This window comes from Kitasatospora sp. NPDC003701 (assembly GCF_053587085.1).
Window position 1 is genome coordinate 1 of sequence record NZ_JBSFNM010000021.1, and the last position, 57,671, is coordinate 57,671.

Annotated in this window: 44 protein-coding genes (1 of these 44 running past the window's edge); 13 read left to right on the forward strand and 31 right to left on the reverse strand. The window is 74.1% G+C overall.

The annotated features are described in order from the left end of the window. The coding region (locus ACWDRR_RS20920) for an inositol monophosphatase family protein (RefSeq protein WP_449773758.1) at positions 1 to 833 on the reverse strand (833 nt) is incomplete at its 3' end. A 47-nt stretch (positions 834 to 880) separates the two neighbouring features. Beyond that, entirely contained in the window at positions 881 to 2,023 is a 1,143-nt protein-coding gene (locus ACWDRR_RS20925) for a ferrochelatase (protein WP_449773671.1), read from the reverse strand. 127 nt (positions 2,024 to 2,150) lie between these two features. Between ACWDRR_RS20925 and ACWDRR_RS20930 the strand changes: the two genes are divergently transcribed. Together ACWDRR_RS20930 and ACWDRR_RS20935 are read left to right on the forward strand one after the other, a co-directional pair. Continuing rightward, positions 2,151 to 3,407: an MFS transporter gene (locus ACWDRR_RS20930; RefSeq protein WP_449773672.1), complete on the forward strand. Its 1,257-nt coding sequence runs from the start codon at positions 2,151 to 2,153 to the stop codon at positions 3,405 to 3,407. 114 nt (positions 3,408 to 3,521) lie between these two features. Further along, complete coding sequence (locus ACWDRR_RS20935) at positions 3,522 to 4,844, forward strand: D-arabinono-1,4-lactone oxidase (protein ID WP_449773673.1); 1,323 nt, start codon at positions 3,522 to 3,524, stop codon at positions 4,842 to 4,844. A 33-nt stretch (positions 4,845 to 4,877) separates the two neighbouring features. Here the strand turns inward: ACWDRR_RS20935 and ACWDRR_RS20940 are convergent, their stop codons facing one another. Beyond that, complete coding sequence (locus ACWDRR_RS20940; RefSeq protein WP_449773674.1) at positions 4,878 to 5,750, reverse strand: hypothetical protein; 873 nt, start codon at positions 5,748 to 5,750, stop codon at positions 4,878 to 4,880. A 517-nt stretch (positions 5,751 to 6,267) separates the two neighbouring features. Here ACWDRR_RS20940 and sepH point away from each other — a divergent pair. Continuing rightward, positions 6,268 to 7,344 carry a septation protein SepH gene (gene sepH, locus ACWDRR_RS20945; RefSeq protein WP_387883721.1) on the forward strand — a complete coding sequence of 359 codons (1,077 nt, stop codon included), beginning with the start codon at positions 6,268 to 6,270 and terminating at the stop codon, positions 7,342 to 7,344. Positions 7,345 to 7,425: 81 nt separating this feature from the next. On the opposite strand, the gene ACWDRR_RS20950 is transcribed toward sepH, so the two are convergent. Beyond that, the gene (locus ACWDRR_RS20950) at positions 7,426 to 8,286 is read right to left on the reverse strand and encodes a sulfurtransferase (RefSeq protein ID WP_449773675.1); all 861 of its coding nucleotides are present in this window, start codon (positions 8,284 to 8,286) and stop codon (positions 7,426 to 7,428) included. A gap of 154 nt (positions 8,287 to 8,440) precedes the next feature. On the opposite strand from ACWDRR_RS20950, the gene ACWDRR_RS20955 reads away from it, so the two are divergent. Next, entirely contained in the window at positions 8,441 to 9,196 is a 756-nt protein-coding gene (locus ACWDRR_RS20955) for a VOC family protein (protein ID WP_449773676.1), read from the forward strand. 6 nt (positions 9,197 to 9,202) lie between these two features. On the opposite strand, the gene ACWDRR_RS20960 is transcribed toward ACWDRR_RS20955, so the two are convergent. From ACWDRR_RS20960 to ACWDRR_RS20975, 4 genes are all read right to left on the reverse strand, one after another. Continuing rightward, positions 9,203 to 9,859: a thymidine kinase gene (locus ACWDRR_RS20960; protein ID WP_449773677.1), complete on the reverse strand. Its 657-nt coding sequence runs from the start codon at positions 9,857 to 9,859 to the stop codon at positions 9,203 to 9,205. A gap of 33 nt (positions 9,860 to 9,892) precedes the next feature. Beyond that, positions 9,893 to 11,077, reverse strand: a complete 1,185-nt coding sequence (locus ACWDRR_RS20965; protein WP_449773678.1) for an alkaline phosphatase family protein — start codon at positions 11,075 to 11,077, stop codon at positions 9,893 to 9,895. 38 nt (positions 11,078 to 11,115) lie between these two features. Next, positions 11,116 to 11,715, reverse strand: coding sequence for a DUF5998 family protein (locus ACWDRR_RS20970; RefSeq protein WP_329489885.1), 600 nt, complete (start codon positions 11,713 to 11,715; stop codon positions 11,116 to 11,118). A gap of 94 nt (positions 11,716 to 11,809) precedes the next feature. Then, positions 11,810 to 14,734, reverse strand: coding sequence for a bifunctional acetate--CoA ligase family protein/GNAT family N-acetyltransferase (locus tag ACWDRR_RS20975; protein ID WP_449773679.1), 2,925 nt, complete (start codon positions 14,732 to 14,734; stop codon positions 11,810 to 11,812). Between the two features lie 220 nt (positions 14,735 to 14,954). Between ACWDRR_RS20975 and ACWDRR_RS20980 the strand changes: the two genes are divergently transcribed. Further along, positions 14,955 to 15,236 (forward strand): HPr family phosphocarrier protein, encoded by a 282-nt coding sequence (locus ACWDRR_RS20980; protein WP_380575344.1) that lies wholly within the window; start codon positions 14,955 to 14,957, stop codon positions 15,234 to 15,236. A gap of 74 nt (positions 15,237 to 15,310) precedes the next feature. On the opposite strand, the gene ACWDRR_RS20985 is transcribed toward ACWDRR_RS20980, so the two are convergent. From ACWDRR_RS20985 to ACWDRR_RS20995, 3 genes are all read right to left on the reverse strand, one after another. Next, the gene (locus ACWDRR_RS20985) at positions 15,311 to 16,504 is read right to left on the reverse strand and encodes an RtcB family protein (protein WP_449773680.1); all 1,194 of its coding nucleotides are present in this window, start codon (positions 16,502 to 16,504) and stop codon (positions 15,311 to 15,313) included. A 295-nt stretch (positions 16,505 to 16,799) separates the two neighbouring features. Then, entirely contained in the window at positions 16,800 to 18,191 is a 1,392-nt protein-coding gene (locus ACWDRR_RS20990; RefSeq protein ID WP_449773681.1) for a M16 family metallopeptidase, read from the reverse strand. After that, positions 18,188 to 19,558: a M16 family metallopeptidase gene (locus tag ACWDRR_RS20995; protein ID WP_449773682.1), complete on the reverse strand. Its 1,371-nt coding sequence runs from the start codon at positions 19,556 to 19,558 to the stop codon at positions 18,188 to 18,190. The genes ACWDRR_RS20990 and ACWDRR_RS20995 overlap by 4 nt, the downstream gene beginning before the upstream one ends. Before the next feature lie 270 nt (positions 19,559 to 19,828). Between ACWDRR_RS20995 and ACWDRR_RS21000 the strand changes: the two genes are divergently transcribed. Next, positions 19,829 to 22,279 carry a DNA gyrase/topoisomerase IV subunit A gene (locus ACWDRR_RS21000; RefSeq protein ID WP_449773683.1) on the forward strand — a complete coding sequence of 817 codons (2,451 nt, stop codon included), beginning with the start codon at positions 19,829 to 19,831 and terminating at the stop codon, positions 22,277 to 22,279. A gap of 186 nt (positions 22,280 to 22,465) precedes the next feature. Continuing rightward, positions 22,466 to 23,383, forward strand: a complete 918-nt coding sequence (locus ACWDRR_RS21005; RefSeq protein ID WP_449773684.1) for a sucrase ferredoxin — start codon at positions 22,466 to 22,468, stop codon at positions 23,381 to 23,383. Positions 23,384 to 23,428: 45 nt separating this feature from the next. Here ACWDRR_RS21005 and ACWDRR_RS21010 read toward each other — a convergent pair whose 3' ends face one another. From ACWDRR_RS21010 to ACWDRR_RS21020, 3 genes are read right to left on the reverse strand one after another with little or no spacing between them, the layout of a single operon-like run. Then, positions 23,429 to 24,505: an ABC transporter substrate-binding protein gene (locus tag ACWDRR_RS21010; RefSeq protein WP_449773685.1), complete on the reverse strand. Its 1,077-nt coding sequence runs from the start codon at positions 24,503 to 24,505 to the stop codon at positions 23,429 to 23,431. A 39-nt stretch (positions 24,506 to 24,544) separates the two neighbouring features. Continuing rightward, on the reverse strand, positions 24,545 to 25,417 hold the full coding sequence (locus ACWDRR_RS21015) for an ABC transporter permease (protein WP_449773686.1): 873 nt from the start codon (positions 25,415 to 25,417) through the stop codon (positions 24,545 to 24,547). After that, on the reverse strand, positions 25,407 to 26,240 hold the full coding sequence (locus ACWDRR_RS21020; protein WP_449773687.1) for an ABC transporter ATP-binding protein: 834 nt from the start codon (positions 26,238 to 26,240) through the stop codon (positions 25,407 to 25,409). The genes ACWDRR_RS21015 and ACWDRR_RS21020 overlap by 11 nt, the downstream gene beginning before the upstream one ends. A 398-nt stretch (positions 26,241 to 26,638) precedes the next feature. Here ACWDRR_RS21020 and ACWDRR_RS21025 point away from each other — a divergent pair, with 398 nt between their 5' ends. After that, a complete protein-coding gene (locus tag ACWDRR_RS21025; RefSeq protein WP_449773688.1) occupies positions 26,639 to 28,309 on the forward strand; it encodes an ATP-binding protein in 1,671 nt (556 codons plus the stop codon). Continuing rightward, on the forward strand, positions 28,309 to 28,998 hold the full coding sequence (locus ACWDRR_RS21030; protein WP_449773689.1) for a response regulator: 690 nt from the start codon (positions 28,309 to 28,311) through the stop codon (positions 28,996 to 28,998). The genes ACWDRR_RS21025 and ACWDRR_RS21030 overlap by 1 nt, the downstream gene beginning before the upstream one ends. 124 nt (positions 28,999 to 29,122) lie before the next feature. Here ACWDRR_RS21030 and ACWDRR_RS21035 read toward each other — a convergent pair whose 3' ends face one another. The 6 genes from ACWDRR_RS21035 to ACWDRR_RS21060 all read right to left on the reverse strand — a co-directional run bounded on the left by ACWDRR_RS21035 (position 29,123) and on the right by ACWDRR_RS21060 (position 36,134). After that, entirely contained in the window at positions 29,123 to 30,793 is a 1,671-nt protein-coding gene (locus tag ACWDRR_RS21035) for a solute symporter family protein (protein WP_449773690.1), read from the reverse strand. Then, complete coding sequence (locus ACWDRR_RS21040; RefSeq protein ID WP_449773691.1) at positions 30,790 to 31,158, reverse strand: DUF485 domain-containing protein; 369 nt, start codon at positions 31,156 to 31,158, stop codon at positions 30,790 to 30,792. Before ACWDRR_RS21040 ends, ACWDRR_RS21035 begins: the two co-directional genes overlap by 4 nt. A 301-nt stretch (positions 31,159 to 31,459) precedes the next feature. After that, positions 31,460 to 32,185 carry a response regulator gene (locus tag ACWDRR_RS21045; protein ID WP_449773692.1) on the reverse strand — a complete coding sequence of 242 codons (726 nt, stop codon included), beginning with the start codon at positions 32,183 to 32,185 and terminating at the stop codon, positions 31,460 to 31,462. Further along, the gene (locus tag ACWDRR_RS21050; protein WP_449773693.1) at positions 32,182 to 33,348 is read right to left on the reverse strand and encodes a sensor histidine kinase; all 1,167 of its coding nucleotides are present in this window, start codon (positions 33,346 to 33,348) and stop codon (positions 32,182 to 32,184) included. Before ACWDRR_RS21050 ends, ACWDRR_RS21045 begins: the two co-directional genes overlap by 4 nt. Before the next feature lie 36 nt (positions 33,349 to 33,384). Further along, the gene (locus ACWDRR_RS21055; RefSeq protein WP_449773694.1) at positions 33,385 to 33,870 is read right to left on the reverse strand and encodes a DUF1453 domain-containing protein; all 486 of its coding nucleotides are present in this window, start codon (positions 33,868 to 33,870) and stop codon (positions 33,385 to 33,387) included. A gap of 152 nt (positions 33,871 to 34,022) precedes the next feature. Continuing rightward, positions 34,023 to 36,134 carry a DNA gyrase/topoisomerase IV subunit B gene (locus tag ACWDRR_RS21060; protein WP_449773695.1) on the reverse strand — a complete coding sequence of 704 codons (2,112 nt, stop codon included), beginning with the start codon at positions 36,132 to 36,134 and terminating at the stop codon, positions 34,023 to 34,025. 537 nt (positions 36,135 to 36,671) lie between these two features. Here ACWDRR_RS21060 and ACWDRR_RS21065 point away from each other — a divergent pair. Beyond that, positions 36,672 to 36,905, forward strand: a complete 234-nt coding sequence (locus tag ACWDRR_RS21065; protein ID WP_387883763.1) for a DUF7455 domain-containing protein — start codon at positions 36,672 to 36,674, stop codon at positions 36,903 to 36,905. 214 nt (positions 36,906 to 37,119) lie between these two features. Here ACWDRR_RS21065 and ACWDRR_RS21070 read toward each other — a convergent pair whose 3' ends face one another. From ACWDRR_RS21070 to ACWDRR_RS21100, 7 genes are all read right to left on the reverse strand, one after another. After that, a complete protein-coding gene (locus tag ACWDRR_RS21070; protein WP_449773759.1) occupies positions 37,120 to 37,947 on the reverse strand; it encodes a S1 family peptidase in 828 nt (275 codons plus the stop codon). A gap of 347 nt (positions 37,948 to 38,294) precedes the next feature. Beyond that, positions 38,295 to 39,935, reverse strand: a complete 1,641-nt coding sequence (locus ACWDRR_RS21075; RefSeq protein WP_449773696.1) for an RNA polymerase sigma factor — start codon at positions 39,933 to 39,935, stop codon at positions 38,295 to 38,297. A gap of 657 nt (positions 39,936 to 40,592) precedes the next feature. After that, a complete protein-coding gene (locus ACWDRR_RS21080) occupies positions 40,593 to 41,525 on the reverse strand; it encodes a FadR/GntR family transcriptional regulator (protein ID WP_449773697.1) in 933 nt (310 codons plus the stop codon). 217 nt (positions 41,526 to 41,742) lie between these two features. Then, the gene (locus tag ACWDRR_RS21085) at positions 41,743 to 42,648 is read right to left on the reverse strand and encodes a hypothetical protein (RefSeq protein ID WP_449773698.1); all 906 of its coding nucleotides are present in this window, start codon (positions 42,646 to 42,648) and stop codon (positions 41,743 to 41,745) included. 3 nt (positions 42,649 to 42,651) lie between these two features. Continuing rightward, a complete protein-coding gene (locus ACWDRR_RS21090) occupies positions 42,652 to 44,292 on the reverse strand; it encodes an ATP-binding cassette domain-containing protein (protein ID WP_449773699.1) in 1,641 nt (546 codons plus the stop codon). A gap of 323 nt (positions 44,293 to 44,615) precedes the next feature. Further along, entirely contained in the window at positions 44,616 to 45,374 is a 759-nt protein-coding gene (locus ACWDRR_RS21095) for an NUDIX hydrolase (protein WP_387883775.1), read from the reverse strand. 132 nt (positions 45,375 to 45,506) lie between these two features. After that, positions 45,507 to 47,657 (reverse strand): amylo-alpha-1,6-glucosidase, encoded by a 2,151-nt coding sequence (locus ACWDRR_RS21100; protein WP_449773760.1) that lies wholly within the window; start codon positions 47,655 to 47,657, stop codon positions 45,507 to 45,509. A 766-nt stretch (positions 47,658 to 48,423) separates the two neighbouring features. Between ACWDRR_RS21100 and ACWDRR_RS21105 the strand changes: the two genes are divergently transcribed. After that, positions 48,424 to 49,737 carry an alpha/beta fold hydrolase gene (locus tag ACWDRR_RS21105; RefSeq protein ID WP_449773700.1) on the forward strand — a complete coding sequence of 438 codons (1,314 nt, stop codon included), beginning with the start codon at positions 48,424 to 48,426 and terminating at the stop codon, positions 49,735 to 49,737. A gap of 118 nt (positions 49,738 to 49,855) precedes the next feature. On the opposite strand, the gene ACWDRR_RS21110 is transcribed toward ACWDRR_RS21105, so the two are convergent. Then, a complete protein-coding gene (locus ACWDRR_RS21110) occupies positions 49,856 to 51,451 on the reverse strand; it encodes a DUF4192 family protein (RefSeq protein WP_449773701.1) in 1,596 nt (531 codons plus the stop codon). A gap of 228 nt (positions 51,452 to 51,679) precedes the next feature. Here ACWDRR_RS21110 and ACWDRR_RS21115 point away from each other — a divergent pair, with 228 nt between their 5' ends. Both ACWDRR_RS21115 and ACWDRR_RS21120 read left to right on the forward strand, forming a co-directional pair. Beyond that, entirely contained in the window at positions 51,680 to 53,914 is a 2,235-nt protein-coding gene (locus ACWDRR_RS21115; protein WP_449773702.1) for a DEAD/DEAH box helicase, read from the forward strand. A 417-nt stretch (positions 53,915 to 54,331) separates the two neighbouring features. Beyond that, entirely contained in the window at positions 54,332 to 55,000 is a 669-nt protein-coding gene (locus ACWDRR_RS21120; protein WP_449773703.1) for a hypothetical protein, read from the forward strand. Between the two features lie 194 nt (positions 55,001 to 55,194). Here ACWDRR_RS21120 and ACWDRR_RS21125 read toward each other — a convergent pair whose 3' ends face one another. The 3 genes from ACWDRR_RS21125 to ACWDRR_RS21135 all read right to left on the reverse strand — a co-directional run. Further along, on the reverse strand, positions 55,195 to 55,878 hold the full coding sequence (locus ACWDRR_RS21125; protein WP_449773704.1) for a hypothetical protein: 684 nt from the start codon (positions 55,876 to 55,878) through the stop codon (positions 55,195 to 55,197). A 100-nt stretch (positions 55,879 to 55,978) separates the two neighbouring features. Next, the gene (locus ACWDRR_RS21130) at positions 55,979 to 56,689 is read right to left on the reverse strand and encodes a ribonuclease HII (protein ID WP_449773705.1); all 711 of its coding nucleotides are present in this window, start codon (positions 56,687 to 56,689) and stop codon (positions 55,979 to 55,981) included. 191 nt (positions 56,690 to 56,880) lie between these two features. Then, a protein-coding gene (locus ACWDRR_RS21135) for a TetR/AcrR family transcriptional regulator (protein WP_449773706.1) crosses the window boundary here: on the reverse strand, positions 56,881 to 57,671 show its 3' portion. It continues 28 nt past the right edge of the window; only the last 791 of its 819 coding nucleotides appear in the window; its start codon lies off the right edge, out of view; it ends in the stop codon at positions 56,881 to 56,883.

The following is a 57,671-nucleotide window of genomic DNA, read 5'->3' on the forward strand; positions in this document are numbered from 1 at the left end:
TCTCCGCGACCGCCACCGAGCCCTGGGTGCTGGTGGCCGCCCGGTTGCTCCAGGGAGCCGGGGCCGGCCTCGTCAACTCCCAGATGATCGGCACCGGCCGCCACGGTCAGCTCGCCGTCCGGCCCCCCTCCGGGGCGGCCGCCGACCAGGGCGCCGGCCTCGGTCGCGATCAGGCAGCCGGCCGCCCGGTCCCAGGGGGCCAGCCCGCGCTCGTAGTAGCCGTCCAGGCGCCCGGCCGCGACGTCGCAGAGGTCCACGGCGGCGGCCCCGCCCCGGCGGATGTCACGGACCTCCGGCATCAGCGCGAGCAGCACCTCGGCCTGCCGGACCCGCACCGACTGCACGTAGTTGAAGCCGGTGGCGATCAGCGCCTGCCCCCACGGCGGGGCCGGGCGGGCCGTCACCGGGCGGCCGTCCAGCAGGGCGCCCCGCCCCAGCACCGCCTGGAAGAGCTCGCCGCGCTCCGGGGCGTACACCACGCCGACGACCGCCCGGCCGTCCAGCTCGGCGGCCACGCTGACGGCCCAGGAGGGCAGTCCGTAGAGGTAGTTGACGGTGCCGTCGAGCGGGTCGACGACCCACCGGACGCCGCTGGTGCCGGGCCGCTCGGCCCCCTCCTCGCCGAGGTAGCCGTCGTCCGGGCGGCGGGTGCCGATCAGCTCCAGGACGAGCTTCTCGGAGGCGAGGTCCATCTCGGTGACCACGTCGACCGGGCTGCTCTTGGTGCCCGCCACGCCCAGGTCGGCGGGCCGGTTGTCGCGCAGCAGGGCGCCGGCCCGGCGGGCGGCGTCCAGCGCGACGTCGAGCAGTTCGTCGAGCAGGGCATCGGGCAGGTCGTCGGGCAGTCCGGGGCTGGGCACGGGATCTCCTCGGGACGGGGTCAGCGCTCGGCGGCGGCCGGGCGGGGGGCGCGCGGGTTCGGGCAGCAGGCCACCGCGCACACGTCGTGGCTGGGGCCGAGCGCACCGAGGGCGCAGCGGGTCACCGGTGCGCCCCGCTCGGCGGCGGCCCGCTCCAGGACCAGCTCCCGCACGGCGGCGGTGAACCGGGGGTCGGCTCCGACGGTGGCCGCGCGGGCGACGGGCAGGCCGAGCTCGGCGGCCTTGGCCACCGCCTCGGTGTCCAGGTCGTACTTGACCTCCATGTGGTCGGAGACGAAGCCGATCGGGACCATCACGACGGCGGGCGCGCCGTCCGCGTGCTCCGCCTCCAGGTGGTCGCAGATGTCGGGTTCCAGCCACGGGGTCTGCGGGGCGCCGCTGCGGCTCTGGAAGACCAGCTCCCAGGGCCGGTCGGCGACGCCGGTCCGCTCGGCGACGGCCGTCACGATCAGCCGGGCGACGTCCAGGTGCTGGGCGACGTAGGCGCCGCCGGGCCGGCCGCGGGCCGGGTCGTCCGGGGCGCCGGAGGTCTGCGCCATGGTGTCCGGGACGGAGTGCGTGGTGAACGCCAGCCGGGCGCCGGTCCGCACCTCCTCGGGCAGCCGCGCCAGCGCGGCCAGGGTGGCGTCGATCATCGGCTCGACGAAGCCGGGGTGGTTGTAGAAGTGCCGGAGCTTGTCGACCCGCAGCTCGGGCAGTCCCTCCTCGGCCAGCCGCGCCAGCGCGTCGGCGAGGTTCTCCCGGTACTGCCGGCAGCCGGAGTAGCCGGCGTAGGCGCTGGTGGCGAGGACGGCGACGCGGCGGTGCCCGTCGGCGGCGAGCTCGCGCAGGGTGTCGGTCAGGTAGGGCGCCCAGTTGCGGTTGCCCCAGTAGACCGGGAGGTCGAGTCCGTGCTCGGCGAAGTCCTTGCGCAGCGCGGCCAGCAGCTCGCGGTTCTGCTCGTTGATCGGGCTCACGCCGCCGAACATGAAGTAGTGCTTGCCCACCTCCTTGAGCCGCTCCTTCGGGATGCCGCGCCCCCTGGTGACGTTCTCCAGGAAGGGGACGACGTCCTCGGGGGCCTCGGGCCCGCCGAAGGAGAGCAGCAGCAGGGCGTCGTAGGGAGCGGCCCCGGAGGGGGAGGGATTGCGCACGTCGGACATGGGACCGATCCTGCCATTGAGGGGCCGGACCTCGGTGGCGGGGCCGCACCGGTGTCCGGAAAATACTGTTTGCCAAGGTACGTAAGCTGTGTAGTCCAGCCTCGTTCCTTACCCCCGCGGAGCTCCCGTGCTGTCCAGCTACCGCCAGATATTCGCCGCCCCCGGCAGTCTGGCCTTCTCCACCACCGGCTTCGTCTCCCGGTTGCCGATCTCCATGACCGGGATCGGCATCGTGACCATGCTCTCCCAGCTGAGAGGCTCCTACGGGGTGGCGGGCCTGGTCTCGGCGACGCTGGCGGTGTCCGCCGCCGTGCTCGGGCCGCAGGTCTCCCGGCTGGTGGACCGCCACGGACAGCGCCGGATCGTCCTGCCGGCCACCGCGATCACCGTCGTGGCCGCCGTCGGCCTGCTGCTCTGCGCCCGCCTGGAGGCGCCGGACTGGACGCTGTTCCTCTTCGCGGCCGGCATGGGCGTGATGCCGAGCACCGGCGCGATGGTCCGCGCCCGCTGGGCCCACCTCTACCGGGACGACGCGCCCAAGATGCACACCGCGTACTCCTTCGAGGCCGTGGTCGACGAGATCTGCTTCATCGTCGGCCCGATCCTGTCCATCGGCCTGGCCACCGCCGTCTTCCCGGAGGCCGGCGTCCTGCTCGCCGGGCTCTTCCTCACGGTGGGCGTGGTGCTGTTCGCCGGGCAGCGCTCCACCGAGCCCCCCGTCCACCCCGCCGCCCGGCACGCCGGCAGCTCGGTGATCCTCAACCGCGGCCTCCAGGTGCTGATCCTGACCTTCGTCGCCACCGGTGCGATCTTCGGCTCGGTCGAGGTCGTCACCGTCGCCTACTCCGAGGCCCAGGGCCACAAGCCGGTCGCCAGCGTGATCCTGGCCCTGTGGGCCTTCGGCTCCTGCCTGGCCGGCGTGGTGTTCGGCACCCTCCGGCTCAAGGGCTCGATGGCCGCCCGGTTCTTCGGCGGCGTCCTGTTCATGGCCCTCAGCATGGTGCCGCTGCTGCTGGTCGCCGAGTCGGTGCAGGGCGTGGGCGGGCTGATGGCGGTCGGCGCCGCCCTGCTGGTCGCCGGCATCGCCATCTCCCCCACCCTGATCACCGCGATGGCCCTGGTCGAGCGGCTCGTGCCGGCCTCCCAGCTCACCGAGGGCATGACCTGGACCACCACCGGGCTCGCCCTCGGCGTCGCCCTCGGCTCCTCCGCCGGCGGCTGGGTGGTGGACGCCTCCGGCGCCGCCGCCGGTTACTGGGTGCCGGTGACCGCCGGGGTGTTCGGCGTGCTGACCGCCCTGATCGGCCTGCGGCGCCTCGGGGCCGGCCTGGCCGCCGCCGAGGCCGGGCCGCCGGCCGCCCAGACCGTAGACCTCGAACGGTGAACTGACTAATCTCCTCCCTACTCGCGGGGCCTACCCGCGGGTAGGGACCCCTGGGGCGGTCGCGCCGCCCCGGAGCGCGCCGAACACGTTCGGCCACGGAGCAGGAGGCACCGCATGCCCCAGGCCAGTACCGCACCCCGTACCCGCTGGACCAACTGGGCCGGCAACCAGAGCGCCCACCCCGCCAAGGTGGTCACGCCCGGCACGGCGGAGGAACTGGCCAAGGAGATCACCCGGGCCGCGGGGCAGGGGCACACCGTCAAGGCGGTCGGCTCCGGCCACTCCTTCACCGCGATCGCCTCGGCCGAGGGCGGCGTCCTGGTCCGCCCGTACGCGATGACCGCCGTCCGCTCCATCGACCGCGAGGCCGGCACGGTCACCGTCGAGGCCGGCCTCCCGCTCGCCCGGCTCAACCGCCTGCTGGCCGCCGCCGGGCTCTCGCTCACCAACATGGGCGACATCGAGGTGCAGACGGTGGCCGGCGCGACCAGCACCGGCACCCACGGCACCGGCCGGGACTCGGGCTCGCTCGCCGCCCAGATCCGGGCCCTGGAGATCGTCCTCGCCGACGGCAGCGTCCGGCACTGCTCGCCCACCGAGGACCCGCGGCTCTTCGCGGGCGCCCGGCTCGGCCTCGGCGCGCTCGGCGTGATCACCGCGGTGACCCTCGCCGTCGAACCGGCCTTCCTGCTCACCGCCCACGAGCAGCCGATGCGCTTCGACGAGGTGCTCGACCGGCTCGACGACCTCACCTCGGTGAACGAGCACTTCGAGTTCTACTGGTTCCCGCACACCGACCGCTGCGCCACCAAGCGCAACAACCGCAGCCAGGGTCCGGCCGCCCCGCTGCCCCGGTTCAAGGGGTGGCTGGAGGACGACTTCCTCTCCAACACGGTCTGGGAGGGCGCCTGCCGGGTCGGCCGGCGCTTCCCCCGCAGCGTCCCGACCATCGCCTCGCTGGCCAGCCGCGCCTGGTCGGACCGCAGCTACACCGACACCGCCCACAAGGTGTTCACCAGCCCGCGCAAGGTCCGCTTCATCGAGATGGAGTACGCCGTGCCGCGCGAGGCCCTCGCCGAGGTGCTGCGCGAGCTCAGGTCCCTGATCGAGCGCTCCGAGTGGAGGATCAGCTTCCCCGTCGAGGTCCGGTTCGCCCCCGCCGACGACCTCTGGCTCTCCACCGCGAGCGGCCGGGACACCGCCTACATCGCCGTCCACCTCTACCGGGGCACGGCCGAGCAGGGCTACTTCACCGAGGTGGAGAAGCTGATGACCGCCCACCGGGGCCGCCCGCACTGGGGCAAGCTGCACACCCGTGACGCCGGCTACCTCGCCGGGGTCTATCCGCACTTCGCCGACTTCACCGCGCTGCGCGACGAGCTCGACCCGCAGCGCGTCTTCGGCAACGACTACCTGCGGCGGGTGCTGGGCGCCTGACCGCCGCCGCCCGGCCGGGCGGCACGACGGAGGTCAGCCGCCGGCCGGGCCGGTCGGCGCGGCGGCCGCCGGGGAGGCCCCGGCCGGTGCGCCGCTCGGGGCCGGCGGCTGCGGGGTCGCCGTGCCGGCCGGCTTCGAGGCGGTCCCGGTCGGCGCGGCCGGTGAGGTGGAGGCTCCGGCGGACGGATCCGCCGACGGCGTCCCGCTCGGGCCCGCCGAGGGCGAGGCCGTGCCGCTGCTCCCCGCGCCCGGGCTCCCGCCCGGGGCGGCCGGCTGCGAGGCCGCACCGCTCCCACCGGCCGACGGCGAGGGCGACGCACTGCCCGGGCCCCGTGACGGAGTGCCCGCCGGCCCGCCCGAGGGATCGGCCGCCGGCGGGTCGGACGGCTTGGGCGCGACGGTGCCGCCCAGCGAGGTGCCGCTGCCCGACTCCCCCTTCACCGTCGCCGACACCGGCTGCCCGGTCGCCAGCTCGAAGGCGAGTATCGGCGTCATCGCCAGTACGAAGACCAGCGCGGACATCGCCGCGTACGACTTCCACGTCCAGCGTCGACGCGCCCGGACCACCTGCGGCGCGTTCCAGTCCGGGGAGATCACCGGCGCCCGCGTGTCGGAATCCGGCACCTGGCGCAGCCCGTTCACCGCCGGCCCGGGGCCGGTTCGGTCCACCGCCTCGCGCAGCTGCTCGCCGGTGCGCCGGAAGATGTGCTGGAACACCGCACCACCGGTGGTCGCGCCGACACTGACCACCGCGGCACCCAGAATGGTTCCGTAGACGCCGAGTTCGGAGGCGAGCAGGGCGCCCACCACGGTGGCCAGCGCACTCGCCGCGACCTGAGCCACACTCAGGTCAATTCGCCTGCGACCTTCCTTGCCGCCCTCCTCGGCGGGCTTCTGCTCCGGCATCGACATCCCTCGGTCAGTACGACTGGTCTTCGAACAAGTCACTCCATCTTGCCCAAAGAAGGACACAAGGGTCGAAAATGCGGTTCTGTGCGGGAGATATATGTGAAGATGATCACCGTGCTTCGGTCGGCCGTCGGCCATTGGGGGTGCGCGCTCTTGAGATTCCCGTGAATCGCGGGAGACTTGAGCGGCGAGCCGCCCCTTTGGATGCCACGAATGGAGTACTGTTCGTAAAGCCTGAGCCTTGGGTCGACTTGTCGACTGCCTATCAAGCGGCAGATTGACAAAGAGCCACGGCGCAGGCACGCACGGCGACGCCCGTCCCGGATCGTCGCGTCACTGCGCGTGCGAGGGACGGCCGGGACACCCAGGCGCGACGTCGACGGATGACGTGGCAAAAAGGCAACCGTGCCACAGCGGTGTGACCGGGCGTAAGCCCGACACGCCGGGGAACTCAGCAAGGTTGTGGCCAGTCGCGAGCGGGCAGGCCACACTCAGTACGGGAGCAGCGACGCAGGTGACGTCGGCAGGCACCACCCGGGAGGTAACCGTGCCCGAACTGCGGGTTGTGGCCGTCAGCAACGACGGCACACGGCTGGTGCTCAAGGCCGCCGACAGCACGGAGTACACCCTCCCCATCGACGAGCGGCTGCGCGCCGCCATCCGTGGTGACCGTCCGCGCCTCGGCCAGATCGAGATCGAGGTCGAGAGCCACCTCCGCCCCCGGGACATCCAGGCGCGGATACGAGCCGGTGCCTCCGCCGAGGAGGTCGCGCAGGCGGCCGGCATCTCCGTGGACCGGGTCCGCCGCTTCGAAGGGCCGGTGCTCGCGGAGCGCGCCTTCATGGCCGAGCGGGCCCGCAAGACCGCGATCCGCCGCCACGGCGAGTCCTCCGGACCGCAGTTGGGCGAGGCCGTCGCCGAGCGGCTCGCGCTGCGCGGCGCCGAGAAGGACACCGAGCGCTGGGACTCCTGGCGGCGCGACGACGGCACCTGGGAGGTCATCCTCTACTACCGTGCCGACGGCGAGGGCCGCAGCGCGTCCTGGACGTACGACCCGCCGCGACGCCTGGTCCAGCCGAACGACGACGAGGCCCGCGCGCTGATCGGCGAGAACGTCGAGCGCGAGGAGGAGTCGGTCTTCCCGTTCATCCCGCGGATCGCCCGGCTCCCCCAGGAGCGCCCGCCGCGCCCGATGATCGACCGGCCCTCGGCCGACCGCATCATGTCCTCCCGCGAGGTGCGGGAGTCCCGTGAGGCCACCGCCGAGTCGCGCGACTCGCTGACCAGCCTGCTCGACGTCGTCCCCGCCTTCCGGGGGGACCTCGCGGTGGGCCCCGCCCCGATCGAGCCGGTGCTGCCCGCCGAGGTCGCCGAGGAGACCGAGGAGCCTGCCGCCGCCGCACCCGCGGTCGGCGCGGGCTCGGCGTACGCGGACATCCTGATGCCGCGCGCGGTCGCCCCGCACCGGGAGCGACTGGTCGGCACCACCGACCGGCAGGCCGAGGCGGACGGTGTCCGGCCCGGGCGCCGCGCCACCGTGCCGAGCTGGGACGAGATCGTCTTCGGCAGCCGGCGCAAGAAGCAGGAGTAGGACCGCAGGATTCGCGGTGGGGGCGGGAGGCCGGTCGGCCTCCCGCCCCCACCGCGTCGTACCGCCCCGGACCGGCCGGGGTCAGCCCGGCTGGTCGGTGACCGCCACCGGGCGGCTCGCGTCGCTCGACCACTCGCTCCACGAGCCCGGGTACAGCGCGGCCGGCAGCCCGGCCACCGCCAGGGCGAGGATCTGATGGGCCGCCGTCACCCCCGAACCGCAGTACACCGCGGTCTCCCGCTCGCCCGCCCCCAGCGCGCGGAACCGCTCGGCCAGCTCGGCGGCCGGCCGGAACCGCCCGTCCGGGCCGACGTTCTCGGTGGTCGGCGCGGAGAGCGCCCCCGGGACGTGACCGGCCCGCGGGTCGATCGGCTCGGTCTCGCCGCGGTAGCGCTCCCCCGCCCGCGCGTCCAGCAGCAGACCGGTCCGGGCCAGCGCGGCCGCACCGTCCCCGTCGACCGTCGGCAACTGCCCGGGCACCGGCTTGAAGTCGCCCGGCTCCGGCGCCTCGACCTCCGTGGTCACCGGCAGCCCGGCCGCCTGCCAGGCGGCGAACCCGCCGTCCAGCACCCGCACGTCCGGATGGCCGGCCCAGCGCAGCAGCCACCAGGCACGGGCCGCCGCCAGCGAGGTCGCACCGTCGTACACCACCACCGGGCGGTCGGCACGGACCCCGAGCCGCCGCAGCGCGGCGCCGAACTCCTCCGGGTCGGGCAGCGGGTGACGGCCACCACGGCCGGGCGGCCCGGGCGGGGCGGCGAGGTCGGTGTCCAGCGCGACGAAGAGCGCGCCGGGCAGATGGCCGGCCGCGTAGTCCTCGACGCCCGGCGGGCCACCGAGCTGCCAGCGCACGTCGAGCAGCACCGGCGGGCGCTGCGAGGCGAGCGCCTCGCGCAGGCCGGCCACCGAAACCAGCGGGGAGTCATCGTGAGAGGTCGTCATGGCGGTCATTCTCGCGCAGCACCACCAACTCGACGCTCTTTGTGCGGTCTTTGCCGGACTTTCCGCGCGGCCCGAGGGTTCGACGCGCGCCAGGGTGGAACCATCACCCTCACGTGCGCAGCTCCCTGCGCCGACCGCCCGTGAGGAGGCCCGCATGCCCGCGGTGACACTCCGGCTGGCCCAGGGCACACCGTGCTGGGTCAGCCTGATGACCGACGACCTGGCCGGCGCCCGCGCGTTCTACGGCCGGCTGCTCGACTGGACGTACACACCCGGCCCCACCGAACTCGGCGCCTACGTCCGGGCCGAGTCGGGCGGCGCCCCGGTCGCCGGCCTCGGCGTCGCCTCGGTGCCCGGCTTCCCGGTGCAGTGGACCACCTACTTCGCGGTCGACAGCGCCGACCGGACGGCCCAACTGGTGCGCGAGTGCGGCGGAACGGTGGCGGTCGGACCGCTCCAGGCCGAGCGCGCCGGGCGGCTGGCGATCGCGGCCGACGTCTCCGGCGCGGCCTTCGGCCTCTGGCAGGGCGAGGAGCACCTCGGCCGCGAGGCCGGCCCGGAGCCCGGCGGACCGGCCTGGGCCGAGCTGCTCACTCCGGACGAGACGGGCGCGGCGGTCTTCTACGGCGCGGTGCTCGGGCGGCCGGTGGCACCCGCCGGCGCCGAGTCCGCCCTGCTGGTGGACGGCCGGCCGGTGGCGGGCATCCGGCACGGCGCCGAGCTGCGCGGCCACCCACCGCGCTGGCGGGTCCACTTCGCCGTCCAGGACGTCGAACTGACGGCCCGTCGCGCCGTCGCGCTGGGCGGCCGGGTGCTGGTGGAGCCGCACCGGAGCGGGCGCGGCCCGGTGGCCCGGCTGGCGGACCCGCAGGGCGGGCACTTCTCGGTACTGCAGACGGGGCTCCGGTAGGAGCCGTCAGGCCTGCTGCTCCTCGAAGGGCAGCACGTCCGGGGAGAGCACCGAGACGCGGGCGGTGGCGGCGGTCAGCCGACGGCGGTGGTGGCGGCGGCAGAGCACCTCGTAGCCGACCTCGTCCTCGCGCACCGAGATGTCGCCGATCACGACCTGGGCGCCCTCGACCACCATCACGCCGCCCACCGTGCGGGCGTTGTGGGTGGCCCGCGCGCCGCACCAGCAGAGCGCCTCGACCTGCAGCACCTCGACCCGGTCGGCCAGTTCGATCAGCCGCTGGGAGCCGGGGAACAACCGGGTCCGGAAGTCGGTGGTGATGCCGAACGTGAAGACGTCGATGCCGAGTTCGTCCACGACCCGGGCCAGCTGGTCGACCTGCTCGGCGGCGAAGAACTGGGCTTCGTCGCAGATCAGGTAGTCCACCCGGCCGCCGGCCGAGAGCCGGTGCACGACGTGGGCGTGGAAGTCGAAGTCGTCCGGCACCTCGACCGCCTCGGCGCGCAGGCCGAGCCGGCTGGAGATGGTGGCCGCGCCGGCCCGGTCGTTGCGGGTGAGGATGATCCCCTGCCGGCCGCGGGCGGCGTGGTTGTGGTCCATCTGGAGCGCGAGCGTCGACTTCCCGCAGTCCATCGTGCCCGAGAAGAACACCAGTTCAGCCATGGGTGGTGCAAAGGCCTTTCACATCGGGGAGGTTCACGAGCGGACCTCGAGCAGGGGCACGAACTGCTCGACCGGGGTCATCGAGCCGTGCAACCCGATCATCGCGGACTCGCCGGGCTCGTTGCGGGAGGCGATCACGGCGATGTCGTCCCGGGCGGCGGCGACCACGTCGCCGATCCGCAGGTGGACCCGCTCGTCCACCGAGGGCCCGAACCAGCCGGCGGCGATCGCCTCGTCGCGGGTGGCCACCCACATCCGGTCACCGAGCACCTCGCTCCAGACCGTGTACACATCGGCGGCCGCGCCCGGCACCGCGTACACGTGCCGGGCCCGGCCCTCGCCGCCGAGCAGGGCGACGCCGGCGCCCAGCTCCCAGTCCTCGTCGAAGTCGATCCGGTCCTCCGGGGCGATGTCGATCATGCCGTGGTCGGCGGTGACGTACATCGCCGAGCGCGGCGGCAGCTGCTCGGCCAGGCGCCGGGCGAGCCGGTCCACCGCGTCCAGCGTCATCCGCCAGTCGTCGGAGTCCACGCCGAACCGGTGCCCCGCGCCGTCCAGTTCGCTCACGTAGGTGTAGACGAGGGCGCGGTCGTGCTCGGCCAGCCAGCGGGCCGCCCGGTCCATCCGCTCCTCGCCGGTGGTGCGGCCGAGGAAGGAGCCGCCCGAGAGCGCCACCCTGGTCAGCGGGGTCTGCGCGAACAGCGGCGAGGAGACCTGGGCGGTCGCCACCCCGGCGGCGTGCGTCTGCTGGAACACCGTCGGGTACGGCTGCCAGGTGCGCGGGTCGACCGGCGGCTGCCAGCGCAGCTGGTTCATCAGGTGGCCGGCGCCCGGCACCGCCACCGTGTAGCCGACCAGACCGTGCAGGCCGGGCGGGGTCCCGGTGCCCACCGAGGCCAGCGAGGTGGCGGTGGTGGACGGGAAGCCGGCGGTCAGCGGGCGGCCGGTGCCGCCGAGCGAGCTGCCCGCCAGCGAGGAGAGGAACGGCGCGTACTCGGGGTGGCGCAGCAGCAGCTCCCAGCCGAGGCCGTCGACCAGGAACACCACCACCCGGTCGGCCGGCGCGATCGGCAGCGTGGCGGTGAAGCCGGGTACGCCGAGCCCGGCCGCCACCGAGGGCAGCAGGTCGCAGAGCGAGCCGCCGCCGTACGGCGGTGCCGGGGCGGTGGCGGGGTCGAGGATCTCGAAGGCGTCGTGGCCGTGGGGTGCGAAGGACATGGCTGAGAGGCTGACTTCCTGGCTTCCGGTGCGTCCGCTCAGACCCGCGGGCCGTTGCTGATCGTGGCGTCGGAGAGCGCGCGGGCGAACACCAGGGCCTGGGCGACCGTCTCCGGGCCGTCACCCGCCTCACTGACCCGAAGTGACAGGTCGTCAGCGGTCGCCGAACCGGTGTAGCCGTGATCGGCCTCGCAGTTCGGGTCCGAACAGCCGGCCGGCTCCAGGTCCAGGCGCTGCACGGCACCCCAGCCGATGGTCAGCACGACCTCGCGCGGCAGCGTGCCGGGGGTGTAGGTCTCCGGGTTGGCGACCATCCGGCTCACCACGACCGAGCCGATCCGGTCGAGCCGGACGCTCTCGGTGGACGTGGTCGCGTAGGGCACCGCGGGGCCGGCCTCGCCGCCGGACTGCTCGTCGGTGTGGCTCACCACGAAACGGGTCGGGGTCAGCACCAGCACCGTGACGTGCCGGCGCACCTCGTTGGCGTCGAAGGTGGTCTCCTGGTGCACCAGGTAGGAGCTGATCGGCTCGGGACCCACCGCGGACTCGACCGCCTCGGACACCAGGGCCGGGTAGTAGCCGCTGCGCTCGATCGCCGAGCGCAGGTCCTGAGTGGTGGTGGTACCGGTCTTCGCCATAACTCCATCCTGGCATGGTCCGCCGACGAAGCGGGCGGCGCGGCGCCGAGCTTCCGGACAACAGCGCCCCCGGGCAGGGCGCAACCAAGGAAGGTTACAGCGTGCTCATCGCGCGCGGGCCCAGATCGCTGCGGACGGGCAGGGGAGCGATCCGCACTCGCGCCCCCAGGATCGCCAGTCCGTGCGGGGCGACGACCACGGGTTCGAGGTCCACCGAGGCGACCTCCGGAAGGTCGTCCACCAGCCGCGACACCCGCAGCAGCAGCTCCTCCAGCGCGCCGGTGTCCACCGCCTCGGCGCCCCGCCAGCCGAACAGCAGCGGCGCCGCCCGGACCTCGCGGATCAGTCCGGCGACGTCCTGGTCGGTGGCGGGAACGAGTCGGTGGGCGACATCACCGAGCAGTTCGGCGGGGGCGCCGGCCAGGCCGAAGGAGAGGATCGCGCCCACCGCCGGGTCGACGGTGGCGCCGATCACGGTGTCCACGCCGCGCGGGGCCAGCCGCTGCACCACCAGCTCGGCCTGGGCGGCCCCGCCGAGCAGCGCGTCCAGCTCGCGGTGGGCCCGGCGCAGCCCCGGCTCACCGGTCAGGTCGAGGCGGACGCTGCCGAGGTCGGGGCGGTGGCGCAGGTGCGGGGCGGTCGCCTTGAGTGCCACCGGGTAGCCGAGCGTCGTGGCGGCCCGGACGGCCGCCTCCTCGTCGGGCGCGGGCAGGGTCGGGGAGACGTCGATGCCGTAGTGGGCGAGCAGCGCGGTGGTGTCGGCGTCCGGCAGCGTGATCGGCGCGCCGCCGGGCTGGGTGCGGGCGAGGAGGGTGCGGCGCGTGGCGCCGCGGGTGAGGGTGGTGGTGGGCGACGGGCGGGCCGCGGTGCGGGTGCTGAGCGCCGCCTCGACCAGGCCGCGGGCGGCGCCCTCGTCGATCCGGTCCAGCTCCGGGACGCGGGCGGTCTCCTCCGCCGCGGCCGTCCGGCGGCGCCACCCGGCGTAGTGGACGGCGTGCGCGAGGGCCCGGACGGCCCGCTCCGGCGCCGGGTAGGCGGGGATGCCACCCGGGCGCAGCCTGCTCGGCAGGTCCGTCAGCGCCAGGTGGGCGAGCACCAGCGGCTTGCCCAACTCCCGTGCGCGCTCGCCCGCTTCGAGCAGGGCGGCGGCGATCTCGGGGTCGTCGGAGCCCATCTCCGGGTCGTCCGGGCCGGCCAGCCGGCCCCCCATGAACGCATGCGCGGAGGTGCCGATGGGCGGGATGGCGACGGCGATCACCGCGTCCACGCCCGGGTCTTCGAGCGCCACGTCCAGCGCGATCCGGAAGTTCTCACCGGTGGCGGCGGTGGTGAGGTCGACGGGGGTGCGGGGGCGCAGGCCCGCGCTGAGGCAGGCGTCGTGGGTGAGCAGTCCGAGCGAGTCGGAGTTGCCGACCACGGCGACCCGGTCACCGGGCGGCAGCGGCTGGAGGGCGAGCAGCTCCCCGGTGTCGTACAGCTCGGTGATGGTCTCCACCCGGGTGACGCCGGCCTGCTGGAAGAGGGCGTCCACGGTGGCGTCGCGCAGCCCGCTGGCGGTGACCGGGACGGCGTGGCCGGGCGGCAGGCTGCCGGTGTGGCGGGCGCCCTTGACCACCACGATCGGCTTGACGGCGGCGAGCCGGCGGGCGATCCGGGTGAACTTGCGGGGGTTGCCGAAGGACTCCAGGTAGAGCAGCACCACGTCGGTGGCCGGGTCCTCCGCCCAGTACTGGAGGAAGTCGTTGCCCGAGACGTCGGAGCGGTTGCCGACCGAGGCGAAGGAGGAGATGCCCAGGCCCCGGCGGTGGGCGGCCTCCAGCAGGGCGACGCCGATCGCGCCGGACTGGCAGAAGATGCCGAAGCCGCCGCGCTGCGGCAGGACGGGGGCGAGCGAGGCGTTGAGCGGGAGATCGGGGTCGGTGTTGATCAGGCCGAAGGCGTTCGGGCCGATCACCCGCATACCGGCCGCCCGGGCCTGGCGGACCAGTGCGCGCTGGAGGTCGCGACCCTCCGGGCCGGTCTCGGCGTACCCGGCGGTGACCACCACCAGGCCCTGCACGCCGTGGGCGCCGCAGTCGGCGACGGCGGCGGGAACGGCGGCGGCCGGGACGGCGACCACGGCCAGGTCCACCGGGCCGGGGATCTCCAGGACCGAGCGGTGCACCGGGACCCCGTCCAGCTCGGTGCCGGGCGGGGCGTTGCGGTTCACCGCGTAGACGCGGCGGTCGTCACCGCCGGGCAGCCCGCCGAGCAGGTCGCGCAGGATCGCCCGGCCGACGGTCTGCGGGTGGCGGGAGACGCCGATCACGGCGACCGAGCGCGGGGTGAGCAGCCGCTGGACGGAGCGCGCCTCGGCCCGGTGCTCGCGCGCCCGCATCACGGCGAGCGAGGCGGCGGTCGGCTCCAGGTCGAACTCCAGGTGGACCACGCCGTCCGCGAAACTGCGGTGCTGGGTGTAGCCGGCGTCGGTGAAGACCTTCACCATCTTGCGGTTCTCCGGCAGCACCTCGGCCTGGAAACGGCGGATGCCGCGCTCCTGGGCGACCGCGGCGATGTGCTCCAGCAGGGCGGAGGCGACGCCGCGGCCCTGGTGGGCGTCCTGCACCAGGAACGCCACCTCGGCGTCGGTACCGGTCTCGGAGGGGCGGCCGTCGGCGTCGATCCGGTCGTAGCGGACGGTGGCGATGAACTGGTCGCGGATCACCACGGCGAGGCCGACCCGGTTCACGAAGTCGTGGTGGGTGAAGCGGCGGACGTCCTTGTCGGAGAGCCGCGGATAGGGCGCGAAGAAGCGGAAGTACTTGGACTGGTCCGAGACCTGCTCGTAGAACTCGACCAGCCGGCCGGCGTCGCCGGGCGTGATCGGCCGGATCCGGGCCGTGCCGCCGTCACGCAGCAGGATGTCGGCCTCCCAGTGCTGCGGGTAATCCGCGTCCTGGTCCGGCCGACGCTGCGGACCCGGCTGGTTCTGCGGATCCTGCGGGTTCTGCTCGGGGCTCGGTACCGCGGAGTCGTCCACATTCGTCAGGTTATCCGGCGGCGAGCCGAATGGCGCCGGAGGTGTCCTCGCGGGAGGGTGGACACGGCCACTGGCCGGGGGTTATGCCCCCGAAAGAAACAATCACAAGTCCTGAACGCGGCGGCTCGAAGGGGTTGCCTGCGTGCAACACTGGTCTAGACAACATGGCCGTACCCCCCTGTATCCGGCCATGACCAGCTTCACCGGAAAGGCACGTCTCATGGCTGAGCGCCGCGTCACCATCGGTTGGGCCGAGGGCCTGCACGCCCGTCCCGCCTCCGTCTTCGTCCGGGCCGTCACGGCCACCGGCGTGCCGATCACCATCGCCAAGCCCGGCGGCAACCCGATCAACGCCGCCTCCATGCTCGGCCTGCTCGGCCTCGGCGCCCAGGGCGGCGAAGAGGTCATCCTCGCCTCCGACGCCGAGGGCGCCGACGAGGCCCTGGACCGCCTCGCCAAGCTGGTCCAGGAGGGCCTCGACGAGCTGCCGGCCGCTGCCTGAGCACCGTCACGAGAAGGGGGGCACCGCCGCGGCGGTGCCCCCCTTCCGCATGCCCGGGGTGCTTGAGCAGCCCGTCAGCCCTTGACGCAGACGACCTGCTTCAGGTGGGCCACGACCTCGACGAGGTCCTTCTGCTGCTCGATGACCTTCTCGATCGACTTGTACGCACCGGGGATCTCGTCCACGACGCCGCTGTCCTTGCGGCACTCCACGCCCTTGGTCTGCTCGACCAGGTCCTGCGTGCTGAACCGCTTCTTCGCGGCGGTGCGGCTCATCTTGCGGCCGGCGCCGTGCGAGGCCGAGTTGAACGCCGCCTCGTTGCCGAGGCCGCGGACGATGTAGGAGCCGGTGCCCATCGAACCGGGGATGATGCCGAAGTCGCCGGAGCCGGCCCGGATCGCACCCTTGCGGGTCACCAGCAGGTCGACGCCGTCGTACCGCTCCTCCGACACGTAGTTGTGGTGGCAGCTGATCACCTCGTCGAAGGTGACCTTCGCCTTCACGAACTCACGGCGGACGACGTCCTGGAAGAGCGCCATCATCACCGCACGGTTCTTCTTGGCGTACTCCTGCGCCCAGAAGAGGTCCTCGCGGTAGGCGGCCATCTGCGGGGTGTCCGAGATGAAGACCGCGAGATCGCGGTCGACCAGCCCCTGGTTGTGCGGCAGCGACCGGGCGACGCCCATGTGGTGCTCCGCCAGCTCCTTGCCGATGTTCCGGGAGCCGGAGTGCAGCATCAGCCACACCACTCCAGTGCTATCGACACACACTTCTATGAAATGATTTCCTCCGCCGAGCGTTGCCATCTGCTGCATGGCCCGCTCGCGGCGCCACTTGACCTCGTGGGCCACCCCGTCGAAGCGCTCCCAGAAGTCGTCCCAGCCCGCCGTGGCGAAGCCGTGGAGCTTCTTCGGGTCGACCGGGTCGGTGTGCAGACCGCGGCCGACCGGAATGGCCTGCTCGATCTTCGAGCGCAGCCGCGAGAGGTCGTCGGGCAGGTCCTTGGCGGTCAGCGATGTCTTGACCGCGCTCATCCCGCAGCCGATGTCGACGCCCACCGCCGCCGGGCAGACGGCGCCCTTCATCGCGATCACGGAGCCGACCGTGGCGCCCTTGCCCAGGTGGACGTCCGGCATCACGGCGAGGCCGTGCAGCCAGGGCAGCGAGCTGATGTTGCGCAGCTGCTCCATGGCCTGGCCCTCGACGGTGGCCGGGTCGGTCCACATCCGGATCGGGACGCGGATTCCGGGTACCTCGGTGTACGACATGGTGGAACGACCTCCAAAGGTCGGCTGGATCAAGCCTAGGTGGGGTGCCGCGCGAAGAGTCCCGGTGCGGCTCGGGGAAGTTCGGGGGTGGGGTTCAGACGCCCCTGGCACAGAGGGAGTACGGCCTTGGGGAGCGTCGTATGGTTCGCTCGACCCGCATGGTGACCGCCTCCTCTCGTACGTGTGTGCCGTTGCCGGGGATATCTACCCACGCGGCCTCCGGGGCCCGCAAGGGAATTAAACGGAAGGGCCCGGCGGAGCGGAGTGCTCCACCGGGCCCGGCCCACCGGGGGTGTCAGGCGGTGACCACGGTGACCTCGCCGATGCCCAGCGCGCGCACCGGGTCGGCGATCGTGGCGGCGTCGCCGACCAGGACGGTGACCAGCCGGTCCGACGGGAAGGCCGCGACGACGGCCTCGGTGGCGGCGGCCGTCGGCAGCTCGGCGAGCTTGCGGTAGACCTCGGCCTGGTAGTCGTCCGGCAGGTTCTGCTCGACCTGGTCGGCCAGGGTGCCGGCCACCGAGCCCGCGGTCTCGTACTTCAGCGGGGCCACGCCGACCAGGAACTGCACGGCCTCGTCGCGCTCCGCGTCGGTGAGGCCTTCGGCGGCGAGGGTGCGCAGGATGGTCCAGGTGTCGGCGAGCGCCGGGGCGGTGGACGCGGTGTCCACCGAGCCGCTGATCGCGATCAGCGCGCGGCCGGAGCCGTCCGCGGCGGAGCGCAGCGGCTGGGCGAAGGCCCGGACGCCGTAGGTGTAGCCCTTCTCCTCGCGCAGGACGCGGTCCAGGCGGGAGGTGAGGGTGCCGCCGAGGCAGTAGGTGCCGAGGATCTGGGCGGCCCAGGCGGGGTCGTGGCGGTCGGGGCCGATGCGGCCGATGAGCAGCTGGGTCTGGACCGAGCCGGGCCGGTCGACGATGACCACGCGGCCGGTGTCGTCGGCGGCGACCGGGGCGTGCACGGTGGGCTCGGCGGTGGTGCCGGTCCAGGCGCCGAGGGTGGTCTCCAGGAGCGCGGGCAGGTCGGTGCCGGTGAGGTCGCCGACCACCACGACGGTGGTGGTGGCGGGGCGGACGTGGGCCTCGTAGAAGGCCTTGACGGCGGCCCGGTCGATGGCCTTGACCGTCTCGGCGGTGCCGCCGCGGGGGCGGGAGAGGCGGTCGGCGCCGTCGAAGAGCTCGGCGTAGAGGGCCTTGGCGGCGCGGCGGGCGGGGTTGGCCTGCTCGTGGACGAGCTCGTCGAGCCGGTTGGCGACCAGGCGCTCGATCTCGTCGTCGGGCAGGGCGGGCGCGCGCAGCGCGTCGGCGAGCAGGCCGAGGCCGCGCTGGAGCCGGGAGGCCGGGACCTCCAGGGAGACCCGGAGGCCGGGGTGGTCGGCGTGCGCGTCGAGGGTGGCGCCGGCACGCTCCAGCTCGGCGGCGAACTCCTCGGCGGTGAGGGTGTCGGTGCCCTCGTTGAACGCGCGGGCGAGGATGTTGGCGATGCCGTCGAGGCCCTCGGGTTCGGCGGCGAGCGGGACGTCGAGCTGCACCTCGACGGCGACGAGCTGCTGGCCGGGGCGGTGGCAGTGCAGCACGGTGATGCCGTTGCCGAGGGCGGCGCGCTCGGGGGCGGGGAACGCCCACGGGCTGGCGGTGCCGGGCTGGGGCTGGGGGTGGAACGTCATGGCGGGGACGTAGTCGGTGCTCATGCGGCAGCGCCCTCCTCTTCGGTGGTGGCGGCGGTCTCGTCGGCGTCGGTGTCGTCGGCGGTGGTGGGCTCGTAGACCAGGACGGCCCGGTTCCGCGGGTGCAGGCGGGCCTGGGCGACGGCCTGCACCTCCTCGGCGGTGACGTCGAGCACCTTGGGGAGGGCGCTGCCCAGCAGCTTGGGGTCGCCGAACAGGACGGCGTAGCGGCAGAGTTCGTCGGCGCGGCCGGAGACGGTGGTGAGCCGGTCGAGCCACTCGCGCTCGATCTGGGCCTGGGCGCGCTCGAGTTCGGCGGCGGTGGGGCCCTCCGCGGCGAAGCGGGCGAGCTCCTCGTCGACGGCGGCGTCGATCTGCTCGATGGTGGCGTCGCCGGAGGTCTTGACGTCGAGCCAGCCGAGGCTGGGGGCGCCGGCGAGGCGGAGCAGGCCGAATCCGGCGGCGACGGCGGTGCGGTCGCGGCGGACGAGGCGGTTGTAGAGCCGGCTGGACTCGCCGCTGCCGAGGATGGTGAGGGCCAGGTCGGCGGCGTCGGCCTCGCGGGTGCCGTCGTGCGGGAGGCGGTAGGCGGCCATCAGGGCACGGGACGGGACGTCCTCGTGGATGTGCTCGCGGATCTCCCGGCCGAAGGTGTCGGGGAGGGTGCCGTCGCGCGGGGGCTGCTTGCCGTCGTGGCCGGGGATGGAGCCGAAGTACTTCTCGACCCAGGCGATGGTCTGCTCGGGGTCGATGTCGCCGACCACGGAGAGGACGGCGTTGTTCGGCGCGTAGTAGGTGCTGAAGAACGCCCGGGCGTCCGCCAGGGTGGCGGCGTCGAGGTCGGCCATGGAGCCGATGGGGGTGTGGTGGTACGGGTGGCCGTCGGGGAAGGAGAGCGCGGTGAGCTTCTCGAAGGCGGTGCCGTAGGGGACGTTGTCGTAGCGCTGGCGGCGCTCGTTCTTGACGACGTCGCGCTGGTTCTCCATGGACGTCTCGTCCAGGGCGGCGAGCAGCGAGCCCATCCGGTCGGCCTCCAGCCAGAGGGCGAGCTCCAGCTGGTGGGCGGGCATGGTCTCGAAGTAGTTGGTGCGCTCGAAGCTGGTGGTGCCGTTGAGCGAGCCGCCGGCGCCCTGGACCAGCTCGAAGTGGCCGTTGTTCGAGACGTTGGCCGAGCCCTGGAACATCAGGTGCTCGAACAGGTGGGCCAGACCGGTGCGGCCCTTCACCTCGTGGCGGGAGCCCACGTCGTACCAGAGGCAGACGGCGGCGACCGGGGTCAGGTGGTCCTCGGAGAGGACGACGCGCAGGCCGTTGGCCAGGCGGTGCTCGGTGATGGCGATGGCAGCGCCAGTTCCTCCGGTGGAGGCGGATGCGGGGGCCGGGTTGGCCATGCGCTCGGGTCCTTCCCGTCGTCGATGTCGGGGGTTCGTGTGGCGTCCCCCATTGTGGTGCAACGCGGGGAGGGCTCGGATGTGTCCGCGCGGACCGGGCGTTCGCCAGGGGCGGAAGAGGGGCGCTGGCTTGGAGTGTCGGCGCGAGGGTCCACAATGGGGGCGCCGGGCCCTGTTGACGACAGTCGACGGGGCCGGCGCACAACGGCAGACGCAGACGACGACTGACGCAGACGAGAAGCAAGCGAGACGTAAGGGAGCCCCGCCGCGATGGCCCGCCGCAGTTCGCAGACCCCGCCGCCCGGAGATTTCGAGGAGCGGATCCTCGACGTCGACGTCGTGGACGAGATGCAGGGCTCCTTCCTGGAGTACGCCTACTCGGTGATCTACTCGCGTGCGCTGCCCGACGCGCGGGACGGTCTGAAGCCGGTGCACCGGCGGATCCTGTACCAGGCCAACGAGATGGGCCTGCGGCCGGACCGCGCGCACGTGAAGTGCGCCCGCGTGGTGGGCGAGGTGATGGGTCGCCTGCACCCGCACGGTGACGCGTCGATCTACGACTCGGTCGTCCGGATGGCGCAGCCGTTCTCGATGCGGCTGCCGCTGATCGACGGCCACGGGAACTTCGGTTCGCTGGGCAACGACGACCCGCCGGCCGCGATGCGCTACACCGAGTCGCGGTTGACGGCGGCGTCGATGGCGATGGTGGAGTCGATCCACGAGGACACCGTCGACTTCGGGCCGAACTACGACGGCAGCGAGCAGGAGCCGCTGGCGCTGCCGGCCGCGTTCCCGAACCTGCTGGTGAACGGTGCGACGGGGATCGCGGTCGGGATGGCGACCAACATGCCCCCGCACAACCTGTCCGAGGTGGTGGCGGCGGCCCGGCACCTGATCAAGCACCCGAACGCGGACCTGGACACGCTGATGCGGTTCGTGCCCGGGCCGGATCTGCCGACGGGCGGCCGGATCGTCGGCCTGTCGGGCATCCGGGACGCGTACGAGTCGGGCCGCGGCACCTTCAAGATCCGTGCGACGACGTCGGTCGAGAGCGTGACGGCCCGCCGCAAGGGCATCGTGGTCACCGAGCTGCCGTACAACGTCGGCCCGGAGAAGGTGATCTCGAAGATCAAGGACCTGGTCAACGCGAAGAAGCTGCAGGGCATCGCGGACGTCAAGGACCTCACCGACCGCGAGCACGGGCTGCGGCTGGTGATCGAGGTGAAGAACGGCTTCGTGCCGGAGGCGCTGCTGGAGCAGCTCTACAAGTTGACGCCGATGGAGGAGACCTTCGGCATCAACAACGTGGCGCTGGTGGACGGCCAGCCGCTGACGCTGGGTCTGAAGGAGCTGCTGGAGGTCTACGTCGACCACCGCTTCGAGGTGGTCCGCCGGCGCAGCGACTTCCGTCGGCGCAAGCGCCAGGAGCGGCTGCACCTGGTCGAGGGCCTGCTGGTGGCGCTGGTCGACATCGACGAGGTCATCGCGATCATCCGGTCGAGCGACAACGCGGCGCAGGCGAAGGAACGCCTGATGGAGCGTTTCTCGCTGTCGGAGACGCAGACCGCGTACATCCTGGACACGCCGCTGCGCCGGCTGACCCGGTTCGACCGGGTGGAGCTGGAGGAGGAGCAGGCGAAGCTCAACTCCGAGATCGCGGAGCTGACCGAGATCCTGGAGTCGGACACCCGGCTGCGCAATGTGGTGTCGAGCGAACTGGGCGCGGTGTCCAAGCAGTTCGGCACCGAGCGGCGGACGGTCCTGCTGGAGGCGGGCGCGGCTCCGTCGGCGGCGCTGTCCGTTCCGCTGGAGGTGGCGGACGACCCGTGCCGGGTGCTGCTCTCCTCGACGGGTCTGCTGGCGCGGACGGCGGACGGCGAGCCGTTCGAGGTGTCGGAGAAGCGGTCCAAGCACGATGTGATCGTCTCGGCGGTGCCGGCCACGGCGCGTGCGGACATCGGTGTGGTGACGTCGGCGGGCCGGGTGCTGCGGCTGCCGGTGATCGATCTGCCGGCGCTGCCGCCGACGCCCTCGCCGACGCTGGCGGGCGGTGCCGCGGTGGGCGAGTTCCTGCGGCTGGAGGCGGGCGAGCGGGCGCTGGCGCTGACCACGCTGGACGAGTCCTCGCCGGGTCTGGCGCTGGGCACGGTGCAGGGCGTGGTGAAGCGGGTGGTGCCGGAGTGGCCGGCGAACAAGGACGAGTTCGAGGTGATCGCCCTCAAGGAGGGTGACGAGGTGGTCGGCGCGGTCGAGCTGCGCACCGGCGAGGAGGACCTGGTCTTCATCGCCTCGGACGCCCAGCTGCTGCGCTACCCGGCGGGCCAGGTCCGCCCGCAGGGCCGCCCGGCCGGCGGCATGGCGGGGATCAAGCTGTCGGACGGGGCCCGGGTGCTCTCGTTCACCGCCGTGGATCCGGCCGCGGACGCGGTGGTGGTCTCGGTGGCCGGTGCCTCGGGCACGCTGACCGGTGAGGAGCAGAGCTCCTGGAAGGTCACTCCGTTCGAGCAGTACCCGCGCAAGGGGCGGGCCACCGGTGGCGTCCGCTGTCAGCGGTTCCTGCGCGGCGAGGACGCGCTGGCCTTCGCCTGGGCGGGCGTCGCGCCGGCTCGCGCCGCCAGCACGAAGGGGGCCCCGGTGGATCTGCCGGAGCGCGACCCGCGTCGTGACGGTTCGGGCACGCCGGTGACGGCGCCGATCGGCGTGGTGGCCGGCCCGGTGTAACGGTCGTCGGTCGTGGGAGGAGGGGTGCCGGAGTCCGGTGCCCCTCCTTCTGCGTCGGGGCCGGCGCGGACTTCACGCGTCGGGGCCGGCGCGGAGGCACCCGAGGGCCGGCGCGGAGGCGTCCGAGGGGGCCAAGCGGGTGCCAAGACCGCTGTCGTGGAAGGGGCCAAGGGTAGCCTTGCCTGCGTGAGCACCTGTGCGACCTTGTCGCGTGAACTGTTGGAGCCGCTGGCCGCCACGGCGGCCACCGCCACCACCTGGCTGCTGATCGAGCAGACCGGGCCGTGGGGTGCGAAGGCGCTCGCGGAGAGCCATCTGGACGCCGCGGTGGGGCGGGCCCTGGAGGCGGCCGCCGCCGGGACGGGCGTGCGGGTGGCACTGATCCGGCGGCCGGGCCGGCACGCGGACTGCCTGCCGACCGCGCGCCATGAAGTGTTCGTGGCGCACACCGTGCCGGGCCGCGGTTGGGTGCGCCGGGCGGACGTGGCGGATCCGGCGGAGCTGCTCGGGCTGGACTTCGGGGCGCTCGGCGCGGGCGAGCACGGCGGGTTCGGCGTGGAGCACGTCGGCGGCCCGGTGGCCCTGGTGTGCACCAACGGCCGGCGGGACCGCTGCTGCGCGCTGCTGGGCCGTCCGTTGGCGGCCCAGCTGGCGGCGGCCGGGCACAGCGAGGTGTGGGAGGTGACGCACCTGGGCGGGCACCGTTTCTCCCCCACGATGCTGGTGCTGCCGTACGGCTTCGCGTACGGGCGGCTGACGGCGGAGAGCGCCAAGGAGGTGCTGGCGGCGACGGCGGCCGGGCACATGGTGCCGGAGTGGTCGCGCGGCTGCTCGGGCTGGGAGCGTCCGGGCCAGGCGGCCGACCACGCGGTGCGGTTGGCCGTCGGCGAGACCGAGGTGGACGCGCTGACCCTGACCCAGCGGTCCGTCGGCGCGGGGCGCTGGCTGGTGACCGTGCGACACCGGGACGGCCGGGCCTGGGAGGTGGACGTCGTGGAGGGCGCGAGCGAGCCGGCCCGTCCGGAGAGCTGCGGCAAGGCGGCGGGCACGCCGTCGCGGATGGACGTGGCGACGGTCCGGGAGCTGTCGACCCGGGAGCTGTGACGGCCCCGCGCCCGTGGGGGTGGGCGCGGGACCGTCGGCGAGGGGTCAGCCCGTGACGGCCTTGTCGACGAACTCGGTGGTGTAGGTGCGGGCGAGGTCGATGGAGCCCTCCTTGCCCTTGACGTCCGGGTGGAAGGCGGCGAGCACCGCGAGGACGGTCTTCGGTCCGTCGGCGGGCATCACCCCGTCCGTGGTGAACATCGGTAGGGTCGCCTTGATCGCCGCCGCGTACTGCTCGCCGCCGCCCTGCGCGTAGTCGGCGGGCATCTTCGCGGCGATCTCCTCGGGGTTGTGGGTGGACATCCACTTCAACGTCCGGACGAAGGCGTTGGCGAGCTTCTGGGTGGTGTCCTTGTTCTTCTCCACCCAGTCGGAGTTCATGTAGAGCGAGGACGAGGGGTAGAGCCCGCCGAGCGCGGCGCGCGAGCCCTCGGGGGTGCGCATGTCGTAGAGGATCTTGCCGAGGCCCTTGTCGAGGATGGCGGCGACGGTCGGGTCCGTGGTCATCCCGGCGTCGATGCTGCCCTGCTGGAGCGCGGCGATGAAGGTCTGGCCGGCGCCGACCGCGATCGGGCTGAACTCGCTCACCGAGGTGCCGTTCTTGACGGCGAGGTACTTGGTGAGGAAGTCGGTGGAGGAGCCGATGCTGGTGACACCGAGCTTCCTGCCCTTGAAGTCGGCGCCGGAGGTGATGGCACCGGCCTGCTTGGTCGAGACGATCTCGACCTCGCCCGGTGCCTGCGAGAACTGCACCACCGACTCGACGTTCTTGCCCTTGGCCTGGAGGTCGATGGTGTGGTCGTAGAAGCCGACCGCGCCCTGGACGTCCCCGGCGAGCAGCGCGGTGGTGGCGTTGACGCCGGCCGGCTCGCTCATCAGCTCGACGTTGACACCGGCCTCGGCGAAGAACCCGAGGCGCTGGGTGAGCATGGCGGGCAGGTAGATGACCTTGTCCAGACCACCGACCATGATCTTGACCTTGGGGCCGTCGACCTTCTGCCCGGCCGGGGCGGCCCCGCTGTGGGAGACGGAGGCGGCGTCGTTGGCGCAGGCGGCGAGCGGGAACAGCAGGACGGCGGCGAGGGCGGCGGCGGCAGCTCTGCCGGTCGGGTTCGGGCGCATGGGTGGGGGTGCCTCTCTGCTACGGAACGGGGTGGGGGGTCAGCGGCCGTCGCCGGAGTCGGCGGGCTTCCAGCGGAACAGCTTCTTCTCGGCGAAGGTCAGCAACCCCTCGGTGAACAGCGCGACGACGGCGAGGATGGTCATCGCGGCGTACACGCCGGCCGCGTTGAAGGTGCCCTGCGCGGCGGCGACCAGCAGGCCGAGGCCCTTGGTGGCACCGATGTACTCGCCGACGATGGCGCCGATCAGGGCGAAGCCGAAGCTGACGTGGAGGCTGGTGAAGATCCAGGTGGTGGCCGCGGGGATGACCACCTGCAGGGTGACCCTGCGGTTGTCGGCGCCCAGGATGCGGGCGTTGGCGACCAGGTTGCGGTCGACCTCGCGGGCGCCCTGGAAGGCGTTGAAGAAGACCGGGAAGAACACCAGCACCACCGCCGAGGCCACCTTGGAGGCCGGGCCGAGGCCGAACCAGATCAGGAAGATCGGGGCCAGCACGATCCGCGGGATGGCGTTCAGCACCTTGATGTAGGGCCCGAACACCTCGGCCAGGAAGCGGATCCGGCCCAGCGCGATGCCCAGCAGCACCCCGCCGGTGACCCCGATCACCCAGCCGGTGAGGGCCTCGTAGAGGGTGTAGCCGATCTGCTCGCCGAGCGAGCCCTGGGCCGTGCCGTGGGTGATCCACTGCCAGATCTGTGCCCAGATCTTCGACGGCTGGGAGAAGTTGAACGGATCGATGACGTCCGTCCGGGCACACAGCTCCCAGAGCCCGAGGAAGACCACGAGCACCGCGATCCGTGCTCCGAAGACTCCCGACTTCCGCTTTCGGGCGGCGCGTTCGCGGGCTTCCGTCCTGGTGGCGGTGACCACTGCGGGCTTTCCGGCCGCGGCCGGTACGGTCTCAAGCGGCACGACCCGCTCCTCTCTCACGGGTGATGCGCACCTCTTCGCCGAGCGAAGCCCAGATCTCGCGGTACAGCTCGACGAACCTCGGCTCCAGCCGGACGGCCTCCACGGTGCGCGGGCGGGGCAGGTCGACGGTGAAGACCTCCTTGACGGTGGCCGGGCCGGCCGTCATCACCACGACCCGGTCGGCCAGCGCGATCGCCTCGTCCAGGTCGTGGGTCACGAAGACCACGGACGAGCCCGTACCGGCCCACAGCTCCAGCAGCTGGTCGGACATCAGGGCGCGGGTCTGCACGTCCAGCGCCGAGAACGGCTCGTCCATCAGCAGGATCCCGGGGTCGTTGACGAAGGTCTGGGCGAGCGCGACGCGCTTGCGCATACCGCCGGAGAGCTGGTGCGGATAGCGGTCCTCGAACGCGCCGAGGCCCACCCGGGCCAGCCAGTCACGGGCCCGTTCCCGGGCCTCGGCCGCCGGGACGCCGCGAAAGCGCGGGCCGGCCATGACGTTGGACAGCACGGTCCGCCAGGGGAAGACGGCGTCCTGCTGGAACACGAAGCCGACCTGCGGGTCGATCCCGTCGACCGGTTCGCCGTACACCCGGACCTCGCCCTCGGTGGGCTCCTCCAGGCCGCTGACCAGGGTCAGCGTGGTGGACTTGCCGCAGCCGGTGGGTCCGACGACGGCGACGAACTCGCCCTGCCCGACGGTCAGGTCGAGATCGTGGACGGCGGTGTGCAGGGCGCCGGACGGGGTGCGGAAGCGCTTGGTGGCGCCGGTCAACTCGATCGCCGGGGCCGGCGCCGGCCCGGTCGCCGGGGTTGTGCTCATGAGACCTCCCGGGTTTCGTCTGTGCTTGCCCCGGGAGGCTAGGAGCGGCGGGGGCGACGGCGGGAGGCTTCTCGGCGAACTGCGGCTTCTCCGCGTTGAGGGGTGTTCTGCTCGTTTTGCTTCCGCTACAACAGCGGGGGCACGGCTGACAGAAACACCTCGGAAACATAGGGTGTGCCGACCACCGCCCCGTCCCCCACCCGATTCCGCCCGATCCGACCCGATCCGACCCGATCCGCCCTGGCCCTCCCCCGCCCCGAACCCGCCCCGAGCCCTCCCCGTCCCGATCCCCCGTCGTTCGGCCGCCGCCGCCCCCGCCCCCGCCCGTGCCCGTCGGCCCCGGCTGGCGGCCCCACCCGGCGGCCCCACCCGTCGGCCGCCCCCGAGAGGAGGCCCGGATGAAGCACCCCCACTGGCCCCGCCGGGTCTTCGCCCAGTTGCTGCTGAGCCAGACCGTGGTGACCGTCGGCGTCACGGTCGTCACCGCCGGCCTGTTCCTCGCACCGGTCAGCTCCGAGCTGGACCACGACGCGATGCAGCGCGCGCTGTCGATCGCCCAGGCCACCGCCGGCGACGAGGTGATCGCCCGGGCCGCCGAGGCCCGCGACTCCGCCACCGCGCAGCACAACGCCGAGCAGATCCGGACGGCCACCGGCGCCAGCTTCGTCGTGGTCACCGACCTGGACGGCATCAGGCTCTCGCACACCGATCCGGGCCGGATCGGCCAGCGGGTCTCCACCGACCCGGAACCGGCCCTCAGCGGGCGCAGCGTCACCGCCATCCAGCAGGGCACGCTGGGCCGCACCGCGCGCGGCAAGGTACCGCTGCGGGTCGCCGACGGGCGGATCGTCGGCGAGGTCTCGGTGGGCATCAGCGACGACTCGATCCGGCGGCGGCTGCTGAAGATGCTCACCGGGATCCTGCTGTGCGCGGGCGCCGGCCTGGCGGCCGGCACCGTCGCCACGCTGGTGCTGGCCCGCCGGCTGAAGCGCCGCACCCACAACATCGCGCTGGCCGACATCGCGGCGCTGCTGGTGGAGCGGGAGGCGATGCTGCACGGGATCCGCGAGGGCATGGTGGCCCTGGACGAGCGGGGCCGGATCCGGCTGGCCAACGACGAGGCGGTGCGGCTGCTCGGCCTGCCCGAGGAGTGCGCCGGCCGGCCGATCGACGGGGTGCTGCCGCCGGGCCGGCTGGCCGACGTGCTGGCCGGGCGGATCACCGGCGCCGACCTGCCGGCGGTCCGGGACGACCGGGTGCTGGTGGTGAACCGGATGGCGACGGCCGAGGGCGGCGCGGTGGTGACCCTGCGCGACCGCACCGAGCTGGAGTCCCTGGTCCGCGAGCTCGACACCACCCGCAGCCTCACCGAGGCCCTGCGGGCCCAGGACCACGAGCACGCCAACCGGCTGCACACCCTGCTCGGACTGCTGGAGCTCGGCCGGCACGAGCAGGCGCTGGCGTTCGTCTCCGAGCAGTCGGGTTCGCACGCGGCGGTCGCGGCCCGGATCGCCGAGCAGGTGCAGGACCCGCACGTCGCGGCGCTGCTGGCCGGCAAGACGGCGGTGGCGGGCGAGCGCGGCGTCCGGCTGGCGGTCGCGCCGGCGGCGCACCTGCCGGACGCGGTGGTGGACGCCCGGACGCTGGTCACCGTGCTCGGCAACCTGATCGACAACGCCGTCGACGCGGTGGCCCCGGGCGGCGGCGGCCAGGTGGCGGTGACGCTGGCGGCGGCCGGCTCCACCCTGCTGGTCGAGGTCGCGGACAGCGGCCCGGGCGTGCCGGCGGGCCTGCGCGAGCTGGTCTTCGAGGAGGGGTGGACCAGCAAGGACGCGCCCGCCCACCGGCCGCGCGGGCTGGGGCTGGCGATGGTGCGGCGGCTGGTCGAACGGACCGGCGGCCGGATCGTGCTGGACACCGGGCCGCTCGGCGGCGCCCGGTTCACCGCCGAGCTGCCGGAGGCACTGCACGACGACGCCCCGGCCGCACCCGGGCTGCCTGCCGCCGCACCGCCCGGTGCCGCACCGCCCACCGCCGCACCGCCCGTCGCACCGCTCGTGGAGGCCTGATGATCGACGTACTCGTGGTGGACGACGACTTCCGGGTCGCCGACGTGCACGCCGCGTACGTGGCCAAGGTGCCCGGCTTCCGGGTCACCGGCACCGCGCACTCGGCCGGCGAGGCGCTGGCCGCGCTGGAGCGCCGCCCGGTGGACCTCCTGCTGCTCGACCACCACCTGCCGGACGAGACCGGACTCGCCCTGGTGCGGCGGCTGCGCGAACGGCAGGTGGCCTGCGACGTGATGATGGTGACGGCCGCCCGGGACGTCTCCACGGTGCACGCCGCGATGCAGCACGGCGCCCTGCAGTACCTGGTCAAGCCGTTCACCTCCGCCGGGCTGCGGGAGAAGCTGGTCGCGTACGCGCAGCTGCGGCACGCGCTGGCCGGACCGGCCGCCCGCGAGGCCGGCCAGGACGAGGTGGACCGGCTCTTCGCCACCCTGCGCAGCGCGGCGGCCCCGGCGGTCGCCCTGCCCAAGGGCCACTCGGCGCCCACCACCGACCTGGTGCTCGGGGTGCTCCGCCGTGCCGGGCGGCCGCTCTCCGCCCAGGAGGTCGCGGACGCCACCGGGCTGAGCCGCTCCACCGCGCAGCGCTACCTCAAGCAGCTGGAGCGGGACAGCCGGCTGCGGCTCACCCTGCGGTACGGCGACACCGGTCGGCCCGAGCACCGCTACGTGCTGGCCGTCCGGGCCTGAGCACCGCTGCGTGCCGGCCGTCCGGGCCTGAGCACGGCCCCGGCGGCCGGGTCCGGGCGCTCATGGCGGAACCCCGGCGGGTCCCAGGCCCGTCGGGGTTCCGTCTGTGGCGCGGGGCCGCGGCTCAGGCCGCGCCGGCGCCGGTGAGGGAGCGGACCTCCAGCTCGGCGTAGCGGTCCGCGTCGGCCTGCTCGGGCGAGGTGAGGGTGCCGATCCAGCCGGCCAGGAAGCCCAGCGGGATGGAGATGATGCCCGGGTTCTCCAGCGGGAACCAGTGGAAGTCCACCCCCGGGAAGAGCGCCACCTTGCTCCCGGAGACCACCGGCGAGAAGGTCACCAGCACGATCGCCGGAATCAGCCCGCCGTACACGGACCAGACCGCGCCGCGCGCGGTGAACCGCCCCCAGAACAGCGTGTACAGCAGCACCGGCAGATTGGCCGAGGCGGCGACGGCGAAGGCCAGGCCGACCAGGAAGGCGACGTTCAGCTGCTGGGCGAAGAGGCTGAGCGCGATCGCGACCGCCCCGATCCCCACCGCCGCGATCCGGGCGACGCCGACCTCCTCGCGCTCGGAGGCCTCGCGGCGGGCCCGCCGCGAGGCCGGGACACCGCCCCGCCGGCGGCGCGGGCGGCCGCGCCAGGCGCCCGCCCAGATGTCGTGGGCGAAGGCGGCCGAGGAGGCGAGCGTCAGTCCGGCGACCACGGCGAGGATGGTGGCGAAGGCGATCGCCGAGATCAGTGCGAACAGCACCACCCCGCCGGTGCTGCCGTTGCCGCCGCCGAGGACGAGGGCCAGCAGCGGGACGGCCGTGTTGCCGGCCGCGTTGGCGTGCCGGACCTCGGCCGAGCCGACCAGCGCGGTCGCGCCCAGGCCGAGCGCGATGGCCATCAGGTAGAAGCCGCCGACCAGCCCGATCGCCCACATCGTGGAGCGCCGGGCGGCCCGTGCGGTGGGCACGGTGTAGAAGCGGGAGAGGATGTGCGGCAGGCCGGCCGTGCCCAGCACCAGCGCGAGGCCGAGGCTGAAGAAGTCCAGCCGGCTGGTGAAGCTCGCCCCGTACTTGAGCCCCGGCTCCAGGTACCGCTGCCCGGCGCCGCTGTGCTGGGCGGCCTGCCGCATCAGCTCACCGACGTCCCCGTGGAAGCGGACCATCAGCAGCACGGTGAGCAGCACCGAGCCCGCGATCAGCAGGAACGCCTTGACGATCTGGATCCAGGTGGTGGCCCGCATGCCGCCGACCGTGACATAGACGATCATCAGACCGCCGACCGCCACGATGGTCCAGGTCCGGGCCTGGCCGCTGCTGGTACCGAGCAGCAGAGCGACCAGGCTGCCCGCGCCGACCATCTGGGCGACCAGGTAGAGCAGGGTGACGACGACGCTGGCGCCGCCGGCCGCCGCCCGGACCTTGCGCCGCCGCAGCCGCAGCGCCAGCACGTCGGCGAGGGTGTACCGGCCGGCGTTGCGGACCAGCTCGGCGACCAGCATCAGCACCACCAGCCAGGCGACCAGGAAGCCGATGCTGTAGAGCACGCCGTCGTAGCCGTACAGCGCGATCAGCCCGGCGACGCCGAGGAAGGAGGCGGCGGAGAGGTAGTCGCCGGAGAGCGCGAAGCCGTTCTGCAGCGGCGTGAAGTCGCGGCCGCCGGCGTAGAAGTCCTCGGCGGCGCTGCCCCGGCGGCCCACCCAGAGGGTGATGCCCAGGGTGACCAGGACGATGACGGCGAAGAGCACGATGGCCAGGTCGTGGTGGTCGCCGGCCGGGGCGACGGGAGGCGGCGTGGCGGTCCTCATCGCAGCTGGTCCTGGGTGTCCCAGCGCAGCCCCAGTGCGGCCCGGTCCCGCTTGGTGCGGGCGTTGCGGGCGTAGAGCCAGGTGAGGACGAAGGTCGAGGCGAACTGCAGCAGGCCCAGCACCCAGGCCACGTTGACCGGACCGGCGACCTGGCTGCGCATCAGCCCGGGCGCGGCAGCCTGGGCGGCGACGTACAGCAGGTACCAGCCGAGGAACGCCCCGCTGACGGGGAGGACGAAGGCCCGGTAGCTGCGCTTGATCTCCTGGAAGGCCTCGCTGCCCTGGACGGCGCGGTACACCTCGCTGCTGGTGTCCACGGCCGGCGGGGCCTCGACCGGCGGCGCGGGCACCGGCTGCACGGGCACCGGGGGCACCGGCGGGAGCGGCCGGGCGGGCGCCTCGGCCTCCGTCCGGGCCGCCGGCGGCGTCGGCGCGGGGGGCGCCGTGGGCGCGGGCCGACCGGGTTGGGGGGTCGCGGCGGGAGCGGCCCACCAGTCGAATCGCTGCCCCTGCCCGGGACTGCTCGTCTGCTGCTGTGGCACTGCTGCTCCTGGACCGGCGGGGCTCTGACCGAACCCATGATGGAGGCCCGCGGAGCCCGCCAACTCCCATTGCAGATACGTTCACTCGATGAGGTGATCGATCATCCGACAGACGCTCATCCGACTACTGCTGCGTCCCGGTGAGCCCGTGGCGGAAGGCGTACGCGACCGCCTGGGCGCGGTCCCGCACCCCGGTCTTGGCGAACAGATTGTTGATGTGCGTCTTCACGGTGGCCGGGCTGACGAACAGCCGCCGGGCGATCTCGGTGTTGGAGAGCCCCTCCGCGATCAGGGCCAGCACCTCGGCCTCGCGAGCGGTCAGCCCGTCCGGCAGCTCGCCCGGCCGACCCGTGCCGGGCCCGCTCGCGCCGCCCGGCGCGCCGGCGGACGCGCCCGGCGCGGTGGCCTGCCCCGCGCCCTCCGCCAGCCGCTCCAGCAGGCGCAGTTGCACCTGCGGTGAGAGCCCGGCCGCGCCCGAGCGGACGTCCGCGATCGCCCGGGCGATCTCGTCGCCGCCCGCGTCCTTGGTGAGGTAGCCGCGTGCCCCGGCCTGCAGCGCGGGGAAGAGCGAGTCGTCGTCGGCGTAGGTGGTGAGCACGACGACCTCGGTCTCCGGGTGTGCGGCCCGGATCCGGCGGGTGGCCTCGACGCCGTCGCAGCGCGGCATCCGCAGATCCATCAGGACGACGTCCGGGCGGTGGCGCTCGACCAGCGCGACGGCCTCCTCGCCGTCGGCGGCGGCGCCGACCACCTCGATGCCCGGCAGCAGGCCGAGCAGCATCACGATGCCCTCGCGCACCACCGTCTGGTCGTCCGCCACCAGCACCCTGGTCGGGCTCGCCCCGTTCATGCCGGCACCCGCAACAGCACGCGCCACCCTCCCTCGTCCGGGCCCGCCAGCAGGGTGCCGCCGAGCAGTTCCGCGCGTTCGCGCATCCCCAGCAGACCGTACCCGCTGCCGCTGGCCGCCAGCCCACCCGCCGACCCGCCGCGTCCCGGTCGGGTGTTGCGCACCTCCAGCTCCACCGCCTCGGGCAGGTAGCGCAGTTCGAGTGCGCAGCGTGCGCCGGGGGCGTGTTTGCGCACGTTGGTCAGGGCCTCCTGCGCTGTGCGCCGTACCGCGAGCCCCGCCTCGGCGGGCAGCGGGCGGGGCGTGCCGGTGACGGAGAGCGCCGCCCGCTCACGCCCGGTCAGCTCCACCAGGAACTCGCCGACCGGGGTGAACTCGCCGCGCAGCGCGGAGAGCGCCTGCCGGGTCTCGATCAGGCCGTCCTGCGCCATCCGCCGCGCGGCCACCACCCGTTCGCGGACCTGCTCCCGGTCGGTGCCCGCGTCCAGCATCAGCCGGGCCGCCTCCAGGTGGACGAGTTGCGCGGAGAGGCTGTGGGCCAGGACGTCGTGGATCTCCCGGGCGATCCTGGCCCGTTCGGCGAGCGCCGCGCTCTCGGCCTCGGCGGCCCGCGCGGCCCGTTCCTGGGCGAGCAGCCGCCGGGCGGTGCCACGTGCCTCGGTGTCCAGTCGCAGCAGGTAGCCGAGCAGTGCCAGCCCGCCGACCGTGGCCATGATCGCCAGCCGGCTCTCCCAACTGGCGGCCGTGTAGCAGCCGAAGGCGGCCGCCGCCGTGGCCAGGGCGGGGCCGGCCGGCAACCGGACCAGCGCGGTCACCGCCAGCCCGCCCCAGACGAAGTCGGCCAGCACGTACGCCCGCCCCCACTCGGCGAGCCAGGCGGCGCAGATCAGGGTGGCGGCCAGGAGGAGGGCGGGCCGCAGCGACTGCGCGCGGCTGACCCGCAGGAAGGCCACCGCCAGCAGGACCGTCCCGGCCAGCCCGGCGGCCGCCGCCACCAGGCCCCAGCCGGCGTACCCGCCGCGCGAGTACGTCCCCCAGACCACGGTGACGAGCAGCACCGTCCGGCCGATCAGCGTCAGGGCCCGCCGGGCCGGGCTCTCCGCGTCCCGCTCCAGGCCCTCGCGGGACGGCCAGCTGGTCCAGCTCCACCCGGACACGGGCATCCCTCTCCTCGGCGTGGTCACGTGCGGGCCGGCGGCTCAGCCGGCCACGCCGGCGCGGTACGGGCTCTCCAGGCTCCGCGCCCTCCAGTTCACCACGAGGGTGCGGACCACCAGCAGCACCGCGAGCCCGAGCATGAACCCGCTGCCGCTCTGGTGGACGTGCAGCGCCGCGCCGAGGCCGAACAGGCCGATCCGGACGGCGATCATGCCGGCCCAGGCCGCCGCGGTGGCCTTGGTGCCCCGGGTCCAGAGCGTCCCGTCCGCGCCGCGCCAGACCCGGACGGTCCAGCCCCAGACGCAGCCCATCGCCAGCACCACCAGCAGCGAGCCGGCGGTCAGCCCGATCGAGAGCGCCCGGTGGGCCCCGTCGACCAGGCCCGGATCACGCAGCGCCAGCACGGCGAGGACCAGCGGCAGCACCCAGAACCGGCGCTCGGTGTCGAGTCGCTGCGGGCGCAGTTGGCGGCGCAGCACCAGGGCGACCACCGCGATGATCACGAGGATGTTGACCAGGCCGGTCATCGGACTCTCCGTCCCGACGGGGGTTTGCTGACCTCTCCGACGCTACGGATCCGGCGCCGCCCGCTGATCGGAGCCGGGGTGGACCGGGGGTGGACCGGCACGGCACGGGCCCTCCACCCGAGGGTGGAGGGCCCGGCGGCGCAGCGGTGTGCTCAGGCGTCGATGCGGGAGCGGTCCAGGGTGGCCGCCGAGTCGACGATGAACTCCTTGCGGGGGGCGACGTCGTTGCCCATCAGCAGGTCGAAGATCTTCTCGGCCTGCTCCAGGTCGCCCAGGTTGATCCGGCGCAGCGTGCGGTGGCGCGGGTCCATGGTGGTCTCGGCCAGCTGGTCGGCGTCCATCTCACCGAGACCCTTGTAGCGCTGGACCGGGTCCTTCCAGCGCATGTTCTTGCGCTGGAACTCCAGCAGGGTGGAGCGCAGCTCGGCGTCGGAGTAGGTGTAGTGGTACTTGTCCTGGCCGCGCTTGGGGTTGGTGAGCTCGATCCGGTGCAGCGGCGGGACGGCGGCGAAGACCCGGCCCTGCTCGACCATGGGCCGCATGTACCGCTGAAAGAGCGTCAGCAGCAGGCAGCGGATGTGCGAGCCGTCGACGTCGGCGTCGGCCATGAAGATGACCCGGCCGTAGCGGGCCTGGTCGATGTCGAAGGTGCGGCCCGAACCGGCCCCTATCACCTGGATGATCGCGGCGCACTCGGTGTTCTTGAGCATGTCGCTCACGGACGCCTTCTGCACGTTGAGGATCTTGCCGCGGATCGGCAGCAGCGCCTGGAACTCCGAGTTGCGGGCCAGCTTGGCGGTACCGAGGGCGGAGTCCCCCTCGACGATGAAGAGTTCGCTGCGCTCGACGTCGTCGCTGCGGCAGTCGGCCAGCTTGGCCGGCAGCGAGCTGGTCTCCAGCGCGGTCTTCCGGCGCTGGGCCTCCTTGTGCTGCCGGGCGGCGACCCGGGTGCGGGCGGCCGCGACGACCTTGTCCAGGACGGCCCTGGCCTGGACCTTCTCGTCCTTCTTGGCGGAGGTCAGGAAGGCCTTGAGCTCCTTGGCGACCACCGCGGCGACGATCCGGTTGGCCGCCGAGGTGCCCAGCACCTCCTTGGTCTGGCCCTCGAACTGCGGCTCCGCGAGCCGGACGGTGACCACGGCGGTGAGGCCTTCGGTGGCGTCGTCCTTGGTGATGTCGTCCTCGGCGACGCGCAGCACCTTGGCGGCGCGGAGCGCCTCGTTGACGGTCTTGGCGAGCGAGCGCTCGAAGCCGGTGACGTGGGTGCCGCCCTTGGGGGTGGCGATGATGTTGACGAAGGAGCGCAGGGTGGTGTCGTAGCCGGCGCCCCAGCGCAGCGCGATGTCCACCCCGAGGGTGCGGGTGACCTCGGTCGGCGTCATGTGGCCGACCTCGTCCAGGACGGGGACGGTCTCCTTGAAGGTGCCCTCGCCGTGCAGCCGCAGGACGTCGCAGACCGGCTTGTCCGGTGCGAGGAACTCGCAGAACTCGGCGATGCCGCCGTCGTAGCGGAAGGTCGACTCCTCGACCTGGTCGCTCTCGGTCAGCCGCTCGTCACGGACGACGATGGTCAGGCCGGGGACGAGGAAGGCGGTCTGCCGGGCCCGGTTGTGCAGGTGCTCCAGGGAGAGCCGGGCGTCCTTGAGGAAGATCTGCCGGTCGGCCCAGTAGCGGATCCGGGTGCCGGTGCGGGTCTTCGGCACCTTGCGGGCCTTGCTGAGACCGTTGGCGGGCTCGAAGGGGGCGTCCGGGCCGCCCTCGGTGAAGATGCCGGGGGTGCCCCGGCGGAAGCTGATCGCATGGGTGTGGCCGCTGCGGTCGACCTCCACGTCCAGCCGGGCCGACAGGGCGTTGACGACGGACGCGCCGACGCCGTGCAGACCGCCGGAGGCCGCGTAGGAGCCGCCGCCGAACTTGCCGCCGGCGTGCAGCTTGGTCATCACGACCTCGACGCCGGAGAGCCCGGTCTTGGGCTCGACGTCCACCGGGATGCCACGACCGTTGTCGCACACCTCGACCGAGGAGTCGTCGTGCAGGACGACGTCGATGCGGTCGCAGTAACCGCCGAGGGCCTCGTCGACCGAGTTGTCGATGATCTCCCAGAGGCAGTGCATCAGGCCCCGGCTGTCGGTGGAGCCGATGTACATGCCGGGGCGCTTGCGGACCGCCTCCAGACCCTCCAGGACGAGCAGGTGCCGAGCGGTGTAGTTGGAGCCGTCGTCCCCGGCCAGCAGTGCGGACGGCACGGTTGTTTCGGCACTCACGCGGCACTCTCCTCGGTGAAGTTCTGTCTCATCGGTCACATCCGGGCACAGCCGGAACGTCCGCCAGTGCAGCACACCGCACCGACAGCCGTTCCACCGCGTGTGCACGCCGCTTCGCTGGGTGCACAGCACGGCGGGCCGGTCCCGCGCAGCTTGTACGCGCTGCGCGAACAAGCACCGCGCCGGATTCCGCGCACGGGAGCGCCATCTCCTCCCGGTACCACCGGTCCTGGCGGATCGTGGGACCGGGCGCAGGCTCCGGAACTGCCGTTATGCAGGCTACCGGGGCCCAGGACGGGGCTTATGCTCCAACCCAGCAGAGGATTATGCTACGCGGACCTCGCACCCCGTCCCGATCGGGCGTTCGAGGGACAGGCGGATCCTGGGATTCGGTACGCATGAACCACCGGCCCCCGGGGCACGTCCTCATCAACACAGCAGAATCCTCAAAGAAGAAAAGCCACGAGCGGGAACGTTTTCGGCCTGGTTGGATGTTGACCCTGGTACGACAGCTCGTCGAGCTAGAGAAGAGGCGACGTGACTACTGTTCTGACCCCTGCGAGCCCGCTCACCGCGGCTGACCGCTGCGACCGCTGCGGCGCCCAGGCCTACCTGCGCGTCGTACTCGCCAGCGGCGGAGAGCTGCTCTTCTGCGCCCACCACGGCCGGAAGTTCGAGCCCGAGCTCAAGAAGATCGCCGTGGAGATACAGGACGAGAGCGGCCGGCTCAGCAACACCACCAACGCCACGGCCGCCGACGAAGAGCGCTGATACCGGGCGCCCACAGCAGCAGCAGGCCACGAGCTGTGTCCGGCCGCGCACCGCGCGCGACCGGTGAGCCGGGCGACAGGTCCCCTCGGGGGTCGGTCGCCCGGCTCTGCTGTTTCCGGCCGCCGTGGTTCCGGACCGCGGCTGCGCCGTCGTCGTCCGGTCGGACGCGCCGGCGCGGGACCGGACGACGGCGCGTCAGAACGTGACCATTCGGCTACAGGACGGAGCGTACCGCGTCGGAGACCGTGCCGATGCGGGTGTAGACGCCCGGGTGGGCCGCCTCCGCGCAGCCCGTCCCCCAGGAGACCAGCCCGGCGAGGCGGCCGCCGACGATCAGCGGGCCGCCACTGTCGCCCTGGCAGGCGTCCTTCCCGCCCTTCTCCTCACCGGCACAGACCATGCCGCGGGCATCGAAACGCCCGTCCGACCCACCGGGGTAGGCCTGCGCACAGGTCTGATCCGGCACGATCGCGACGTCGACACTGCGGAGCGTGGGCGAGTAGTCACTGTGGCCGGTGGTGTCCCCCCAGCCGTAGACCTGCGCCCTGGTGCCCGCGCGGTACGACTCGGTCTCCCCCTGGCCGACCAGATCGATCACGGGCCGGACGCCCTGCGACTCACCCAGGGTGAGCACCGCCACATCGTTCATGTTGGCGGCGAAGGCGTAGTCGGGGTGGATCCAGACCGCCTGGACGGGCACCTCACGGCCGGCCGAGCCACGCAGGTCGTCCCTGCCGACCACGACCTTCAGCCCCGGGCGCTCCACCCGCTGGCCCTTGGACTCGTCGTAGAAGCAGTGCGCGGCCGTCACGACCTTGGTCGGGGTGACGAGCGCGCCGCCGCAGAACTGCCCCGAGCGGCCGTTGCCGAACTGCTGGCGGCTGGCGACCGCCACCATCCACGGGTGGTCGGCGGTGGTCGCGGCGGCGCCGCCGACGATCCGACGCTGGGCCTGGGCCGGTGCGGCCGGTCCGACCGCGACCAGCGCCGCGGGCAGCACCGCGAGCAGGCCCAGGACGGCGGCCCGGTAGCGGCGCCGCACCGGCCGGGTGGCCGGGCACGCCGATGGCGAGGCGACGGTCGGCAGGTCCGCGCGATCCGGGTTGGGCAGCACCGTGTCTCCAGTTGGCTCGGTAGCAGGCAACCGGCACAGCGTAGGTGATCGACTACGTTGTGCGACCGCTTCCCGCCGCACCGCCACCCGGACGAGCGACAAGGGCCACCCGGACGCTGACGCACCCCGCCGCCGAGCGGCCCACCGGACACGCGAGAAGGCCCGGAGCACAGGGCTCCGGGCCTTCTCACACAACGAATCGCACGACGGACCGCACGACGAATCGCGGGACCCGGCCGGACCGGAAGGTCCGGCGAGGTCCCGCTGGTCGCGGATCAGTCCAGGTAGTCGCGCAGCACCTGGGAGCGCGACGGGTGGCGCAGCTTCGACATGGTCTTGGACTCGATCTGGCGGATGCGCTCACGGGTGACCCCGTACACCTTGCCGATCTCGTCCAGCGTCTTCGGCTGACCGTCCGTCAGGCCGAAGCGCATCGAGACGACACCCGCCTCGCGCTCGGACAGGGTGTCCAGCACCGAGTGCAGCTGCTCCTGGAGCAGGGTGAAGGAGACCGCGTCGGCCGGCACGACCGCCTCGGAGTCCTCGATCAGGTCACCGAACTCGCTGTCGCCGTCCTCACCCAGCGGGGTGTGCAGCGAGATGGGCTCGCGGCCGTACTTCTGGACCTCGATGACCTTCTCCGGGGTCATGTCGAGTTCCTTGGCCAGCTCCTCCGGGGTGGGCTCGCGGCCCAGGTCCTGGAGCATCTGGCGCTGGACGCGGGCCAGCTTGTTGATGACCTCGACCATGTGCACCGGGATGCGGATGGTGCGGGCCTGGTCGGCCATCGCGCGGGTGATCGCCTGGCGGATCCACCACGTGGCGTAGGTGGAGAACTTGTAGCCCTTGGTGTAGTCGAACTTCTCGACCGCACGGATCAGACCGAGGTTGCCCTCCTGGATCAGGTCCAGGAAGAGCATGCCGCGGCCGGTGTAGCGCTTGGCCAGCGAGACGACCAGGCGGAGGTTGGCCTCCAGCAGGTGGTTCTTGGCGCGGCGCCCGTCCTCGGCGATGATCTCCAGCTCGCGCTTGAGCTTCGGAGCCAGCTTGTCCGCGGCCGAGAGCTTGTCCTCGGCGAACAGGCCGGCCTCGATGCGCTTGGCGAGCTCGACCTCCTGCTCGGCGTTGAGCAGCGGGACCTTGCCGATCTGCTTCAGGTAGTCCTTGACCGGGTCGGCGGTGGCGCCGGCGACGGCGACCTGCTGGGCCGGAGCGTCGTCCTCGTCGTCGTCGGAGAGGACGAACCCCTGCGACTCCTCCTCGGGCTCCGCCTCCTCGCCCGCCTTGTCGCCGGGCAGCGCGACGTCCTCGAGGAGCTCCTCCTCGCCGCCGAGCTCCTCGTCGCCCTTGCCCTTGGTGGCGGCGGTCTTCTTGGCGGCGGTCTTCTTGGCCGGCGCGGCGGTCTTCTTGGCGGCCGCCTTCTTCGCCGGGGCGGCCTTCTTCGCCGCGGACGCCTTCGCCTCGGCGGAGAGCGTGCCCGTCGCCTCGGTGGTGATCTCGGCGGAGACCGTACCGACCGGGGCCGCGGCGGCCGCGACCGCCGGAGTGGAGATGGTGGCACCGGGTGCGATGCGCACGGGGGGCTTGGTCGGGGCCGACGGAGCGGCCGGGTTCCGGGTGGTGACCGCCTTGGTGGCAGTGCGCTTGGTGGGGCTCTTGGCAGCGACGCTCTTGCGCTTGGCACCGGCCGGCTCGGCCGCGCTGACCATAAGGTCCACCCCCTCCTCAATCAGAACCTGGTTGAGGCTGCGCATGACGTTCTTCCACTTGGTGACCGGGATCTGGTCCGCCTCGAACGCCTGGCGCACGTCGTCACCGGCGATCTGCCCCTGGGCCTTGCCCCGCTCGATGAGCGCCAGCAGAGCCGCGGACTCGGCGATCTCGGGGGGAAGCGAACGGGATGTGCTGGCCGACACGAACAACCTCTCGGACGATGAGTGGACTCGAACCCGTACCGGCCGCCCGAGCGGGCGGGGAAGGAAATCGCGCTTCGGACGCGCGGTGTCGATTCCGACCGACTCGGGCTTGAGGACTGGGTTTGCAGGACGGCAGCAGCGCCGCAGACCAACACAGCATTCTGACATGTTGGGGTATTCCGGAGCTGCTTCCGCTCAGGACACATCGCTGCTACTCGTCAAGTGTTACGCATGGCCTTCGTGTCGCGGGTCACACCACTCGGCGGCCGCGGCCCGGGGCCGGCTTCCATCATCCCTCACTCGCGGGAAAGCTCTTGGCATGGGCAGGCCATTGTCGGGGGGCGGCTTCCGTGGGACATGACGATCCGGAAGATCACCACGGGTCGGCGGCGCGACTGCGGACGTCCGGGCGGCCGGGGTGGGGGCGGGAGCGGGCGGCGGGAACGGAGAGCGGGGCCAGGGCCGGGGCCGGGTGGCCCGGACACGGTGGCCGCCGGGCCGGGCCGGGCACGGCGGGCGGGTCGGGCCGGGCGGGGCACGGCGGGCGGGTCGGGCCGGGCGGGGCGCGGCGGGCGCGAAGAAGCCCTCCGGCTGCGCCGTGCGGTGCAGCCGGAGGGCCGGGGGTTCGCGGGGCCGCTCGGTCGCCGGGTGGGCGACTCAGTGCTCCCGGGGGGCGGGGACGGACGGCTCGATCTCCGGGTGGACGGTGAGCAGCGCCCGCACGGCGGCCTCGCCGGCGGTGCCGTCACCGGTGCCCAGGGCGTCCACCAGTCGGGCGTGCAGGCTGACCGAGGCCTCCGAGGGCCGCTCGCAGGAGGTGGCCGGGCCGCCGGACACCTGCAACGCGCAGGAGACGATCCCGGAGAGGTGCTCCAGCATCCGGTTCCCCGCCATCTGCAGGATCAGGGCGTGCAGCTCGGCGTCGGCCCGCGAGAACGTGGAGAGGTCGGCCTGGGCGGCGGCGTGGCCCATGATCTCGATCAGCTCGACCAGCCGCTGCTGGACGTCCTCCCGGCCGTGGCCGGCGGCGAGCCGGGCGGCCAGCGGCTCGATCGCCCAGCGGAGCTCGAACAGCTCCCGGCGCTGCTCGTCGCGCTGCGGGCCGAAGGCGCGCCACTCGATGATGTCCGGGTCGAGCAGGTTCCAGTCGCCGACCGGGCGGACCCGGGTGCCGACGTTCGGCCGGGCGCTGACCAGGCCCTTGGCCTCCAGCACGCGCAGCGACTCGCGGACGACGGTGCGGGAGACCTCGAAACGCTGGCCGATCTCCTCGGGGACGAGCGGGCGGTCGGCGCCGAGGTCGCCCGAGACGATCATCTGACCGAGCTGCTGCACGAGCTGGCCGTGCAGGCCTCGGCCCCGACTGCTGGTGGTCTTGCGGCCGACCCGGGCCAGATCCGACTCGGCGCCCTCCCAGCGGGGCGCCGGCGGGGTCGGCCGGTCGGCGTACGAGAAGCGGTCCAGATCGCCGGCGCCGGGGATGGCACCTTCGGCGGAACGGGCGGGGGTCATGGTGGGGTGCGCAAGGGTACTCACAGGTCCTTTGTCGGCGATCCGCGGGCGCAGCTTGAGAATTCTCGTGAAAAGCACACGAAAGGGTGATCGACCGTGACTGGATAATTGACTTCTTATCAGGAAGAACCGCACATTACGGCCACTGCTGGTCGATCTTGGCAGACCGTCAGCGAAGGCCCGGGCCGCGCACGGCCCTTCCCGGCGGCCTCCCGGCCTTCGGCGAGTCTTTCGACGGCCTCCGGTCGGGCCCGCGGACCGGCGCCCGAGCGGATCCGTACGCCCGTCCGTCGCCTCAGAGCGCCCGGCGCCGGGCCTGGATCAGCAGGGAGGCGACCAGCAGCACGACCGCGGGCGCCGCCACCGCCGCCAGCAGCGCGGGATCGGTCAGCACCGAACCGCTCTCCGCAACCCGGTGGTCCCCGCCGTACACCCATCCGTACGCCCACTCGACGCCGGACTGGAACGGCAGCAGCTCCGTCGCGCGGGCCGGCCAGGCCGTACCCGTCTGCCGCAGCAGCAGCGCCACCCCGGACTCCAGCAGCGGCGGCAGCGCGCAGAGCAGCAGCACCCCCGCGGCGGCGCTGCGGGTCAGCGAGGCCGTCAGCACCCCGGTCCAGCCCGCCACGACCACCAGCAGGACGAAGGCCAGCAGGGCGGCCGGCACCCCGTGACCGACCGCGAGCGCCGCGGGGGCGAACGCCCCGGGCAGGTCGGCGAGCCCGGTGAGACCCGCCGAGGAGAGCGCCTCGGACACCTGGCCCGACAGGGCGGCCGGCTCGGACCAAGCGGCCACCTCCACCCCCTCCGGGAGCGCGAAGTGCACGGCCACCGTGTCGACCAGGAGGGTGGACAGCGCCAGCAGCCCGGCCACCGGGCCGATCACCACCAGCTTGGCGAGCAGCAGCCGCACCCGGCGCGGATACGACACCTGCGAGGCCGCCAGCCCCGGGTGCCGCACCTCGTGGCCGTAGGACAGCGCGCCCAGCACCCCGGCGCCGAGCGCCGCGAACGGCAGCGGGATCAGCGGTACGGCCGCCGTCAGCAGCCGCACGCCCGCCGATCCGGTCAGCGGCCCGGCGGGCGTCTGGGCGGCCAGCACCGCGGCCACCACGGCGTCGCAGAGCAGCACGGCGGCGAGGAGCAGCCAGGTGGAGCGAAGGCCGCGCAGCCGGCGCAGCTCGTAGGCCAGTACACGCACGGTTCACTCGCTCCGGTGGTCGGGGACGGCGGGGGTAGCGGGGGTGGCGGGGGCGGCGGCCGGGGCCGGACGGACGGGCGGCGCGTCAGCGGCGGCTGCCGGGTCCAGCCGGCCGAGGCGGACGGTGTCGGCGGTCAGCAGGTCCCCGGCCGTGTCCTCGCGGGGGGTGCGGGGGTCGGGGGCCGGGCCGCTGCCGGACCGGACGAGCCTGCGGAGGCCGTCACGAAACAGGCGGTCCACGGCGACGGTCGGAGAGGTGTCCGCCGTCTCGAGGTCCCCGCCACTGCCGGGGGTGCCGGGGGTGTCGGCGATTCCGGGGGTGCCGGTGGAGTCTGCGGTCCCGGCGGCTTCCGGCTCGGGCCGGCGGGGCGGGTTGGGGTGCCGGCCCGGCCGGAGCGGCTGGTTCGGCCGGAGCGGCTGGCTCGGCTGGTTCTGCTGTGGCTCGGGCCGGGCGGCGCGGGCCGTGACCGCCGACAGCGCCGTCGCGGCCGCGACGGCGACAGTGCCGGCAGCCGCGGCCACGGCGGACGAAGAGGGCAGCGCGAGGACCGGCAGAGCGCCGGAGCCCGGTGCGCCTGCGGTCGGCCGGGACACCTGGGCCGGCGCCCCCGGGGAGGCCTGGGGCTCCGGCGCCGGCTCGGCGGGTTCGGCACGGGCCTCGGCCGGGCGGGGCTCGGCCACACGAGCGGAGCGGGGCCCGCCCGGCGCCGACGTGACGTGGAGCCGGCCCGAACGCCCCGAAGCCGTGGGCAGGGTGGCGCGGGGCGCGGGCTGCTCGACCACCCGATCGGCGAGCTCGTGCAGCAGGATGCCGTGGCGGTAGGCGAGTTCACCGATCTCGGTGCGGCCGATCCCCGACACCGCGAGGCCGGCCCCGCCGTCGCGGCGCACCGCCGCGCCCTGACCCGACAACAGGTCGGCCAGCCGGGCCATCTGCGGCCCGCGCACGGCGACCTCCGGACTGAGCCGGGTGCGGCAGAACTCCGCCACCTCCTGGTCGGCCACCAGACGGCCCCGGTCGAGCGTGATCACGCGGTCCGCGAGCCGGGCAGCCTCCTGCGGCGTACGGGTGGTCACCAGGACCGTGCCGCCCGCGACACCGAACGAGCGCAGGAAGGAGTGGAACCACTCCACGTTGCGCGGCGACAGCCCCTCGGTGGGAGCGTCGAGGACCAGGATGCCGGGGTCTCCGAGCAGGGCCGCGGCGAGGGCCAGCCGCCGGTGCATGCCGGGTGAGAAGCTGCGCAGCCGCTGCCCGGCCACGGCGGCCAGCCGGGTCTGCTCCAGCAGCTCGTCGGCCCGCCGGGCGGGCACTCCGGCGGCGGCCGCCAGCATCCTGAGGTGGCTGACGGCCTTTCGGCCGGGGTGCCCCGCGACCGCTTCCCCGGCTTCGCCGGGGCCGGGCAGCAGCACGCCGACCTCACGCTCCGGACGCCGGAGCCGGCGGTAGGTGCGGCCCTCGAAGAGCGTGACGCCCTGGCCGCGTTCGAGTTCGAGCATCAGCCGCAGCGCGGTGGACTTGCCCGCCTCCTCGGGACCCAGCAGGGCCGTCACCGCGCCCGGGCGGGCGTCGAAGGTCAGATCGAGCACCGCCGGCGGACCGCCCCTGCGGTAGACCTTGGTCAGTCCGGTGATCTGGATCATCGCTGGCTGCTCCCGTGCCCTCGGCCGACCTGGTCTGCGCGGCGCGAGCCGTGCCCGCACGGCCCCGCGCCAGCACATTAGGGGGCCGGAGCGGCGATTCCGGGCATTGCGGGAGCGGCACGGGCCCGCTGCCCACGCACCTCACCCGATCAGGGGACAATCCGATCCTGCGACGGAGCCACGGGGTGCTGATCGGGCACGGAGCTGCGGGCGCCGGGGCTCGGTCACCAGGGGGTCCGGCGGCGTGCGGGGGCTCCGGCGTACGGACCCCGGTCCGCCGCTCCCGGCGCGGGAGCGGGCGGTGGCCGGACGGGCGCGGTGTCTCAGGACTCCGGGCGCAGCATGGGCGGGTTGAGCACGGTGGCCCCGCCTGCGGTGAACAGTTGCGCAGGGCGGCCGCCCTGGCGGGTGGTCGTGCCGCCGGAGGGCAGCAGGAAGCCGGGGGTGCCGGTGACCTTGCGGTGGAAGTTCCTCGGGTCGAGCACCACGCCCCACACCGCCTCGTAGACCCGCCGCAGCTCGCCGACGGTGAACTCGGTGGGGCAGAAGGCCGTCGCCAGCGAGGAGTACTCGATCTTGGAGCGGGCGCGCTCGACCCCGTCGGCCAGGATCAGCCCGTGGTCGAAGGCGAGCGGGACGCCGTCGACCGGGCTCTGCCCGAGCAGTTCGGCGACCGGGGCCCAGCGGGCGCCGCTGGCGTCGCCACCGGCCCGGGGGGTCGGCAGATCGGGTGCCAGGACGAGGTAGGCCACGCTGACCACCCGCATCCGGGGGTCGCGCTGCGGGTGACCGTAGGTCGCGAGCTGTTCCAGGTGCGCGCCGGCCGTGCCGGAGCTCGCCGCGTCGTGGCCCGGAGCGGAGTAGGCGCGCAGACCGGTCTCCTCGGCCAGCTCCCGGGAGGCCGCCTCGGCCAGGCCCTCGTCCGGGCGGACGAAGCCGCCGGGCAGGGCCCAGTAGCCCTGGAAGGGGGGCTCGCCCCGCCGGACCAGCAGGGCGCACAGCGCGTGGTCCCGCACCGTCAGCACCACCAGGTCAACCGTGACAGCGAACGGGGGGAAGGCCGACGGGTCATAACGCGACATGGCGACGATCATAGTCGTCTCTCTGACGATAAGCACAGGCCCGCGCACGAACCGCGCCGCGACCGCACGCGGCCCGAGGGCCGGGCGGGCCGGGCGGGCGGCCCCGCCCGACCGGGGCACGGTTCCGGAGGATCAGCGGGCGACCAGCTGGAGTTCCGCCGACGCCTCCTCGACCATCGCGACGCCGATCCGGCTCACCCGCACCGAGAACGGTTCGCCCGCGACCCGCAGCCCGGTCAGTTGCAGCTCGCCGAGCGGCGCCGTACTGGCCGGCCGGACCAGCACCCGCCCACCCGGCACGTCGGGGCGGACCCCGGCGAGGGCGAACACCGCGTGCACGGCTCCGGCCGCCGACACCGCCGCCGGGTGGCAGGCGGCCGGGTGCGGCACCGGCGGGCAGCCGAGGACGCGCTGCTCCCCCGCGTACATCTCGGGCAGCCGGCCCTCGAAGTGGGCGGCCGCACCGAGCAGGCCCTCCAGCAGCGCGCCGGCCTCGTTCTCGTGGCCGGCCTCGGCCAGCCCGGCGATCGCGAGGGCGGTCTCATGGACGCGCACCGCCCCGCTGCGGTGACCCAGCGGGTTGAACCGGGGCGACTTGGCGCTGAGCGTGCGCAGCCCCCAGCCGCTGTCCAGCTCGGGCGCGGCCAGGCGCTGGGCGAGGAGCCTGGTCTGTTCGCGGTCGAGCAGGCTCTCGTGCCGACCGCCGTCGGCGCAGAGCCCCGGGTCGAGGAGGTGGACGAAGGAGGAGGCGACGGCGGGAAGCGGCTGGCCGCCCGGGACGAGGCCCGCCGCCGGCCGCCCGCCGGAGAGGTCGTCGATCCAGAACCGCTCGCGGAAGCGCCCCCGCAGGGCGGCCGCCCAACTGCGCCACTCCTCGGCGCCGGGGCGGCCGAAGGCCTCCAGCAGCTCGGCGCCGTGCAGCGCGGCCCGGTGCGCCTGGGCCTGGACCTCGGCCCGGGCCGCCACCGGATGGGCGGCCCGCTCCTCCGCCGGGCGGCTCAGGTCGGTGACGAAGCCGTCGACCAGACCGTCGCGGAGTGCCCCGAGCGCCCGCTCGGCGGCCGGCAGCAGTTCGGCGACCTCGTGCCGGGGCAGGCCCCAGCGCCAGGCCTCGGCCAGCACCGTGACGAACAGCAGCGTCGCCTCGGTGGCCGTGCAGGTGGGCGGCAGCTCCGGGCCTCCGTGCCGCAGCGCCCCGGGAAGCAGCCCCTCGGGGCGGCGGCCGGGCTGACCGGGGCCCGCCTGGGCGGCGGCGGGCGCGAGCTGCTGACGGCGGGCCAGTGCCCGCAGGGTCCCGGCCGCCAGCCGGGTGCCCAGCGGGAGTGTCAGTCGGGCCGCCCAGAGCGCGTCGGCCGGGGCGAGGCCGAAGCGCCAGGGTGCGCCGGAGGCGGGGTAGAGGTCGGTCGGGCGGTCCGGGTCGGCGAACAGCAGGCCGCCGAGGGCGTCCAGCGCGCGCGGCACCAGCAGCTCGACCCGGTGGTCGTCGCTGCGGACCTCCGGATCCGCCCAGGGCAGCGGGACTCCGGTGCCCCGGCCACCCGGGGGCCGCGGGCCGGGGGCGGTGCTCTCCAGCTCGGTGCGCAGCTCGACCGACCAGCGCGCGCCGGGCTGCACCTCCAAGTCCCAGCGCAGCACACCGGCGCCGGCCAGGACGGCGTGCGGCGAGGGTTTGGCGCTGACGACGGCACTGTGGGTGGGACCGGCCCAGCGCAGCCCGGCGGACTGCACCTGCCCGGGCAGGTCCGGCGGCCGGTGTCCGGCGGCGATCTCGCCGACCGGGCCGAGGTCCGTGCCGAGGGCGATCTCCAGCGGCAGCCGGGCGGGCCGGCTGCCGGTGTTCCGGACGGTGACGGTCTCGACCCCGTCGGCATGGCGCAGGCGCTCGACGGTGAGCGCCGGATCGGGGTCGAGGTCGCCGGGGATCCGGACGGCGCCGAGGAAGCGGGCCTGCGCCGCCGTGGTCAGGGTGCCCTGGAGCGGCAGCGGCTCCATGCCGCCGATCCGAAGCTCCATCCGGGCCAGTACCCGGACACCGGATCGGTAGAAGCCGTGGAGGCCGTGACCGCGCAGCTGCCCGTCCGGGCCGGAGGCGGCCATGGCGGGCGCGTTGACGCAGAGCACCGCGTGGTGGACGGCGGCGGGCTGCGGACGCGGCGGCGCCGCCGACCGGGCCGGGCCGACGGGCGCGCCGGCGGGCATGCCCGGCGGTGCCTGGTCGGGGCGGCCGACCGGTCGCGGCGCACCGACCACGCTCTCGGCCGGCATGGCCTGTGGTGGCCTCATGGCGGTCACCGGACTCTCCTCCCCTCGGCGGTCCGGTGGCCGGTGGGGCCGGTGGGCCGCGAGCATGCTCGATCGCGTGCTGATGATGCCTGGCCGGTGGGGGTTCCCGCCGGCGTGTCTGCCGTGTCTGGCCGTACCCGTCGCCGGGCCGTGCCATGCGGTGCCCGGTACCGCTGGGGTACCGGGCCTGCCTCTCCCGGGCACGCCCTGGTGCCCGGCACTTCGTCATGGCCCACGTCCGGTCGTACCGGTGACGCCGTGTCCCGATCGGCGCCCGAACCCGCCGTCGACGGGTGCGGGGCGGCCGCGGCCTCTCGGCCGCACCCGTCGACCGGACGGGCGGTGCGTCGGCCGCCGACGCGGCGCGGCACTCGGCGCGGCGCGGCGTCGTCCGCCTCCGGGAGCCCGGTGTCCGTCCGGGCACAGTGCCCCCGGGGTGAACGCCGTGGACCGGCCGCAGGTAACGCTCGATCTGTCACTTCGGCCCGCCGCACCGGGGTACCGGGCAGTCGTGCCGCCGCCACCGCCGGGCCGCAGCCGCTCCGGGCCGTGGAGCTCGGGGCCGGTGGAGCTTGCGGCCGAACCGCGTACGCCGCGGCTGTCGTACAACCTCGTGCGGCTCCCCGGACGGACGGTCGTGAACGGCAACCGTCGAACCCGTGTCCGACCGCCGTCAGGATACGGTGCGGGGGTTGCGGCGCCCGCACCGGCAACACCGTGAGCGGCGACGTGACCGCTGTGAACCAGACACATACCGAGGAGTTGTATGTCCACCGCCAGCCGGCTGCCCGGGATTGTCACGACCGACCACGTCTTCCGCCTGCCGCTCGACCACACCGCCCCACAGGGCGAGCAGATCGACGTGTACGCCCGCGAGGTCGTGGCCGCCCGCCGTGAGAAGGACGACCTGCCCTGGCTGCTCTTCCTCCAGGGCGGACCGGGCGGCAAGGCGGGGCGCCCGCTCGGCCGGGACGGCTGGCTGGAGCGCGCCCTCGACGACTACCGGGTGCTCCTGCTCGACCAGCGCGGCACCGGGCGGTCCACGCCCGCGAACCGGCAGACCCTCGCCCGGCGCGGCGGCGCCCAGGAGCAGGCGGACTACCTGGCGCGTTTCCGCGCGGACTCGATCGTGCGGGACGCCGAGCTGATCCGCCGCCGGCTGCTCGGCGACGACCGGCGCTGGAGCGTGCTCGGGCAGAGCTTCGGTGGCTTCTGCCTCCTCACCTACCTCTCGATCGCGCCCGAGGGGCTGCACGAGGCCTTCATCACCGGGGGTCTCGCGGGCCTGCGCAGCTCGGCCGACGACGTCTACCGGGCGGCCTACCCCCGGGTCGTCCGCAAGAACGAGGAGCACTACGCCCGCTTCCCGCAGGACGTCGAGGCCGTCCGGCGAATCGCCGCCCACCTGGTCGCCTCGCCCGCGACCCTGCCCGACGGCGGGCTGCTCACCGTCCAGGCGTTCCAGGCCCTCGGCCTGATGCTCGGCGGCGGCAGCGGCTCCGGGAGCCTGCACTACCTCCTGGAGGAGGCCTGGGTGGAGGGCCCCGCGGGGCCCGAGCTGTCCGACACCTTCCTGGCCGGCGTGCAGGCCAAGGTCTCCTTCGCCGAGGGGCCGCTGTACGCCGTACTGCACGAGCCGATCTACGGCCAGCAGTCGGTGGACCGGGCGGGCACCGCCTGGTCGGCCGAGCGCGTCCGCAAGGAGTTCCCCGCATTCGACGCCCCGGCGGCGCTGGAGTCCGGGGCTCCGGTGCTCTTCACCGGCGAGATGATCTACCCCTGGATGTTCGACACCGACCCGTCGCTCCGCCCGCTGAAGGAGACGGCGGAGCTGCTCGCCGCGCGCACCGACTGGGCCGACCTGTACGACCCGGCCCGGCTGGCCGTCAACGAGGTGCCCGTGGTGGCGGCGGTCTACCACGACGACATGTACGTCGACACCGCCGACTCGCTGGAGACCGCCCGGGCCGTACGCGGCCTGCGGACGTGGGTCACCAACGAGTGGGAGCACGACGGGCTCCGGGTGAGCGGGGGCAAGGTGCTCGACCGCCTGATCGCGATGGCGCGCGGGGAGGCGTAGCAGGCGGCGGCCTCCGGCTCGGAACGGCGGCACGGCCGGCGCCGGTGCCGGTCGGCCCGGGCGGTTGCCCGGGCCGACCGACGGACGGACGAGCCGGGGCTCCGGGCTTGCGAGGCCGTCACCGCACATGCCGGGACCGGCCCGCCGAACCACGGGCACCGCGACACCGGCTGCGCCCGCCCGCCATGGCCTCCTCCGAGGCCCAGGGCGAGGCGCGGCCCAGCCGCAGCCTTCGGACGGAACGCGCCCTGGCGGACGGACGGCCCGCGTCGCGGTCGGGCATCCGCACCGGCGGCCCACCATCGGGGCCACCGCTCGGGCCGACCTCGGGCCGACCGGCCTCACCGGGCTTCGGCGTGGCCCTGACCGGGCGATCGGGGACCCGCCCCGCCGTACCGGCCGCGCCCGCTGCGTCCACCGGCTCCGCCGTGGCCGCCGGCCTCACGACCTCCGAGACCCCCGGAGCATCGGCCTCGGCCGCCCCCTTCCGGGCCCGCCGGCGGCGAGGCTTGGCCGGGGCAGGGACCGACGGCTCCTCCGGAGCCTGCTCCGGGTCACCGCCCGGGTCATTGCCCGGGCTCCTCGCCGGGGTGCTGTCGGGGCTGTCCGCCGCGGCTCCCGGCGCCCCGCCGGAGCGGCGGCTGCGCTCGGCCGCCACGCTCGCCAGCAACTCCTCCGGCGCGAGACCGCCGTTCAGCGACTCGTAGAGCAGCTGGGCCAGCAGGTAGGAGGGGGCGAGCCGGAGCGTGTGGGCGAGCACCACGCGGGCCGTCGCGGTGTCCCCCGCGACCCAGGACGCCCAGGCCAGCAGGGTGAGCGGCGGCGGGGCGTAACCGGTGTAGGGCGGCACGCAGCGCCTGGCGAGGAAGCGCCAGAGCCGCTGGGTGGGCGCGAGCTCCTCGGGCCGGACGTACTCGGCGGCCTGGTCCCGGGTGCGCCGGTCCTGGAGGGCGATGAGCAGCCGCGCCGCCCGCTGCTCGTCGAGTGCGCGCGAGCCGGCCATGAACTCGGCCACGGCCTGATCGAGCAGTGCGCCGCCCTGCTCCCGGGAGGGCGACGGCGCGCCGCCGGCCGGCCCGCCCGCCACGGCCCGGGCCAACGCCAGCCGCTGGGCATCCGCACCGGGCGGGCCGATCGGAGCCAAGCCCGCCACGATCGCCTTGCGGCTGCCCCGCGGCGCGAGGCCGGCGACCGTGGCCGCCGCGGCCATCGGTCCGGGGCCGGGCCGGACCGGGTGGCCGGCCGGGTCGCAGCACCCCTCCCGGCGGCAGAGGAACGACCACCAGCGGCCGGACGAGACGCAGAGCGACTCCTTCACCGCCACTCCCCTGGCCTCGAAGGCCGCCCGCAGCTCCTGCGCGAGCGGTTCGAGCCGGTCGAGCACCGGCGGGCCGTGCTCCCGGTCGGGATCCTGACAGAGGTAGAGCAGGACCTGGACCGGCCGGCGGTCCCGCCGCTCGGAGAGGCCGACGAGCAGCGAGGCCGTCTCGTCGGCGGCCGCCGGCCACTGCTGCGGCGACTCGGGGATGTCCAGCCGGATCACCCCGCCCTGGTGGAGGTCCGGCCCCTGGAGCCCGACGGCGACGATGCTGTCGTCGGGGAAGAAGCCCAGCAGGTAGGGCAGCAGCTCGGCCATGTCGGCCGGGCCGCGCATGGTCACCGGCCGGCCGCCGGGGGCAGGGCCGAAGGGGCGTGCGATGCGTTCGTTGTTCATGGCCGGAAGACTGCCGCAATTCGCGAGCTCCCCCGGGATTTCGCTTTTCCCTGTGGATAAAGCCCGCCTGTGGATAAAACGTCCCTCGTTCGGGTCATTCGGACCCACTCTCCCGGGGGACATTCTGCGGCCGTTCAGCGGAAGAGCTGATGAAATGCACCCCTGGGCCACCCACGCGTGACCACCGCCGTTCGCCCTTTGTCGGCGGCTCGGGGTTACATGGACGGCATGCAGCAGCCGCAGAACCACACCACCGCCACCGACGCCACCGCCACGGCCGGCACCGGCAGCGCGACGGCCGCCGACCGCGCCGAGGTCCGGGCGCGGGCCGAGGCCGTCCTGCGCGAGCTCGCCGGGCCCTCCGCCACCCTCCGCGACGACCAGTGGACGGCCATCGAGGCCCTGGTGGTCGACCACCGCCGGGCCCTCGTGGTGCAGCGCACCGGCTGGGGCAAGTCCGCCGTCTACTTCATCGCCACCGCCCTGCTGCGGGCCCGCGGCGCCGGTCCGACGGTGATCGTCTCCCCGCTGCTCGCCCTGATGCGCAACCAGGTCGAGTCGGCCGCCCGGGCCGGCATCAACGCGCGCACCATCAACTCGGCCAACACCGACGAGTGGGACGCGATCCAGGCCGAGGTCGCGGCGGGTGCGGTGGACATCCTGCTGGTCAGCCCCGAGCGGTTGAACAACCCCGACTTCCGCGACCAGGTGCTCCCCAAGCTCGCCGCCTCCACCGGCCTGCTGGTGGTGGACGAGGCCCACTGCATCTCCGACTGGGGCCACGACTTCCGCCCCGACTACCGCCGACTGCGCACCATGCTCGCCGACCTCTCGCCGGGCGTCCCGGTACTGGCCACCACCGCCACGGCCAATGCCCGGGTCACCGCCGACGTCGCCGAGCAGCTCGGCACCGGCTCCACCGACGAACACGCCCTCGTGCTGCGCGGCCCGCTGGACCGCAAGAGCCTCACCCTCGGGGTGCTCACCCTGCCCGACCCGGCACACCGGCTGGCCTGGCTGGCCGACCACCTCGACCGGCTGCCCGGCTCCGGCATCGTCTACACCCTGACGGTCGCCGCCGCCGACGAGGTGACGGCCTTCCTGCGCGAGCGGGGCTTCCCGGTCGCCTCGTACTCCGGCCGCACCGAGGACGCCGAGCGCCGTACCGCCGAGGCGGACCTGCTGGCCAACCGGGTCAAGGCCCTGGTCGCCACCTCCGCGCTCGGCATGGGCTTCGACAAGCCCGATCTCGGCTTCGTGGTGCACCTGGGCTCGCCCAGCTCGCCGATCGCCTACTACCAGCAGGTCGGCCGGGCGGGCCGCGGCGTGGACCGGGCCGAGGTGCTGCTGCTGCCCGGCCGCGAGGACGAGGCGATCTGGCGCTACTTCGCCTCGCTGGCCTTCCCGCCCGAGGAGCAGGTCCGCCGCACCATCGACGCCCTCGCCGAGGCCGGCCGGCCGCTCTCCACCGCCGCCCTGGAGCCCCGGGTGGACCTGCGCCGCGCCCGGCTGGAGACCATGCTCAAGGTCCTCGACGTGGACGGCGCGGTGCGGCGGGTCAAGGGCGGCTGGACGGCCACCGGGCAGAGCTGGGCGTACGACACCGCCCGGTACGCCAAGGTCGCCGCCTCGCGCGAGGCCGAGCAGGCGGCGATGCGCGAGTACGCGGCGGGGACCGGCTGCCGGATGGAGTTCCTGCGGCGGCAGCTCGACGACGAGCAGGCCGAGCGGTGCGGCCGCTGCGACAACTGCGCCGGGCCGCTGCACACCCCGGAGATCTCCGCCGCCGCGCTGGACGCGGCGCGGGCGGCCCTCGGCCGGCCCGGTGTCGGCTTCGAGCCGCGGCGGCTCTGGCCGACCGGCATGGAGGCGCTGGGCGTGCCGCTCAAGGGCCGCATCCCGGCGGGCGAGCAGGCCGAGACCGGCCGGGCCCTCGGCCGGCTCTCCGACATCGGCTGGGGCAACCGGCTCCGGACGCTGCTGGCCGACCAGGCGCCCGACGCACCGGTGCCCGGCGAGGCGGTGGACGCCCTGGTGACGGTACTGAGCGACTGGGCGCGCGGCCCCGGCGGCTGGGCCGGGCCCGCGACGACCGAGGGCGCCCGGCTCGACCGGCCGGTCGGCGTGGTGACCATGGCCTCGTCGACCAGGCCGCAGCTGGTCGGCAGTCTCGGTGCCCGGATCGCCGAGATCGGCCGGCTCCCCCTGCTCGGGCGGATCGAGTACGCGGCCGGCCGGCCGCCGCAGGGCGCGCGCAGCAACAGTGCCCAGCGGCTGCACGCGCTGGCGGGCGCGCTCACCCTGCCGCCGGAGGTGGAGGCCGCGGTGGCCGCGGCCGGCGGACCGGTGCTGCTGGTGGACGACCTGGTCGACTCCGGGTGGACGGTCACCGTCGCGGCCCGGCTGCTGCGCAAGGCCGGGGCGAGCGCCGTCCTGCCGCTGGTGCTGGCCGTGCAGGGCTGAGGCGGGGCCGGGGCGAGCGAGGAGGAGGCGCTTCAGGGCGCGAAAACCGGGAAGCCGACGGCGGAGCGGCAGGTTCCACGGCCGACGTACACCCGAATGGAGTAATGCCGGCGCGGACCGGAAGATCCACGGGCGCGGGGGGCATCGGTCGGACAAAGAGAGGGGTGACCTTGCGAAAAGTACTCCGCACGGGCCTTCGCGCGACCCGGATCACGGTCCGACGCTCCGCGAGTGGCGCTCGCGCCGCCATGGAATATATCCGGCAGAACGTTGGCTTTCGGGCGGCGTTCATCATTTCATCGTTGCCGCTCCACCCCATCTGCCCTGAGAATTGGACCGTACCCGGAACCCGGTCCGCTGGACCAGGCCTTCGGCGTACACACGTACCCGCGCGCCCGTGGGTCGGGAAGGAGGATCGTGATCAACGGTATCGGCCGAGGTCAGTATCCCCTCGCCCGGAGTTCGGCGCCCAGACGGGTAAGCGACCTGGAGACGTGGGCAGCCTCGGGGATCCCGTTGCTGCGCGACCCGCGCGAGTTCGTCCTGGAGCTGCACCAACGCCACCTGCCGCAGCCCGGCACGGTCGTGATCGCCGTGCTGGACGCGTCGCACCGGCTGAACGCCTCGGCCTCCTTCGCCCCCTGGCCGCGCAACACCGACGGCTGGCAGCACCGCAACGCGCTCCTGACGCACCTGCGCCAGGTCACCCCGCACGACCTGCGCCGGGCCGCCCCGACCCGGACGGCCGTGCTGCTGCGGTGCCGGGAGGGCGCTGCGGGCTGGACGGCGCAGGACGGCGCCTGGATGTGGGCGCTGCAGGACGCGGCCGCCCTGCACGGGCTGCGCTGCGGCTCGTACATCACGCTGACCCCGACGGGCTGGCACATCCTCGGGGACGGTCGGAACGGCCGCAATCCGCACGCGGGTTCATGGGCGGACGGACCGGTCCACACCGTGACGGAGCTGCCGCCGCGCTCGGCGCTGGACAGCGCCCGCGGACAGCGCCCGCTGCGCCAGTCCGAGCGCCCGTGGGCGCCCGCGCGGGTCGCGGCGATCGAACCGGGCCGGCGCACCGGCACCCGCTGAGGCGCCCGCCCGGGGCGGCCGGCCACTCCCCCGAGACGCCGGGCGTCAGGCGTCAGGCGTCAGGCGGGCGGGGCCACCGGTGGCCGGACTGCGGGCGGCCGGACTGCGGGTGACAAGGCGGCGGGTGACAAGGCGGCGGACGGCATGGGTCGGGCCCGGCACCAGGTGGTGCCGGGCCCGGAGGTCGACAGTTGTCAGGCGGTCACCGGGCGGCCGGCCGGTGCACCGGCGGCCACCGCGGCAGGGCCGGCGTTTCCGCAGACCACCAGGAGCTCGGCGGCCCGGCCGCGCGCCTCGGTGAAGGCCGCGGCGGCACGGTCGGCCGTACCGCCGTTGACGACCAGCACGACCACCTCGCGACGGGCCGGGCGGGTCAGCGCGGCGTCCGCGTAGAACACGTCACCGCCTTCAGCGAGTTGCGCCCAGTAGCGCTCCTCGCCGAAGGAGAGTTCGTGCCGCTGCCAGGGGTGCGGCTCGCCGACCGTCAGCACCAGGACGGCGCCCGGGCTGCGACCGGAGTCCAGCAACCGGTCGACCGCCTCGTCGGCGCGCTCCAGCGCCTGCGCGGCGGTGGCGGCGAGGTGTTGGACCTCGATCTGCGGTGCGGCGGGCTCCGGACGGCGCGGGCCGGGCTTGGGGATCCCGGCCGGCCGGGGCTTCGGCCCCGGGCGCTCGGAGCGCGGCGGCGCCGGGCGCGGAGGTGCGGGGCGTTGGCCCGGCACCGGGGCCGGGGCGGCGGTGACGGTCGACGGTGCGGAAGGGGTCGCGCTGCCGGCGGCAGGCGTACGGGGGGCTTGTGCGTCCGACTCGCGGGGGAAGGGAACGCCGGGGCCCGGGAGGCTCACGTGAATCTCCGGCTCCTCGGGGAAGACAGGCATACCCGGATATCTATCAAATGCCGGTCGGGCGCGCACGGGCGCCCCACCCATTGGGCACCACGAGACTTTCGCCCCCACCCGGCCAATGCCCGACGAAACGTCAGAAACCGAGCGTCAGCTGCTCGTCGGCGGGGCCCGCCGCGCCCGGTCCGCCGGCGCCGACGACGGCCCTGGTCCGCTTCAGATGGCGCCACTTGGGCAGCCCGTCCAGGTAGGCCCAGGAGAGCCGGTGCTGCTCGGTCGGGCCGAACTCCTCCAGCGCGGTCCGGTGCACCGGGGACGGGTAACCGGCGTTGTCGGCAAAGCCGTACTCGGGGCACGCCTCGCCCAGTTCGGCCATCAGGCCGTCACGGTGGACCTTGGCGAGCACCGAGGCCGCCGAGACGCAGATGCAGGACTGGTCGCCCTTGATGACCGTGCGTACCCGCCACGGGCCGCCCAGGTAGTCGTGCTTGCCGTCGAGTATCACCGCGTCGGGCTCCACCGGCAGTGCCTCCAGGGCGCGCACCGCGGCCAGTCGCAGCGCCGCGGTCATCCCCAGTTCGTCGCACTCCAGCGCCGAGGCGTGACCGAGCGCGTACGCGGTGACCCAGTCGGCGAGGACCGGGGCGAGCGCCTCGCGGCGCAGCTCGGTGAGCAGCTTGGAGTCGGTCAGGCCCTCCGGCGGCTTGCGCAGCCCGGTGACGGCCGCACCCACAGTGACCGGTCCGGCCCAGGCGCCGCGCCCGACCTCGTCGAGACCGACGACGATCTTGGCGCCGGCCCGGCGCAGCGAGCGCTCGACGGAGTGCGTCGGCGGGACGATGGGCATGGCGGAGTCCTTCGGCTGGGGCAACCTCCAGCGTAAGCCCCGCCCGGAGCCACCCCCGACCACCCTTCCCCGGCCACCGCGCCCGCGCCCACCGCCGCCCCTGCCTCCACCGCCGCCCCCTGGCCCGACGCCGCACCCGCCGGTGGCGCACGGGCACGGCCGCGCGCCACCGAGCCGCAGGAGCCCGCGCGTCAGCCGCGGATCAGCGGCACCAGGACCTCGTCCACCAGCTCGACGGCGAACTCAGACCCGATCTGCCGGCCACGGACCTTGACCCGGTACATCAGCATCGCGGGCGCCACGTCGGCGACCAGCGGGGTGACCGCACCGGGCCGGACGTCACCGCGCTCGGCTCCCCGCCGCAGGATCTCCAGGATGGTGGCCTTGGTCGGCTCGACCACCCGCTGGACGATGAAGTCCTTGAACAGCTCGGCCTGCTCGTGCTCCAGCTCGGCCATCAGGGCCTGCATGGCACCGCCCGACCGGGAGCTCATCGCCTCCGCGAAACCCTGGATGAGCAGCAGCAATTCATTGCGGGCGGACCCGAGGTCGGGGGTGTCGGAGGGCCGTGGCAGAGTGGAGTCCAGGGCGTCGATGACGAGTTCGACCTTGGACGCCCAGCGCCGGTACAGCGCGGCCTTCCCGGTCCGTGCGGCCCCGGCGATGCCTTCCATCGTCAGCCGTGCGAATCCGCCGGAGGTGAGCTGGTCGAGCGCGGCCCCGAAGATCGCCTGCTCCAGCTCCTTGCCCCGGCGGCGCATCGGCCGGGACAGGACCTCGGCGGCCGCCTTCACCGGACAGCACGACACCGGCGCGGCCACCGGGGCGACGGCCCTCGACGCGGGCGCGGGCGGACAGTCCGCCGTCCGCCCCTCGACCGGCTTCGTGAGCTGCCCGCCCACCCGGTCCGCTGCCTGGCCGTTCGGCCGCTCGGACGGGCGCTCCGTCGGGCGCTCGACCGCCCGACCGCCCGACCGGTCCG

Bases quoted from the DNA above. Each gene is read 5' to 3' on its own strand.
- ACWDRR_RS20950 (WP_449773675.1), bottom strand. From the start codon at position 8,286: ATGACGACCTCTCACGATGACTCCCCGCTGGTTTCGGTGGCCGGCCTG.
- ACWDRR_RS21055 (WP_449773694.1), bottom strand. From the start codon at position 33,870: ATGACCGGCCTGGTCAACATCCTCGTGATCATCGCGGTGGTCGCCCTG.
- ACWDRR_RS21030 (WP_449773689.1), top strand. From the start codon at position 28,309: ATGATCGACGTACTCGTGGTGGACGACGACTTCCGGGTCGCCGACGTG.
- ACWDRR_RS20955 (WP_449773676.1), top strand. From the start codon at position 8,441: ATGCCCGCGGTGACACTCCGGCTGGCCCAGGGCACACCGTGCTGGGTC.
- ACWDRR_RS20940 (WP_449773674.1), bottom strand. From the start codon at position 5,750: ATGCCGGAGCAGAAGCCCGCCGAGGAGGGCGGCAAGGAAGGTCGCAGG.
- ACWDRR_RS20970 (WP_329489885.1), bottom strand. From the start codon at position 11,715: ATGGCGAAGACCGGTACCACCACCACTCAGGACCTGCGCTCGGCGATC.
- ACWDRR_RS20965 (WP_449773678.1), bottom strand. From the start codon at position 11,077: ATGTCCTTCGCACCCCACGGCCACGACGCCTTCGAGATCCTCGACCCC.
- ACWDRR_RS21035 (WP_449773690.1), bottom strand. From the start codon at position 30,793: ATGAGGACCGCCACGCCGCCTCCCGTCGCCCCGGCCGGCGACCACCAC.
- ACWDRR_RS21095 (WP_387883775.1), bottom strand. From the start codon at position 45,374: ATGTCGCGTTATGACCCGTCGGCCTTCCCCCCGTTCGCTGTCACGGTT.
- ACWDRR_RS21115 (WP_449773702.1), top strand. From the start codon at position 51,680: ATGCAGCAGCCGCAGAACCACACCACCGCCACCGACGCCACCGCCACG.
- ACWDRR_RS21000 (WP_449773683.1), top strand. From the start codon at position 19,829: ATGGCCCGCCGCAGTTCGCAGACCCCGCCGCCCGGAGATTTCGAGGAG.
- ACWDRR_RS20985 (WP_449773680.1), bottom strand. From the start codon at position 16,504: ATGTCGTACACCGAGGTACCCGGAATCCGCGTCCCGATCCGGATGTGG.
- ACWDRR_RS20925 (WP_449773671.1), bottom strand. From the start codon at position 2,023: ATGTCCGACGTGCGCAATCCCTCCCCCTCCGGGGCCGCTCCCTACGAC.
- ACWDRR_RS21025 (WP_449773688.1), top strand. From the start codon at position 26,639: ATGAAGCACCCCCACTGGCCCCGCCGGGTCTTCGCCCAGTTGCTGCTG.
- ACWDRR_RS21125 (WP_449773704.1), bottom strand. From the start codon at position 55,878: ATGCCTGTCTTCCCCGAGGAGCCGGAGATTCACGTGAGCCTCCCGGGC.
- ACWDRR_RS21110 (WP_449773701.1), bottom strand. From the start codon at position 51,451: ATGAACAACGAACGCATCGCACGCCCCTTCGGCCCTGCCCCCGGCGGC.
- ACWDRR_RS20990 (WP_449773681.1), bottom strand. From the start codon at position 18,191: ATGAGCACCGACTACGTCCCCGCCATGACGTTCCACCCCCAGCCCCAG.
- ACWDRR_RS20980 (WP_380575344.1), top strand. From the start codon at position 14,955: ATGGCTGAGCGCCGCGTCACCATCGGTTGGGCCGAGGGCCTGCACGCC.
- ACWDRR_RS21105 (WP_449773700.1), top strand. From the start codon at position 48,424: ATGTCCACCGCCAGCCGGCTGCCCGGGATTGTCACGACCGACCACGTC.
- ACWDRR_RS20960 (WP_449773677.1), bottom strand. From the start codon at position 9,859: ATGGCTGAACTGGTGTTCTTCTCGGGCACGATGGACTGCGGGAAGTCG.
- ACWDRR_RS21050 (WP_449773693.1), bottom strand. From the start codon at position 33,348: ATGCCCGTGTCCGGGTGGAGCTGGACCAGCTGGCCGTCCCGCGAGGGC.
- ACWDRR_RS20935 (WP_449773673.1), top strand. From the start codon at position 3,522: ATGCCCCAGGCCAGTACCGCACCCCGTACCCGCTGGACCAACTGGGCC.
- ACWDRR_RS21090 (WP_449773699.1), bottom strand. From the start codon at position 44,292: ATGATCCAGATCACCGGACTGACCAAGGTCTACCGCAGGGGCGGTCCG.
- ACWDRR_RS21010 (WP_449773685.1), bottom strand. From the start codon at position 24,505: ATGCGCCCGAACCCGACCGGCAGAGCTGCCGCCGCCGCCCTCGCCGCC.
- ACWDRR_RS21045 (WP_449773692.1), bottom strand. From the start codon at position 32,185: ATGAACGGGGCGAGCCCGACCAGGGTGCTGGTGGCGGACGACCAGACG.
- ACWDRR_RS20995 (WP_449773682.1), bottom strand. From the start codon at position 19,558: ATGGCCAACCCGGCCCCCGCATCCGCCTCCACCGGAGGAACTGGCGCT.
- ACWDRR_RS21130 (WP_449773705.1), bottom strand. From the start codon at position 56,689: ATGCCCATCGTCCCGCCGACGCACTCCGTCGAGCGCTCGCTGCGCCGG.
- ACWDRR_RS21020 (WP_449773687.1), bottom strand. From the start codon at position 26,240: ATGAGCACAACCCCGGCGACCGGGCCGGCGCCGGCCCCGGCGATCGAG.
- ACWDRR_RS21100 (WP_449773760.1), bottom strand. From the start codon at position 47,657: ATGAGGCCACCACAGGCCATGCCGGCCGAGAGCGTGGTCGGTGCGCCG.